Source organism: Pseudomonas kitaguniensis (assembly GCF_049199985.1).
Taxonomy (GTDB): domain Bacteria; phylum Pseudomonadota; class Gammaproteobacteria; order Pseudomonadales; family Pseudomonadaceae; genus Aquipseudomonas; species Aquipseudomonas kitaguniensis.
In genome coordinates, this window is record NZ_JBLZPT010000001.1 from 717,132 (window position 1) to 772,789 (window position 55,658).

A 55,658-nucleotide genomic window follows, 5' to 3' on the forward strand; every position below is an offset into this window, starting at 1 on the left:
CTCACTACCACCACGCGCACCGACCGTGGCATTGCCGACTACAGCACCACCAGCGACAGTTACGCCGCGTTCGGCGAGACCACACTGAATTTCACCTCGCGCTTTCGCGGCATCGCCGGCCTGCGCTATACCCACGATGACCTGAAATACGACCACAGCCGCGTCTCTACCTCCGCCACCACGGTCAGCGGCATTCAACCGGCCACCAGCAGCTCGGGCTCGGTGGATGAAGACGGCTGGTCCGGCCGACTCGGCGTGCAATATGACATCAGCGACACCATCACCAGCTACCTGACCTATTCGCGCGGCTACAAAGGCCCTGCGTACAACGTGTTTTTCAACATGCAGCCGCGCGACACCGACGCGCTCAAGCCAGAGACTTCCAACACCTGGGAAGCCGGCATCAAAGCCACCGCCTGGAACAATCGCCTGACCACCAACCTTGCGGTATTCCACAGCGACTACGACAACTACCAAGCCAACTTTTTCGACACCGTCGCCGGCCAAGTGGTGACGCGCCTGATCAACGCCGGCAGCGTCAGCACTGAAGGCGTCGAGCTGGATTATGCGTTGCAGGCCACCCAGCAACTCAAGCTCTCCGGCGCCCTTGCTTACACCCGTGCGCGCATCGACGAGTTCGCCTGCCCGCCAGGCGCGGCGTCTACGTGCAACGTGAATGGCAAGCCGCTGCCCTACAGCCCGGACTGGAAAAGCTACGTGCGCGCCGACTACAGTATCCCGCTGGATAACGGCCTGGACATCGAACTGGGCACCGACTACAGCTGGCAGAGCGAGGTGCAATACGACATCAGCCAGAACCTGGACACCCAACAAGGCGCCTACGGCATCTGGAATGCCAGCGTGGCCCTGGCCGACTACAACAATGGCTGGCGTGTGGCGCTGCTGGCGAAGAACCTCGCCGACAAGTCCTACTCACCCATGCTGGCCACCGGCGGCAACTCTATCTACCGCGCCGTACCGCGTGACGATGAGCGTTACTTCGGCGTGCAACTGCGCAAGGATTTTTAAGCATGAGCCGTCAACTGAAACTCGGCGCCTTTCTGATGGCCACCGGGCACCACGTCGCCGCCTGGCGCCACCCGGACGTGCCGGCGAATGCCGGGTTGGATTTCGCCCACTACAAACACCTGGCGCACGTCGCCGAAGCGGCCAGGTTTGATGCGCTGTTCGTGGCTGACAGCATCGCCGCCGCCACCGGCGACGTCGCCAGCCACATGGCGCGCTCGGACCACTTTGAGCCGCTCACCTTGCTCTCGGCGCTCAGCGCGGTGACGGACCACATCGGCCTGATCGCCACCGCCACCACCACCTACAACGAGCCCTACCACGTGGCGCGAAAATTCGCCTCGCTGGATCACTTGTCCGGCGGGCGCGCGGGCTGGAACCTGGTGACCTCGGACAACGCCGCCGAAGCGCAGAATTTTGGCCGCGATGAACACCTCGGCCACGGCGAACGCTACACCCGCGCGCGGGAATTTCATCAGGTGGTGACGGGGCTGTGGGACAGTTGGCAGGACGACGCGTTTGTGCGCGACAAGGCCAGCGGCCGCTACTACGACCCGGCGAAACGGCATGTGCTGGATCACGTCGGCGAACACTTCCGGGTCAAAGGCCCGCTGAACGTCGCGCGCTCGCCGCAGGGCCAGCCGGTGATCGTGCAGGCCGGTTCTTCAGAAGCCGGCCGTGAGTTGGCGGCGCAGACCGCCGAAGTGGTGTTTACCGCGCAAACCTCGTTGGCCAACGCGCAGGCGTTTTACGCCGACATCAAGGGCCGTTTGGGCCAGTACGGGCGTGACGCCGATTCGCTGAAAATAATGCCCGGCGTGTTTGTCGTGGTCGGGCACACCGAGGCGCAGGCACAGGCAAAATTCGACGCGTTCCAGCAACTGGTGGAGCCCGCAGTGGGCGTGGCCTTGCTGGGCCGCATGCTGGGCAATTTTGACCTGTCCGGCTACCCGCTCGACGGGCCGCTGCCGGCGCTGCCATTGACCGACAGCGGCCAGCGCAGCCGCCAACGACTGCTCAGCGAATTGGCGGACCGCGAGCAACTGACGCTGGCGCAATTGGGTCGGCGGATTGCCGGCGGGCGCGGGCATTACAGCCTGATTGGCACGCCTGCGCAGATCGCCGACGAGTTGCAGCGCTGGTTTGAAAACGGCGCCGCCGATGGCTTCAATATCCTCGTGCCGCACCTGCCGGGCGGGCTGGAAGATTTTGCGCAGTGGGTGGTGCCCGAATTACAACGCCGCGGCCTGTTCCGCACCGAATACACCGGCAGCACGCTGCGCGAAAACCTCGGTTTGGCGCGCCCGAAAAATCGTTTTAAAGAGGTACAGCCATGAAAATCCCCGCGCTGTTGCTGGCCCTGCTGGCCGTGACGCACACCGCACTCGCGGCCGACCCGGCCGCCCTGCGTATCGGCTACCAGAAAGGCTCAATCGCCTTGGTGCTCGCCAAGGAACATGGCCTGCTGGAAAAACGCTTCCCGCAGACCGCGGTGAAATGGGTTGAATTCCCCGCCGGTCCACAGATGCTCGAAGCCCTCAACGTGGGCGCACTGGATGTGGGTTCGACCGGCGACATCCCTCCCCTGTTCGCCCAAGCCGCCGGTGCCGACCTTGTGTACATCGGCGCCGAACCGCCCAAACCGACTGCGGAAACGATACTGGTGCGCAACGACAGCCCGCTGCATTCGGTCGCGGACCTTAAGGGCAAAAAAGTCGCTTTTCAGAAAGGCTCCAGCTCCCACAACGTGATCCTGCGGGCGCTGAATAAAGCTGGCCTGAGTTACAAGGATATTCAGCCGGTGTACTTGCCGCCCGCGGATGCACGGGCCGCGTTTGAGCAAGGCAGCGTCGATGCCTGGGCGATCTGGGAGCCCTATTCGTCACTCGCCCTGAGCCAAAGCCCAAGCCGTGTGCTGGCCAATGGCGAAGGCTTGGGGTTGTCGGGGCCGGTGTATACCGCACGGCGCGAGTATGCCCAGGCCAATGGCGTATTTATCCACGACGTGCTGGATGAACTCAGCGCCGCTGAAGCCCTCACGCGTAGCCAGCGTGACGACAGCCTCAAGGTGCTCACAGGGTTTATGGGCCTGCCCGCCGAGGTCATTGCGCGCTATATGGATAACCGCCCGCCATCGCCGATCCTGCCGATTGACGACACGATCATCCAGGCGCAACAGGCGACGGCCGATCTGTTTTACCAGAACCGGTTACTGCCCAAGCAGATCGAGGTGAAAAAGGCGGTGTGGAGAGCCCAGGGCAACTGAGATTCAACGGTGGCAGTGGGCTTGCTCGCGATGGCGGTGTGTCAGATAAGTATTTTTCAACTGACACACCGCCATCGCGAGCAAGCCCGCTCCCATAAAAAGCGCTTTTAATCCAACCACTTAACCGTGTTCGGCCTGCGGTCGGGTGCTTTTCTCTACGAGGCACATCGGGGTGCCGGCCACCGGTTCAAGCATGATCCGCACCTGCACATCGAATACCTGACGCATCAACTCGGCACTGATCACCGCCGCCGGTGCGCCATCGGCGACCAGCTTGCCGGCGTGCATCACCGCCAGGTGGTCGGCGTAGCGGCAGGCCTGGTTAATGTCGTGCAACACGGTAATCACGGTTTTGCCTTCGGCGGCCAGTTCGCGCATCAGGTCAAGCAGTTCAACCTGGTGGCTGATGTCGAGGTACGTGGTCGGTTCATCGAGCAACACCACCGGCGCGTTCTGCGCCAATACCATCGCCAGCCACGCGCGCTGGCGCTGGCCACCGGACAAGTCCGCCAGCGCCCGGTCGGCCAGCGTGTCCAGCTCCAGGCGCTGCATGGCTTGGGTCACATGGGCTTGATCACTGCCACTCAGGCGCCCCCACAATGAGTTATGCGGGCTGCGGCCGTACGCGACCAACTGGCGCACGCTGACACCTTCCGGCACAGGCAGCACCTGCGGCAAAAACGCAATCTGCTGGGCTAACTGGCGGGGCGACAGGCTGGCGTAAGCTTGACCCTCCAGGGTCAGTTCGCCCTGCGTGGGCTTCAGAATGCGCGCGAACGCCTTGAGCAAGGTCGACTTGCCGCACCCGTTCGGCCCGATCAACGCAGTGACTTGCCCCGGCGGCGGCGCAAACGACAAACCTTGCACGATGCGCGTGGCGCCGTAGCCAATGTCGAGTTGATGCGCCTTTAGAATACTCATGTCATCAGCCCTTGAACCGTGCCAGCAACCAAAGAAAATACGGCGCGCCAATCACCGCCGTGAGCACCCCCGCAGGGATTTCGCTGGGCGCGATCAACGTGCGACCAAGGGTGTCGGCGAGTACCAGCAACAACGCGCCAATCAGCATGGCGGCCGGCAGCAAGTACTGGTGATGCCCGCCTACCAGGCGCCGTGCCATGTGCGGCGCAACCAAGCCAATAAAACCAATCGGCCCGATCACGCCCACGCCCAAGCTGGTGAGCAGCACCGCGCAGGCCATCGCCAGCCAGCGTGTGCGGCTCAGCGCGGTGCCCAAGCTGTGGGCCGCTTCGTCGCCAAGGGCGATCAGGTTCAGCGGCTTGGCCAGGCACAGCCCCAACGGAATCAGCAGCAGAAACGGCAGCACCAGCACCACATGCTGCCAATTGCGGCTCCACAGGCTGCCGGTCAGCGCGAGCAACGCGGTGTTGATGTCCAGTGGGTGCGACAAAATCAGAAACTCGGTGACGCTGGACAAGGTCACCGCAATCGCTACCCCCGACAGCGCAAAACGCACCCCGGAGAAACTCACGCCGCTGTGATACAACGCCAGCAGTAACGCCCCACCGGCGCCGCCGAGGCAGGCCACCAGTGGCAGCCAGGCAATCGGCAACTGCGGCCAACTGATGATCGCCACGGTCAGCGCCAGCCCTGCGCCTTGGCTCACACCGAGAATTTCCGGTGAGGCCAGCGGGTTACGAATCACTCCCTGCACAATCGCCCCGGCCAGCCCGAAAGCGCAGCCGGCCAGAATCGCAATCACGCTACGTGGCAGGCGATGGTTCCACACTTCAAAGTCGAGCGCGTCATGCGCCAACAGGCGCTCCAGCACCGTTGCAGGTTTGAGCCACAGCGTGCCGGCGCTGAGGCTGACAAAGGTCGCCACCAGCAACAGAGCGAGCAGCAGCCATAAGCGCAAGCGTGGCCGGCTCATAACGCGCGCCTGGCAAGAAACAGAAAGAACGGCGCGCCGATCAGTGCAGTCACCACACCGGCCGGTGTCTCCACCGGGAAGGCCACGGCGCGACTGAGCAGGTCGGCGGCCAGCACGATTACCGCGCCCAGCGCCGCACTCAGCGGGATCAGCCAGCGGTAGTCGTTACCCAGAAACTGGCGCAGGATATTCGGCGCAATCAGCCCGACGAACCCAATCGGCCCGACCGCGCAGACACTGGCGCCGACCAGCAACAGGCTGGCGACAAACACCTGCAAGCGCAGGCTGGCGATGCCGACGCCCAGCGAGCGCGCGGCGTCTTCACCGAGGTTGATCAGGTTCAGGCGCGGCGCACACCAGAGCGCCCACAAACCGCCGATCAAGGTGCAGGGCCAGAGCAGTTGCACCTGCGCTGCACCGACGTTGGCCAGCGAACCGGCCAGCCAGTTCAGCACGCTTTGTGCCTGCGCCTCGACCAGAATCACGCTGAGCCGGGTCAATGCCGCGCACAATGCGGCAACCGCCACACCGGCCAATACCAAACGGCCTTGGGCGGTGGTCGGCGACCAGGCGCCGCCGAGGCTGAACACCGTGACCCAGGCCAGCGCGCCGCCCACGCACGTCATCAACAGCGCACCACCGGCAAAGGGTGGCGCCACCAGGCCGGTCGAAAACAACGCCAATCCCAACGCCGCCCCCGCCGTCACCCCAAATAAAGAAGGCGATGCCAGACGGTTGCGGGTAATGCCTTGCATCAGCGCGCCGGCCAGCCCCAGACAGGCGCCCACCAAGCCTGCGCACAGCGCACGCGGCACGCGTAATTGGGCGACGATATAAGCCATATTGCCGCCTTCGTGGCCTTGGTGAATCAAGCCATTCCAGGCATCCGCCGGGGTGATCACAAACGGCGACCAGCTGAACAGCGAGTACCAGAACAACACGGCCCCCAGCAGCACAATGCCTGCTGCGGCGAAACTGCGCTGCACGGTTACTGGCTCAATACGGCTTTGCCGCCTTTAAGAATCGCCAGCGCGTCTTCTGCGATTTGCTCCGAGGCCAACACGCCCCGGTTGCGCGCCCAACTGTCGCCATCGACCTCGGCCACGTGCTGGTTGCGCACCGCGCCGAGCACTTGCCACAACGGCTGCTTGCTCCAGGTGTCGACGATGCTTGGGCGGCGGTAGTGACCAACCAGCAACCAACCCGGATCCAGCGCGAGCAATTGTTCCAGGCTGACGAACTCAGTCGGCGCAGCTTTGGCACGCACAGACGGTACTTTCAGACCAATGGCTTCGAGCACGCTGCCGGCATAAGAGTCGGGGCCGTGCACCGAAAAGCTGTCTTCGCGCGCCACACCGAACAACACGCTGGCACCGGCCGGGATCTGCTGCGCAATGCTCTTCAGGTGCTCACGATTCTGTGCGATGCGCGCCTGCATCTGCGCGCTTTTGCCCACGGCCTGGCCGATCAGCTCGGCGGATTTCAGGCTGCCCTGGTAATCCTCTCCCCGCGAGGGCAGCAACAAGGTCGGCGCGATACTCGCCAAGTCGCTGTACAACGCCTGGTGGCGATTGAGGTCGGCAATAATCAAGTCCGGTTTAAGCCGGGCTATTTCCTCGATGCTCGGCTGCGAGCGCAGGCCCACGGACTTCCACTCGCCGATGGCTTGGCGCACGCGCGGCAACACCCGGTTCGCATCGCCATCGTCGGCGGCGCCTACCGGCGTTACGTCAACCGCGGCCAAGCTGTCGAGAAAGGAGAACTCCAGCACCACCACGCGCTTGGGCGCATCCGGCAGATGCACCGCGTGTTGGCCGTCGTTCAGGTCGATAGGCGCAGCGCTCAATACGCTGGAACACAACGCCAGAAGGCAGGCGGCAAGAGTGGGGATGGAGCGCAGCATTCGCATGAACAACCTCGGCGTTGAAACACCCAAGCGCGACAGGCCTGGGAAAACGGCGGGTACTATTCCATATCGGGGCGGAGCAATCAAAAAACATTCCTATTCACGGCGCCGATCAGCTGCGGTCGCAGGGGTTATGCAAGGTGACGCCCAGCGTCACGGGATGCATTCCCACGCAGCGCGTGGGAGCGATCGACTGTCACATTCGGGCTGCTGCTAGAAATCGACAGTGGCCGAGAGTAAATAGGTGCGCGGCGTGGACAGGGTCAAACCTGGCTCACTGTCATCCGACGCCCCGGCCGAACTCCAGTAACGCTTGTCGGCGACGTTCTCAACATTGGCGCGCAGGGTAATCTGCTTGTCGTCGACCTTGAAGGCGTAGCGCGCGCCGACGTCGATGCGGTTCCAGGCATCGATTTCTTTGACGTTGGAAGTGTCCAGGTACTGCGCGCTTGAGTAGATGCCGCGACTGGTCAGCGTCAGGCCTTCTACGGTCGGCACGTCCCATTCGGCACCCAGGTTGACGTTGTACTTGGGTGTGGCCGGTGCGCGGTTGCCGTCGAAGGTGCCGTTGGTGGTGTGGGTCAGTTCGCTGTCGATGTACATCACACCTCCGAGCAGCCGCACGCCCTTGAGCGGTTCGCCAAACACGCTGAGTTCCACGCCATCGTTCTGTCGCTTGCCGTTAGGCCCGAACACCCGCGTGGTGGCGTTGGTTTCATAAGCCGGCTGTTTGATACGAAACACCGCGGCGGTCACGGCGAAGGCGCCTGCATCGTACTTGGCGCCGACCTCGACCTGACGGCTGATAAACGGCGGGAAGATTTCATCTTCATTGATCGACGTAGACGGTGCGACCTTGCCCTGGCTCAAGCCTTCCATGTAGTTGGCGTACAGCGACAAGCGGTCGGTTGCTTTGAACAGAATGCCGCCGGAGGGCGAGACTTTTTCCTCGTCATAGGCGGTGTCGCCTTTGACGTTATCGGTCCAGTCATCGACTTTCACACGCTGCCAGCGCGCGCCGAGGGTCAGCAGCAGGCGATCGTCGAAAAAGCCCAAGGTGTCGGAGAGCGCCACACCACTGAACATGTTCTCGGTATAAACCTTCGAATCGAAACGCGTAGGCCGCGACGGCGTCGGGGTTTGCACCGGGTCGTACAAATTGCTCGGCGCCGCAGCATAGCGAGCGCCGCCGTTTTCAAAGTCCATGTAGAAGTAGCTGGCGGCCAGGTTGACCTCGTGGCTGACTGGCCCGGTGTGGAACCAACTGCGCACACCCGCCGTGGCGGTGCGCACGTTTTCGTCGCGGGTGAAATCACGCGGCAGCACGCTGAAATCCCCTGCGTCATTGGTGACCGACACCGCATGGCGCAAGAAGTCGTGATGGCTCTCGCGTGCGCCCACGCCGCCATACAGCATCACGCTGTCACTGAGGTCGAACTCGCCGTTAAGCGTGCCGAACGTGTCGTTGGTACTGGCCTTGCTCCAGCTTTGCGCGTAGTTGCGGTGCACCTCATTGGCACTCGGCACCTTGGCATTCGCGCCGACCTGCACGCGCTCTTGCGGCGCATCGGTGTCGCGCTCGGTGTGGCCAATATCAGTGGAGAGGCGCAAGCGCTCGCCGCGAAAATCCAGGCCGATGACCGCCATCTCACGGTCGACGCTCTGGTGGTCCCATTCAGTATCGCCAGCCTGCTTGACGCCGTTAAAGCGAATGCCGAACTTGTTGTCCTCGCCAAAACGCCGGCCCACATCCACTGCGCCACCGGCCTGGCTGTCAGACGCCCAGGTGCCGGTGAACGAGTTGATGTCTTTGTCGGTGGCGCGCTTGGGCACCACGTTGATTCCACCGCCTACACTGCCGCGCGGCGAGATGCCGTTGATCAACTGGTTCGGGCCTTTTAACACATCGACGCGCTCGGCCATTTCCATGTCGATGGTGTAAGTCGGCAACACGCCGTACAGGCCGTTGTAGGCCACATCGCTGTTGAACAGGCTGAACCCGCGAATCGTGAACTGCTCATAACGCCCACCGGCCGGGTTGGTCGCGCGGACCGACGGGTCGCTGGCGATCAGGTCACCAAGGGTGCGCGCCTGCTGGTTCTTCACCGCATCGGCGGTGTAGGTGGTGATGCTGAACGGCGTGTCCATAAAATCCCGAGAGCCCAACAGGCCTTGCGAGCCACGGCGCGCCACCTGCCCACCGGCGTAGGTATCGCCGCCCTCAAGCCCCGAAGTGCCGACGATTGAAGTCGGTGCCAACTGCAGGCTGCCGCCCTCCGGGGCCGGTATCAGCATGTACGCCTGCTCTCCGACCGGTTGCAATTGCAGGCCGGAGCCTTGCAGCAAACGGGCAAAGCCCTCCTCCACCGCGTACTCGCCAGACAAACCACTGCTGCTGCGCCCGCTGACCAACGCTGGGTCCACCGACAAATTGACGCCTGCCAACCCGGCAAAACGAGTCAATGCCGCACTCAAGCTGCCGGCCGGCACTTGGTAGCTACGGCGCGCGGCGCTGTCTTCGGCATAACTGACGGGCACGAACAAAGGGCAGGCGCTGAGGCTTAGCATCAGGCTGAGGTTCAGCAACGGGCGCAAGCGCAAAGGTGGAACGGCGGACATAGGAGGAAGCTCTCGAATTTATTCACTTACCTGGAATGACCGGCGAGATGAAAAAAAGGGACAGGCTTCGACGTTTATTTTGAGGCATTAAAAGCGCTGCAGACCGGTGCTTCCACATTCACACGGAACTCACGCACCCCAACCTAAAAAAACAAGCCCAACAGAAGCTACCGGATCTGCAGTCGTACCATCAATGAGACTTGACAAAGCCCTTAGCTTCAAGAGCGGTGACTGCCGAAAAACCGGCGCCCTTTTTGAAGGCCATGTTATGCACGAAATTCTTCATCGCATCAGACGGGTCAATAGTTTCGAGGTTGAGTCCGTCAACAGTTGGCCTAGAGAACGCAACACTTAGAATCGGCTGTTCCTCCGTGTGACCTGTCGAGCTGTTGAGCACATTGTCCAGCGCCGTAACAATGACCAAGTCATCCGGGAGGATTGCCAACAACTCTCGCCCTACTCGCAAGGCGCAGCTGCACACGTAGTCTTGGTGAAGCTCGTTGTACCGTCCAGCGGGCATCGCTTTGCTCGACAGCTTGCCGCTTTTAAGCAGAGACTTTATTTCGGTTGGAATCACGCCGGAGCCATGGATAGCAACCTTCGCTTCCAGGATACCTGCCTCATGAACAACCATCTGAATGCCTGAGCCGAGGTGTGAAATTTCTGCGAACGACTCAATGGCTTCGATGGCGTCTAGCTTGGCCTGATGGTCACCATCAAGGATGCGGATCGCAATATCTCTTTCTTCCGCCCATTCGGAATGGGCACTTTTCCATTCCTTAAACTGTGCCTGATATTGCTTTTCGTCGTCCACCCGCGCAGAGCCAATTTTGCCTTGCAAAGCTGCGCGTTGACGAGCCTCTCGCTTAAAGAGCCGCACCCAGAAATTGGGGTGATAGGTAGCAGCCGCATGCGTAGCTTCTTGCTCAAGAGTATCGCTCTTGAACGGCTGTCTCGGTTCGGGATTGGAAAGAAGGCGCTCCCATTTCACAGGCTGAGCACATTCCTTGTGCATCGAAAGGAGGATATCAATGTGATTTTCGTACACCTCAACTTCATACGCTGCTTGCTCCAGCGATTGCATCTTTGCGTAATCATTGCGTCGCTTCTCAAGCTCACGCTGCCGTCGATGAGCGTTGCGCTCAGATCGCCGTGCAGACGCTTGCAGCGAACGTACAGTCCCTTTCCAACCCATCACAACTCTCCCTGGCGTTCGTGTGGTAGCACATTAACATAGCCAGTAGGTCAGCCTGAATCATGCGAGCATTTGGAAGCTGTTGTAGTGGTCACCCGTAATACAGGCCAACTACACCGCTTGTCCTCTGTCAGCACAGTGAGATACCGATTCGACAGTGGCTCATGCCAACTGCCTCAAACGTGTTCCAATTTTTACCATCCCGCGATATGCGTAGTGTTTTTTCGTCACCTCGCAGAAAATGCCCCTCAACAACCATATCGATCCTATCGATGTAAATCGAATGGGGAGGTGAGACTTTAAGCTGCAAGGCAATATCGCCGGGGCCACGACGAATAGTTATTTGAGGACCAACGACTTCTACGTCCCAGCTTTCATCCCCTGCAAACCATTCGTTATCTACTATCTTTAAGGTTGTTGCGCCGCTCGAGTCCGCAAGGAAACCCGAAAGAAGAACCGGTCCACCTTCTTCTTTGGGTGGGGAAAACGAGAGCAGATCCACGCCGCATATTTGTAAAAGAACCCCGCAGTCATAAAACGTTACGCCTGCAAGAATAACTTCTACTGGCTCTGGCCCAAAATCAAACATCTCAGAAGCGAATCCCTCTTGTTTGCACTTTGGATTTAAATTTGCCCTTGCAACTGTTTCGGCAGATAGAGTGCCGCGCGCTCTCTTCTGATTGCACTGCATGCATAGAAGGGTCATCCCATCAGGATTGTGAGCCGTCGCGTCTCTGAAGTCCGGAGCGAAGTGTTCGTAATCGTAGTAGGCAAGACCACATATCACGCATCCGAAACCACACCTACTTCGTATTTCGCGCTTAACAGCAGCAGGCACAGTTCTGCCCAGCCCATGTCTATTGACGTTCGCCATACCAGTACCCTCTTGGATGATCGATCAACTGTAGTCAATCTCTAGCATCACCTCCCCAACTCTACTCCAACGCAAGGGCGTGACCCGGCGCTGTCGCTGCACTAGTAAAAGCAAGCCGGTAAGGATGGGCAACGGATTGCAGGCCATGCGAGCGAGGGAATGACCAAAAAACTAACAGCGAGATCATGAGGAAATAATCTGGTCCGAGGCGGTTCCAGATTTGAATATCAGCAAAAACACCGGGTAGTTTTGCGCAGGATCGATTAGGAGGCGGATTCACATCCGCCGTCCTCTCACACCACCGTACGCACGGTTCCGTATACGGAGGTTCAAGCCATGCAGCTAAGCCGGTTTATTGTATTCAGTACTGAGACCAGACTAAGGTTGCCCCATCGTTTCTTGGGGAGCGCCTGATTAACATGTGATGCGCTCGAATTCCACCATGGGGCCTCACCCGTTGAAGGCTGACTTGCACGCTCCTCACTAAATCCTATGCGCATCAGATTGCGAGCCCTCGCCGGGGGCTGCTTCAATTGGCGCCAGATGATGCAGCGCAGTTTATGACGCACCTAGCCATCAAGCCCCTCAATAGGACGCTTGCTCTGCCCAAGCTTGAAGTAGCCCGCCCACCAACGTAGCACCGGGTTGATCGGCTCAATGACATTCGTCATCTTGTGGCCCCGCGCTTCGCGAAGCAGCGCTCTGAGCCGGGTATGCAAGCGATTCAGGCTCATAAAAGCCACTCTCAGCTCCGGCTGTTTGTGCCAGCTCATCCCATAACCCAAGTAATCACAGGTCCAAGGCAGATCAAGTTCCAGGCACCAGCGGTGGCCCGCTTCTAAGTGGTCACGGGCTTGCTCTATGGCTTGATGAACGCTTCTGCCCGGACGAAATCCGTAGCTTTAATCCGAGAACAAAGGGTCGAAGATTAGCGTGAGCGGTTGCAGCAACGCCTGTTGGATCAAGCGATCCATGACACTGGGTATATCCAGTTGCCGTATTCCACCCTTGGGTTTGGGAATTTCGACGGCGCGTACACCTTGCGGGTGATACTCGCCGGCCAGCAGCCGAGCCTTGAGGATCGGCCAATGCTGTTTCACGTAGCCCACCAACTGGTCGACCGTCATGCTGTCGGCTCCCGGCGCGCCCTTGTTGCTGACCACGCGTTTATACGCAAGCTTAAGGTTGGCGGGTGTGTAGAGGACTTTCACCTCCAAGTCACCAGAGTGACCATCCCAGCCAAACTGGTTGCGCTTGCACGCAACGCGCAATGCCTGGCGCACCATAAAAAAGCCTCGCGAACGCTAGGCTGGAAAGATCGGTAGATTGCTCTACCAGGACGTGCTGATCTGGGTAGAATTGTGTCAACCGCGAAAATTACTAATGGAGTAGTACTCAAAAATGAGATGGGAAACGATAAAAAAGATCGCCCGTAATGGGTATGTCATAGCGGGGGGAATTATTACTCTCATCGGCAGTATCGCAACGGTTTATGGAGTCGCTCATCCCTCAGGGACTGAACACAACTCCAACTTTCTCGGGCGCTGGGAAAGCAAATACCAATATCCAGTTCCTGGCGGAACTGTTGCCTTCAACGGCATCACTGAATACTTCCGTAACGGGCGATACAATGTGAGAGGAACCCTCAAGATATCAAGTGACGCATCCGACAAACCATATTCTGCTGTATTGATTTCAAAAGGCTCAGGTATCTGGATGGCTGACGACCAGTTTCTAACCCTCACATTGACAGGCTTACACACTGAACCGGCTAGCTTCATAATCGGCGAGCAAAGCGGATATTCACTCCCTGACATGAATAAGCGATATGTTCCTGGCAGTTCAGATGAGTACCAGATCTTGTCCCAAGAGCGGCAAAAAATCGTGCTACAAGGAAAGGACCCTTTTGGAAATCCATTCAAGATTGTCAGTTCTAAAACTCGATGAGCCGCGCGGACAGTCTAGAAAATGCCTGACCGTTGAAAGGCCAACGGCTATAGCCCTGTCATCTGCGCCAGCGTCAGTTGCGATCAAGCTGGGGCTCCGCAAAATGCTACACGCTCAAACCACCCTCACGAAACAGCTTGGCCCGAACCGGGCCGATGGCCTTGTCCTGAAAAGTCGAAGGCTGCTGCTGGATTCGGCCTGGAAGAAAGCGCGGGTGATAGCGGCGAAACTCTGGCAGGAGGAAAATCTCCTCTTCGCTCAGCCAACTTATGCATTCATGAGGATTCACGACCTCAAGCACACGTTAGGACGCCGGGTGCGCGTCAGGCGTAACCCAAGAAGATCGCAAGGCTCTACGTGGAAACAAAAACGGCAGCATCACCACTCGCTACTAGGACGCAGAGCTTGCGTACTCGACTGGAGCTGCGAACAGGGTACCAGCAACCGATTCGCGAGGAAGGTACTGACAATTTTGAAGACGAAGCAGGCGTGAAAATTAGAGAAGTCACGCAAATGTCACGCGCATGAAAAAGGCCAATGCTGTGAACATTGGCCTAAGTCATTGAAAAATATGGTCGGGACGGAGTGATTCGAACACTCGACCCCTAGCACCCCATGCTAGTGCGCTACCGGACTGCGCTACGCCCCGACTAGGCGTGTTACTGGGTTTGCTTCGCAACGAAGCGAACCGGAATATACCGCAAGCTTTTGAAATGTGGAAGTATTTTAAAAGCTGCAGTTATTTCTTCAGAACCACCAGCACATCTTCGAGTTCGGAGATCATCTGACGGATCATTTGTTTGTATTGGGTGGTGTCGTCTTTGGCTTCATCACCGGACATACGCTGGCGTGCGCCGCTGATGGTAAAACCCTGGTCGTACAACAACGCGCGGATCTGCCGGATCATCAGCACATCCTGGCGCTGATAATACCGACGGTTCCCGGTGCGTTTGACGGGGTTGAGTTGAGGAAACTCCTGCTCCCAGTAGCGCAGCACGTGCGGTTTTACCGCGCACAGCTCGCTGACTTCACCAATGGTGAAGTAGCGTTTGCCCGGGATGACGGGTAGCTCGTCGTTATGACTTGGTTCCAGCATAAGCCTCAACTCGGGCCTTCAACTTCTGCCCTGGACGAAAGGTGACCACACGGCGAGCCGTGATCGGGATTTCTTCTCCCGTTTTTGGATTGCGGCCAGGCCGCTGGCGTTTGTCCCGCAGGTCAAAATTGCCGAAACCGGATAATTTGACCTGTTCGTTGTCTTCCAGAGCGTGCCTGATTTCTTCAAAAAACAGCTCGACCAATTCCTTGGCTTCGCGTTTGTTCAGACCCAGCTCTTCGTACAGACGTTCCGCCATCTCAGCTTTCGTCAAAGCCCCCATACGTCACTTCCTTAACGTGGCGTTTAACCTTTGTTCGAGCGAGGTGAGGATATTTTGCGTCGTGGTATTCACCTCATCGTCGTTAAGAGTGCGCGATGGATGCTGCCAGGTCAAGCCGACTGCAAGGCTTTTTCTATGCGGATCAATGCCTTTACCCTGATAGACGTCAAATAGCCTGAGGTCTGTCAGCCATTCCCCTGCATTTTCACGGATTACCTCCAGAACAGCAGTGGCGGCGACGTCACGGTCGGCGATCAGGGCCAGGTCGCGACGCACTTCCGGAAAGCGCGACAACTCGCTGAACTTAGGCATCTTGCCCGAAGCAACTTCAGCCAATACCAGCTCAAACACGAACACCGGACGGTCCAGACCGAGGGTTTTCGACAGCTCCGGGTGAATGGCGCCGACGAAGCCCACCAGGCGACCTTCGCGTTCGATACGCGCGGTCTGGCCTGGGTGCAAGGCGGGGTGGCTGCCCGGCACAAACGTGAAGTCATGCAGTGCACCGGCAAAACCCAATACCGCTTCCACGTCAGCTTTAACGTCGAAGAAGTCCACCGCATCGCGACCCTGAGCCCAGCCTTCGGGCAGGCGGCTACCGCACACCACGCCAGCCAGCATCGGTTCTTGCTGCAAGCCGTCGAGTTGGCCGACGAAACGCAGGCCGCTTTCGAACATGCGCACGCGATCTTGCTGACGGTTCAGGTTGTGCGAAAGTGCTTTGACCAAGCCTGGCCACAGCGACGAACGCATGGCCGCCATGTCGTTGGAGATCGGGTTGGCCAACAGCAGCGGCTCAACGCCGGGGTTGAACAGCTCGAACTGCTTCGGATCGATGAAGCTGTAGGTCACCGCTTCCTGGTAACCACGCGCAACCAGCAGGCGACGCAGTTCCGGCAGGTGCGCACGCGCTTCTGCTTTGGGTTGCGGCGCCAGGCGCGCTTGCGGGTAACGGACCGGCAAACGGTTGTAGCCGTACAGGCGGGCCAGCTCTTCGATCAGGTCGACTTCCAGGCTGATATCGAAGCGATGGCTTGGCACTTCAACGTGCCATTGCCCGGCGCCGTCAGCAGAAATGCCGAGGCCGAGTGCCGACAGCAGTTGCTCGATTTCAGCAGGCGCGATGACCAGGCCAAGCATTTGCTCAACGGCTTTGGCACGCAGGGTGATCGGTGCAACCGACGGCAGGTACTGCTCGTTGACGGTTTCGCTGATCGGGCCGGCTTCGCCACCGGTGATTTCCAGCAGCAGGCCAGTGGCGCGCTCCATGGCTTCACGGGCCAATTGCCAGTCCACGCCACGCTCGTAGCGGTGCGAGGCGTCGGTGTGCAGGCCGTAGGAGCGGGCTTTGCCGGCGATGGCGATCTGATCGAAGAACGCGCTTTCGAGAAAAATGTCACGGGTGGTTGCGGACACGCCGCTGTGCTCGCCACCCATCACGCCGGCAATCGCCAGGGCGCGGGAATGGTCCGCGATCACCAGGGTGTCGGCGCGCAGGCTGACTTCCTGGCCGTCGAGCAGCACCAGCTTCTCGCCTTCCTCGGCCATGCGTACGCGGATACCGCCGTTGATTTCGGCGAGATCAAAGGCGTGCAGCGGTTGGCCCAGCTCCAGCATCACGTAATTGGTGATGTCGACAGCGGCGTCAATGCTGCGCACGTCCGCGCGACGCAGACGCTCAACCATCCACAGCGGGGTTGGCTGGCTCAGGTCGACATTTCGGATCACACGGCCCAAGTAACGTGGGCAAGCGTTGGGCGCCAACACGTCGACCGGGCGCACTTCATCGTGCACCACAGCCACCGCGGCAACCACCGGGCGCGTAACCGGAGCGTCGTACAACGCGCCGACTTCACGCGCCAGGCCCGCCAGGGACAGGCAATCGCCGCGGTTCGGGGTCAGGTCAACCTCGATGCTCGCGTCTTCCAGTTCCAGGTAAACGCGGATGTCCTGGCCCACTGGCGCGTCGGCCGGCAGTTCCATCAGGCCATCATTGCCCTCGCCCACCTGCAGCTCGGCCTGGGAACACAACATGCCGTTGGACTCGACGCCGCGCAGCTTGGCCTTCTTGATTTTGAAGTCGCCCGGCAGCTCGGCACCGATCATTGCGAACGGGATTTTCAGGCCCGGGCGCACGTTGGGCGCTCCGCACACGACCTGAAAGGTCTCCGCGCCGTTGCTGACCTGGCATACGCGCAATTTATCGGCATCCGGGTGCTGCTCGGTGCTCAGCACCTCGCCCACTACCACGCCACTGAAAACACCGGCGGCCGGCGTAACGCTATCGACCTCAAGGCCGGCCATCGACAGACGCGCAACCAGCTCGTCGCGACTTACCTGCGGGCTTACCCAGCCACGCAGCCATTGTTCACTGAATTTCATCCTGCTCTCCTAAAGATCCGTTACGACTAGCGAAATTGCGCGAGGAACCGCAAGTCGTTGTCGAAGAACAGACGCAAGTCGTTCACGCCGTAACGCAGCATGGCCAGACGCTCAACGCCCATGCCGAAGGCAAAGCCCGAGAATTCTTCCGGGTCGATCCCGGACATACGCAACACGTTGGGGTGAACCATGCCGCAACCCATTACTTCCAGCCAGCCGGTCTGTTTGCAGACGCGGCAGCCTTTACCGCTGCACATCACGCATTCCATATCGACTTCAGCGGAAGGCTCGGTGAACGGGAAGAACGAGGGACGAAAACGCACCGCCAGCTCTTTCTCGAAAAACACCCGCAGGAACTCTTCGATGGTGCCTTTGAGGTCAGCGAAGTTGATGTCGCGATCAACCAGCAGGCCTTCAACCTGATGGAACATCGGCGAGTGGGTAATATCGGAGTCGCTACGGTACACACGGCCTGGGCAGACAATGCGGATCGGCGGCTTGTTCGCTTCCATGGTGCGAACCTGTACCGGCGAGGTATGGGTGCGCAATAACATGTTGGCGTTGAAATAGAAGGTGTCGTGCATCGACCGGGCCGGGTGATGGCCTGGGATGTTGAGCGCCTCGAAGTTGTGATAGTCGTCTTCGACCTCAGGGCCTTCGGCAATGCCGTAGCCAATGTGGGTGAAGAACTGCTCGATACGCTCCAGCGTCCGGGTGATCGGATGCAGGCCGCCCGAGGCTTGGCCACGGCCAGGCAGGGTCACGTCAATGGACTCGGCGGCGAGCTTGGCCGCAAGATCGGCCTCCTCGAGCGACGCCTTGCGCGCATTAAGAACCTCTGTGACACGCTCCTTGGCGACGTTGATCAGCGCGCCGACTTGCGGGCGCTCTTCGGCCGGCAAATTCCCCAGGGTCTTCATCACCTGAGTCAATTCACCCTTTTTGCCAAGGTAGTGAACCCGGATTTGCTCCAGGGCATTGATATCTTCAGCGCTTTGCACAGCCTCAAGGGCTTGAGCGACGAGCGCGTCGAGGTTTTCCATGTACAGACTCCAGATACAAAATAGGGGAAGAGCTTGAAGGCTCTTCCCCTATTTATGACGTTTACCATCGTGGGCTACAGGAGCAGCCCACGGTGACTGTCGGGGGTACTTAAGCCAAGGTGGCTTTAGCTTTCTCGACAATCGCAGCAAACACCGCTTTATCGTTCACGGCCAGTTCAGCCAGAACCTTACGGTCGATTTCGATGGACGCTTTTTTCAGGCCAGCGATGAAACGGCTGTAGGACAGACCGTTAACACGTGCACCAGCGTTGATACGAGCGATCCACAGAGCGCGGAACTGACGTTTTTTCTGACGACGGTCACGGTAGGCGTATTGGCCTGCCTTGATTACCGCTTGCTTGGCAACACGGAATACGCGTGAGCGTGCGCCGTAGTAGCCTTTAGCGAGTTTCAGAATTTTTTTGTGACGTTTACGGGCAATGACGCCACGCTTTACACGAGCCATGAGTTACTTCCTCTATCTTGATCCAAAAATTAACGAAGGCGCAGCATGCGCTCGACTTTTGCCACGTCAGACGGATGCAGCAAGCTGCTACCGCGCAGTTGACGCTTACGCTTGGTCGACATTTTGGTCAGGATGTGGCTCTTGAAAGCGTGCTTGTGCTTGATACCGTTAGCAGTTTTCAGAAACCGCTTAGCAGCACCACTTTTAGTCTTCATCTTTGGCATGTTCGGATACTCCGCATTCAGTTGATAAACATAATCAGAAGGCCTGCCGTGCCCTGATGATTACTTCTTCTTTTTCGGGGCGATGACCATAATCAGCTGGCGTCCTTCCATCTTAGGATGCTGTTCGACCGAACCGTACTCGAGCAGGTCACCTTCAACCCGCTTGAGGAGTTCCATCCCCAGCTCCTGGTGGGCCATCTCACGGCCGCGGAATCGCAAGGATACCTTGGCCCTGTCCCCATCACTCAGGAAACGTACCAGGTTGCGCAGTTTTACCTGGTAATCCCCTTCCTCCGTCCCTGGACGAAACTTGATTTCTTTTACTTGAATCTGCTTCTGGTTCTTCTTCGCTGCGGCAACCTGTTTCTTCTTTTCGAAGATCGATTTGCCGTAGTCCATCACCCGACAAACAGGTGGGATTGCATCGGCGGAAATTTCCACCAGGTCCAATTTGGACTCTTCAGCAATACGAAGCGCTTCATCAATCGAGACGATGCCAATCTGCTCGCCGTCAGCGCCAATTAACCGAACCTCGCGTGCCGAGATATTCTCGTTGATCGGGGCTTTCGGTGCAGCTCGTTTATCTTGTCTCATTTCACGCTTAATAATAATTACTCCGAATCTGGGCGACCACGCCGGGAAACCGCTTGCGCGAGGAACTCAGCGAACTGGGCGACGGGCATAGAGCCCAGGTCAGCACCTTCACGAGTACGCACAGCGACAGTCTGCATCTCGACTTCCCGATCTCCGATAACCAAAAGATAGGGAACCTTGAGCAAAGTATGCTCACGGATTTTAAAGCCGATCTTTTCATTTCTCAAGTCGGACTTGGCACGAAAACCGCTTTCGTTGAGAGTTTTTTCAACTTCAGCCGCAAAATCTGCCTGTTTATCAGTGATGTTCATGATCACTGCCTGGGTCGGAGCAAGCCACGCAGGGAATGCACCCTCGTAGTGCTCGATCAGGATACCGACGAACCGTTCAAACGAGCCAAGGATCGCCCGGTGCAGCATAACCGGGTGCTTACGGCTGTTATCTTCGGAGACGTATTCGGCCCCCAAACGGATCGGCAGGTTAAAATCGAGCTGCAAAGTACCACATTGCCAGACACGACCAAGACAATCTTTCAGCGAGAACTCGATTTTTGGACCGTAGAAGGCGCCCTCGCCCGGCTGCAGATCGTACGCAAGGCCCGCGCTATCAAGCGCTGCGGCCAATGCAGCTTCGGCGCGATCCCATAGCTCGTCGGAACCGACACGTTTTTCCGGACGAGTGGACAGCTTCATTTCGACTTCGGTGAAGCCGAAATCGCGGTACACGTCCATGGTCAGTTTGATAAACGCAGCCGACTCGGCCTGCATCTGCTCTTCTGTGCAGAAGATGTGGGCGTCATCCTGCGTAAAGCCACGCACACGCATGATGCCGTGCAGTGCACCGGACGGCTCGTTACGGTGGCAGGCACCGAACTCGGCCAGACGCAGCGGCAACTCGCGGTAGCTCTTCAGGCCCTGATTGAATACCTGCACGTGGCACGGGCAGTTCATCGGCTTGATGGCGTAGTCGCGGTTTTCCGACTGGGTGGTGAACATGTTGTCGGCGTAGTTGGCCCAGTGCCCGGATTTCTCCCAGAGGCTGCGGTCAACAACCTGCGGAGTTTTGATCTCCAGGTAGCCGTTGTCACGCTGAACCTTGCGCATGTACTGCTCAAGCACTTGGTACAGGGTCCAGCCGTTCGGGTGCCAGAACACCATGCCCGGCGCTTCTTCCTGAAGGTGGAACAGGTTCAGGCGCTTGCCGATTTTACGGTGGTCGCGCTTTTCGGCTTCTTCGATGCGCTGCACATAAGCAGCCAGTTGCTTTTTATCCGCCCAGGCAGTGCCGTAGATCCGCTGCAACTGCTCGTTCTTCGCGTCGCCGCGCCAGTAGGCACCGGACAACTTGGTCAGCTTGAACGACTTGAGGAAGCGCGTATTCGGCACGTGCGGGCCACGGCACATGTCGACGTATTCTTCGTGGTAATACAGGCCCATGGCCTGCTCGTCCGGCATGTCTTCGACCAGGCGCAATTTGTAGTCTTCACCACGCGCGGTGAACACGTCGATCACTTCAGCGCGCGGCGTGACCTTCTTGATGACGTCGTAATCTTTTTCGATCAGCGCGTGCATGCGCGCCTCGATAGCGGCCATGTCGTCCGGAGTAAAAGGACGCTCATAGGCGATATCGTAATAGAAGCCTTCATCAATGACCGGGCCGATCACCATTTTCGCCGTCGGGTACAACTGTTTGACCGCGTGGCCAATCAGGTGCGCGCAGGAGTGGCGAATGATCTCGAGCCCCTCTTGATCCTTGGGCGTGATGATTTGCAGGCTGGCGTCACCGGTGATCAGGTCACTGGCGTCAACCAGCTTGCCGTCGACCTTGCCGGCCACGGTGGCTTTGGCCAGGCCTGCACCAATGGATGCGGCGACCTCGGCTACAGAAACCGAATGATCGAATGAACGTTGACTGCCATCGGGAAGAGTAATAGTTGGCATGGCGCCTCCTCTCCTAGTGGTGACCCCTACCAAAGGTCACGTGGGTTGGGATGAGCCAGTACAAGATCCAATACCAGGCCGTTCAATGCTGAACGCCTGCCTTACAGCGGCAGGAGCCTTTCGGCCAACCGATAATCGAACCAGAGTGACTGGAGTGAACTCAAAAATGGCAAGGCGGCAATTGGCGCACCTGGAAAAAGCCAAGCGCAGGATGCTAGCACAGATGAACGGTCATCGCGCCGGTGCCGGCACGCGTAAATACAAATTCACGCTTTTATAGCGGCTAAAGTGAACTTGGGCTGTACGCCACGCCTCAAACGCACCGAGAATCGCCGTTCGTCCTCGACCCAAAGGAGCATCCACATGATGCGTTTTACCTCGACCCTCGCTCTCGCCGCTTCCCTGGCATTCCTGTCCCTCGGCGCCCAAGCTGCTGCGCCATCGAACTGGCCGGACGGCGCCCGTGACAGCTTCGTCAAAGATTGCAGTGCGGCCGCCAGCCAGAACGTTGACGCCAAAACTGCCAAAGATCACTGTGAATGCGGCGCCGACAAGATCAACGCTGAATTGAGCACTGCAGAGATCAAAGAGCTCATGACCAACCAGAATGCCAGCCAAGAGCTCAAGACCAAAGCGGTCACGGCGATTTCTTCCTGCAAAGTCGTGAAGAAAAAGTAATGAAGGCCGCTGATCCGACCGCCGGATTGCGTGAAAAACGCGGTTAAAACTGCTATTTCTCACAAATTACGCAGCTTTTACGGCTTTTTTTATCAGCTGATATTTCGTGCCAAAGCCCCGTAGATCGGGGCTTTCAGCCAGCTGAAGGACTAAACGCAACGCTATTGATTAGCAAACAGTGCCTTGGGGGGGCTCCCAAGTCGAACATTTCGACTATGATACCCCGGTGTGCCCAGTTGGCCTGAGCAGCACAGCACTACTGAAAATATATGTTTCTTGGAGATACACCATGTCTAATCGCCAAAACGGCACCGTTAAATGGTTCAACGATGAAAAAGGCTTCGGCTTCATCACTCCTACAGGTGGCGGTGACGACCTGTTCGTACACTTCAAAGCTATCGAAAGCGACGGTTTCAAAAGCCTGAAAGAAGGCCAAACCGTTTCCTTCGTGGCTGAGAAAGGCCAAAAGGGTATGCAAGCTGCACAGGTTCGCGCTGAGTAATCTGCGCTGAGCTAAAAAAAACCCCGTCCATGTGACGGGGTTTTTTATGCGCATTAGAAAAGCCGGCGGGCTATCAGCCGCAATTGACTCGCGTAATCACCAGGTTGTCGTCGGTGTTCAGGTTCAGGCGGTCGGAGCGGTATTCCAGCGTGACCATATCGTTGGGCTTGAGGATTCTTGCGTTCTGCGCACCGGCACGCGTACGCGCCTGATCCAGCAATTGGGGCGAGGCCTTCTGGCCCACGGCGAACTCGGCGGCTTTCGATTCACAGCGGCTATAGGCTGCGTCAGCAACGGCGGCCTCTTTGCCTTGCGCTGGAGCGCCCGGAGTGCTGCAACCCGCCAACGCGAGTGCCGCCAACAGAGTACCGAATGATGCGAGCTTCCAAGGCATGAAGCCTCCTATGTAAAAAAATGGACAGAGATCGTGCGACAGCATCAAGGCGGATAGGTTTCAAGACGTAAATCGCCAAGCGGCCAGTCTGCCTGACTCAAGACGCGCATTCGCCCAGGCAATCGTCACCAGATATGAACGTATTCAGTAGACGTCGATGTAGTCAAACGGCGGGTCTGGCCAGTTTTGCTTGAGCGCATTAAAAATCTGCATCACCCAGACTTCATCGCTGGCCGCTACGTTGCCCACATAACCAGAGCCTTTAGCCCAGGTTTCCAGGCGAAAAAGCAGGCCGTCGATGTCCACACCGCCTACGGCTTTGCCGGAGGATATAGAGGCGATACCGGCCTTGGTCACGCGTAATTGGGTGTGTTCGTCGTCACTCGCACTGGCGAGCAATTGACGAACAGCCTCCAGCGTCAGGCCATCGGGGTTGTTCAAGTCGATCTGCACGCGGTGGTCCCCGGCAATTAAGATGGCGAACAGTGTCGCACAGCGTGTGCCTCATTTCGAAGCACCTGCGGCCTAAGTAGCAGTGCCAAACACGCCGCAAAAATGCTTAACTGCGCCGGCAAGAACCGCGTTTCAGCGCACTACACAGTAATTCAGCCCCGCGAGCCCACACCATGAGCACCGTAACCCTGCAAGCCGACATCAAAGCCAAGTGGCCTCAAGGACAGGGCTCTTACAGCCCTGGAAGCCCGGAAGAGTTGGCAATCATCGGCATCGACTTGCTGGTCAAAGAGATGGGCACCCAAGCCGCGCAGGCCTTCATCGGCCAGGTATTCGAAAAATACCCGGCCGATCATATGGGCGCTCACAACCCCGAGCGCGAATAAGAACCGGCCGGCGAACGCCGACCGGCAAGCACATTACTTCAGACGCGCGAGGCGCTCGGTCAGCAGATCGAAGAAGCCTTGGGCATTGCCGTTCTCAACCCAGAACGCGTTCTTCGGTTGTTTCAGGCCATCGTACCAATCCACGATGGTCTGGCCGAAGGTCGGGCCTTCGCGGCTGTCGACGACCACGTTAACTTCACGGCCACTGAACAGCTCAGGCTTGAGCAGGTAGGCAATCACAGTGGCATCGTGTACCGGGCCGCCGGGGATGCCGTAGTGTTCCATATCGCCTTTTACGTATTCATTGAGAATACTGCTGACGACCTTGCTGGCGTTGTTATTGAGGTCGGCGATCTTTTTCAGGCGCGCGTCACTGGTCAGCACCTTATGGGTCACGTCCAGTGGCAGGTAGGTCAGCTTGACGCCACTTTTCAGCACGATCTCGGCCGCAACCGGGTCAGCGAACAGATTAAACTCGGCCACCGGCGTGATATTGCCGCCATTGAAGTGCGCGCCGCCCATCACCACCACTTCCTTGATGCCTTGGGTGATTTCCGGCGCTTGGGTGAGTGCCAGTGCGAGGTTGGTCTGCGGGCCGAGCATGGCGATGGTGATGCTGTGCGGCTTGGCGGTGCTCAGGGTTTTGATCAAGTAATCAACCGCATTGCCTTCGGCCAGGGCTTTTTTCGGCTCGTGCACGGTGACGCCGGAGATACCTTCCTTGCCGTGAATATTCTCGGCATAAATCGGCGTGCGCAGCAGCGGTTTTGGTGCACCGGCGTACACCGGGATGTCCTCACGCCCTGCCCACTCGCGCGCCAGGCGCGCGTTGCGGGAGGTTTTGTCGAGCCGCACATTACCGGCAACGGTGGTTAGCGCACGAATGCTCAATTCCTCTGGGGAGGCCATCGCGAACAGCAAGGCCACCACGTCATCGGCACCTGGGTCGGTGTCGATGATCAGGTCGATTTTTTCCGCCGCGTGGGCGTTGGCTGCAGTGAGCGCGGACAAAAGCAAAACACTCCGAAACAGGTTTTTCAGGGTGGGAAGACCACGTTGCATGAAACTCTCCTTGTCTTGGGAAAACGCTAGAAGGTGACGCCGGATACCAGCGCGATATTACAGTAAGGCTGGCACTCACCAGTGCGCACCACGGCGCGGGCCTTACGGCTCAGCTGCTTGAATTCTTCGTGGCTGAGCAGGCGTCGCTCGCCGAGCGCTGCCTGCGCGGTCAAGGTGTTAAGTGCCGCCAGCGCCGGCGGCTGCTTGAGCAGAATTTCTTCCGCCAACACGTGGCTTTCCACCTGCATCTCGCTCAGCACAATACGCAGGGTGCTGATGAAATCCGGAATGCCCTGAGTCAGCGCCAAGTCAATTAACTCGACGCCCGGCGGCACCGGCAGGCCAGCGTCGCCGATCACCAGAATATCGCCGTGCCCCAACGATGCGATCACGCGTGACAGGGCAATATTGAGCAGAGGTGTCTTTTTCATGAGGGCACAAAACCTTGAACGTCATGCAGCGTAGGGATAGAAGGTTGCGCACCGGCGCGAGTCACCGACAACGCCGCTGCCACCTGGCCAAAACGGATGGCCTCGGCTTCGGTTTTGCCGTTGGCAAGCGCTGCGGCAAAGCCTCCGACGAAGGTGTCACCGGCGGCCGTGGTGTCCACCGCCTTGACTTTGGGCGCCACTAAATGCTCGAAATTTTTGCCATCGGCAAACAGCGCGCCCTGGGCGCCGAGGGTAATGATGACCTTGCCGGCGCCCGCGTTGATCAAATGCGTCGCCGCGAGCTTGGCGGTGTCCAGGCAGTCAACCTGCACGCCACTTAATGCGCTGGCTTCACTTTCGTTGGGAATCAGATAATCGATCGAGGCGTACCACTCGGCCGGCAACGGGCCACTGGCCGGCGCCGGGTTGAGGATCACCGTCTTGCCCAGTTCACGACTGCGCTTCAGGGCATGCCCCACGGTGTTCATCGGCACTTCCAACTGGCAGATGATCACGTCGGCCGCCTGCAACACGGCGTCAGCGGCGTGCAACGAAGCGGGGCTCAGTTCAGCGTTGCTGCCGGCCACGATCACAATCGCGTTCTGGCTGCTGTCATCCACCACAATCAACGCCACGCCGCTGGAACCGTCCACGCTGCTCACAGCCTGGCAATCGATGCCCTCTACCTGCAGCGCATCGCGCAATTGGCTGCCATAGGCGTCGGTGCCGACGCAGCCGATCATCGCCACCTCAGCTCCCAAGCGCGCCGACGCCACGGCCTGGTTGGCGCCCTTGCCGCCGGGGACGGTTGCAAAGGTTTGGCCGATCAAGGTTTCACCGGCGCGCGGCAAGCGGCTGGCGCGGGTGACCAGGTCCATGTTCAAGCTGCCTACTACCACTACTTTTGCTGGCATACATCAATTCTCATCAATTCGGTTCAGCGGTAATGGGCGAACACACCGGCAAACGGTGCCGTCGACTCACGCAAAACAATACTCGGCGTCACGATGCGTTGATCGATCGGCAGTTGGGGTGTCGCAATTCGTCGCAGTAAAAGTTCGGCGGCCGTCTCGCCCAATTGCACGATCGACTGCCCCACCGTGGTCAGCGCCGGGTACACGTAACGGCCCATTTGAATATCATCAAAACCGATGACCGACAGCTCACCCGGCACGCGGATATTACGCTCGGCCGCAGCGCGCAATACGCCGAAACCAATCATGTCATTGCTCGCGAAAATCGCGCTGGGCGGGTTTTCCGAGAGCAATTGAACCGCTGCGGCATAACCGCCGGTGCTGGTAAAATCACTCGCCTGCGTCCGACTGGCCGCCACCTCCACGCCCGCCTCATGCAGTGCGCGGTGATACCCGGCCAAACGCATTTGCGCCACGCGGGTATGGCCGGGGCCGCCGATACAGGCGATGTCGCGGTGGCCCAGCTCAAGCAAATGCCGAGTTGCCAAGTAAGCGCCCTGCTCGTGATCGATACGCACCAAGTCGACATCTATACCGTCCAGCGCGCGGTCGACAATCACCATCGGCGTGCGCACCGCGTTCAAGCCGGCGGCAAGGCCACTGTCGTCGCCGCCCACCGAGGTCACGATCAAGCCGTCGATGCGCTTCTCGAGCAACACGCGCAAGTAGCTGCGCTGCTTCTCGGCGTTATCGTCGGAGTTGCACAGGATTACGCAATAGCCATTACGCTCGCAATAATCCTCAATGCCTCGCGCCAACTCCGCGAAATACGGGTTGAGGCTGTTAGGCACGAGCAGGCCGATGGTGGCGGTGGTCTTGGCCTTGAGCGAGCGCGCGACCGCACTCGGTACGTAGTCCAGTTGCTTGATGGCCGCCTCGACCTTGACCCGCACAGGCTCGCTGACCGGCCGCGACTTGTTCACCACATGCGACACGGTGGTGTAGGAAATACCCGCAAGCGCCGCCACATCCTTGATCGTTGCCATGGTTTAGCCCCGCCGGCTGGCGCGCTGGCTACGATAGGTGTCGAGGACCACGGCAATCACGATTACCGCACCGGTGATGATGCGTTTGGTCGGCTCCGTAGCACCGATCTGCGCCAGGCCCGCCGCCAATACCGAAATAATCAGCACGCCGAAGAACGTACTGATAACTGAGCCGCGCCCGCCCATCAGGCTGGTGCCGCCGATTACCACGGCCGCAATCACCTGCAACTCCAGGCCGGAGCCGGCGTTCGGGTCTGCCGCTTCCAGGCGCGAGATCTGGAACAACGCCGCTACACCGGCCAACAGGCCCATCAGGCTGAATACCAGGATCTTGTAGGGCTTGGGGTTGATGCCGGCCAGCCGCACGGCCTCTTCGTTGGTGCCGATACCGATCAGGTAGCGACCAAACACGGTGCGCGTCAACACCAGCTGGGCGACGATAATCACCAGCAGCGCAATGATAAACGATGGCGAAATACCGAAGGCAATCGGGTTCGACAGCCAGGCGAACGAGTCACCGATGTAGGCGGTGCGCGAGCCGGTCATCTGGTACGCCACGCCGCGCGCCATTTCAAGTACGCCGAGGGACACGATAAACGAAGGAATGCGCCAGGCCACAGTGATCGAGCCGGTGATGGTGCCGGCCAACGCCGCACAGCCCATGCCGAGCAAGGCCGCTGGCAACACGCTCCAGCCCCAGCCGAGAATCGCCACGCTGACCGCCGACGCGGCCAGTGCCAGCACCGAGCCCACCGACAGGTCGATACCGCCGATGATCAGGATAAAGGTCATGCCCACCGCCAGCACCATCAGGTCGGGGATCTGGTTGGCCAAGGTGCTGAAGGTGTCGTAGGACAGGAAGTGATCGCTCAACACCGAGAACAGCGCGATCATCGCCAACAAGGCGCCCGCCAGCCCCAGGTAGGTGCCGAGGCCATAGAAGTTGCCAGCGGTTTTACCGGGCGAATGTGTAGTTTTCATGGGGTATCCCTAAGCACTGCGTCGTTGAGCAGCGCATCACGTTTTTTATAGCCGGCAAACGCGGCGGCGAGCAATTCGTCCTGGGTCCAGCTGTCACGCTCGAACGTATCGATCAGGCGCCCGGCGGAGAGCACGCCGATTCGGTCGCAGATCAACATCAGTTCACGCAGGTCGCTGGACACCACGACCAGCGCTTTGCCCTGGCGAGTCAGGTCGCCGAGCAGCGCATAAATATCGAATTTGGCGCCGACGTCGATGCCACGCGTCGGCTCATCGAACAGCATCACCGCGCAATCGCGCTCCAGCCAGCGACCAATCACGACCTTTTGCTGGTTGCCGCCCGACAGCTCAGACACCAACTGCGCCGGGCTTGAGCTGCGGATGCGCATCGCATCGATCTGGCGCTTGGCCAGGGCGGTTTCGTCACGGCTATTCACCACGCCGCCAGCGGAAATTTCCGGCATGTTGCCCAAGGCAATATTGGCGCTGATGGACTGGGTCAATAGCAGGCCTTCGCCCTTGCGGTCTTCAGTGATCAGGGCGATACCATGACCGACCGCATCCACCGGCGAACGGATGCTCACAACCTGCGCTGGCGAGCCCAGCGCCACCGTGCCGCTATCGGCCAGGTCGGCACCAAAGATCAGCCGCAACAGTTCGGTACGACCGGCACCGATCAGGCCCGAGATGCCATAGATTTCACCCGCGCGCACCTCAAAAGACACGTCGCGAACCTTGTCCGAACGGGTCAGCCCTTTCACCGTCAAGGCCGGGCCGCCGAGGGTGCGCGGGCCCAAGTCGATCTGTTCGCCTAACTCGCGACCGACCATCAAGGTCACCAGTTGCTCGCTGTTGTAGTTGGCCATCGGCTCGACGCAGACCAGCTTGCCGTCGCGCAATACCGCAATGCGCTGAGCGACGCGGGCCAGCTCTTCGAGCCGGTGAGAAATATAAATAATCGCCACACCGCGCGCTTGCAGGCGGGTGATTTGTTCAAACAGCATCTCGACTTCACGCGCGGTGAGCATGGCCGTGGGTTCGTCGAGAATCAGTACATGGCAGTCGCCAATCAGGTTGCGGGCGATTTCGACCATTTGTTGATGGCCGATGCCGAGGCTGCCGACGAGGGTGTCCGGGTCGATCGCATCGAGGCCGACTTGCGCCATGGCTTCGATCGCGGCTTTGCGCAATTGCTTGCGGCTGATCCAACCGCAGTTGCTGGGCAGGTTATCGAGGAACAGGTTTTCGGCGACCGTGAGGGTGGGCAACAGGTTGAGTTCCTGCATGACCATGCGCACGCCCAGCCCTTCGGCGTGGGTGCGGCTGCCGGGGCGGTAATCCTGACCATTGAACTGCATGTGCCCGGTGGTCGGGGTGACCAGCCCGCCGATAATCTTCGACAACGTGCTTTTACCTGCGCCGTTCTCACCGGTCAGCGCCAGCACTTCCCCGCGATTAAGCGTCAGGGTGATGTCGGACAGAACCGGTTGGGCATAGGTTTTGCCGATACCGCTGACCGAGAGGACAGCGTTCGGGGCGGAAGATGACATAGGAAATCTCCAGGCGCCCGCTCAGGACGAGCGGGCGCTGTTGGGTGCTGCCAGGATTATTGCTTGAGGACGAGTTCGACCGGCGTTTCGATCACGCCGTCTTTGGCGTCGACTTTCTCACCCTTGACCAGCTTCAGCGCGTTCTGGATACCGAACACGGCTTGCTGGGCGGCGGCCTGATCGGCGGTCGCCAGGATGCGGCCGTCTTTGAGCATCGGCTTGACCGCTTCGATATTGTCGTAGCCCACGACCAGTACTTTGCCGGCCTTGCCTGCGGCACGTACGGCCGAGACAGCGCCAAGCGCCATGTTGTCGTTACCGGCCAACAGAGCCTTGAGGTCCGGGTATTCGCTCAGCATCGCGGAAGCGACTTTTTGGCCCTGGTCGATTTCCCAGTTACCCGATTGGGTAGACACGATTTTCATGCCGGCGGCGTCCATCGCATCCTTGAAGCCTGCGGTTCGCTGCTGGGCGTTGGTAGTGGTTGGTACGCCTTCGATGATGCCGACTTTGTCACCCGCGGTCAGCTGCTTGGCCAGGTAGTCACCGACCAGCTTGGAGCCTTTGCGGTTGTCCGGACCCACGAACGGGATGTCGAGGTTTTTGCTTTTCAGCACGTCCGGGTCAAGGCGGTTGTCGATGTTGACGACCTTGATGCCGGCATCGGAAGCTTTTTTCAGCACGGTGACCAATGCCTTGGAGTCGGCCGGGGCAATGACGATGGCGTTTACTTTGGCGAGGATCATCTGGTTAACAATATCGATCTGCGCGCTGGTATCGGTTTCGTTCTTGATACCGTTGGTGATCATGTCGAAGTCAGCAGCGTGCTCCTTCTGATAAGACTTGGCGCCCTCTTGCATGGTGACGAAAAATTCGTTGGCAAGGGACTTCATCACCAGGCCGACCTTGGGTTTGGCGGCGGTGTCTTCAGCAAAGGCAGAGGAAAGGGGTAGAGCAGCGGATGCGGCAGCAAGCACAGCGACAGCAAGAAGACGTGCAGCGAATGGCAGCTTCATGGGTTCACTCCGATCTTATGATTATTGTAAGCAACGCTTGCCGTGAAACATCTCGCAAACGTTTGCGTTAGTCAAACTATGAGAACCTTGTCGGGATTTGTCAACGGAAGAAAAACGCCGTTCATTCAAGCATGCGAGGTTCAGACCCTTGGTCACACGGTTGATCTGATTAAACATCGCCCTCCCCCAGTCGTTCTCTAAAACGACAGGCTGTGGCGCGCATGCCTTATGTGCGCCGTCGATATTCCATCATGGTTTTCGGACAACCGAACGCACGCCCCTTCATTGTTCGGAAAGCCGGACAAGCGTCGCCCCAACTCATCCAAAAATTAAACATAAGTTGTTTTGAATCAATACCTTAATTTATAACCGCAGACACAATCAGCTTGGTACAAATCCTGCTCTTTCTCAGCACCTCGCGGCGTTCAGAACCGCCCGGGCGCTCTAGATGAACCTGCATCAGCACTCATCAAAAATCAGAGAGAAAAATAATGAAATCTGCACTGAAGACCTTTGTTCCGGGCGCTCTAGCCCTACTGCTGCTGTTCCCCGTTGCCGCTCAGGCAAAGGACGCTGAACCCAAGACCAAACTGTCCAACGTAGTCATTCTCGCCACCGGCGGCACCATTGCCGGTGCTGGCGCGAGCGCCGCCAACAGCGCTACCTATCAGGCAGCCAAAGTCGGCATCGAGCAACTGATCGCAGGCGTTCCCGAGCTTGGCCAGATCGCCCATGTACGCGGCGAGCAAGTCCTGCAAATCGCCTCCGAAAGCATCAACAACGAAAACCTGCTGCAATTGGGGCGCCGCGTTGCCGAACTGGCCGACAGTAAGGACGTGGACGGCATCGTGATCACCCACGGCACCGACACCCTTGAAGAAACCGCTTATTTCCTGAACCTGGTAGAAAAAACCGACAAGCCAATCGTGGTGGTCGGCTCCATGCGCCCAGGCACCGCGATGTCGGCAGACGGTATGCTCAACCTGTACAACGCGGTTGCGGTAGCCAGCAGTCAGGAAGCACGCGGCAAAGGCGTGCTGGTCACCATGAACGACGAAATCCAATCGGGCCGCGACGTCAGCAAGATGATCAACATCAAGACTGAAGCGTTCAAGAGTGCATGGGGTCCGCTGGGTATGGTGGTTGAAGGCAAATCCTATTGGTTCCGCCTGCCTGCCAAGCGCCACACACAGGATTCAGAGTTCGACATCAAGACCATCAAAAGCCTGCCGGACGTGGAAATCGCCTACGGTTATGGCAACGTCGGCGACACCAGCGTCAAAGCGCTGGCCCAGGCTGGCGCCAAGGCAATCGTCTATGCCGGTACCGGCAATGGTTCGGTGTCCTCCAAGGTCGTGCCTGCCCTGCAAGAACTGCGCAAGCAAGGCGTGCAGATCATTCGGTCTTCCCACGTGAATGCCGGCGGCTTCGTTCTGCGCAATGCCGAACAGCCGGACGACAAGTATGACTGGGTTGCGGCGCATGACCTGAACCCGCAGAAAGCACGAATCCTGGCCATGGTTGCCCTGACGAAGACTCAGGACAGCAAAGAGCTGCAACGGATCTTCTGGGAATATTAATTCCTGGTAACACTGGGCAGAGGCGGGTTACCCGCCTCTGCCTGCCGGCACGTGAATTTTAAGCAGTTGCGAAATTGCTTACAGTTAAATACTGTATGCACGTACAGCAAACTAAGGAATATTCCGTGGCAAAGTCTTCTTCCGCAGCGCCTACTCCGCCGGATGCTTACGCACGCCTCGGCGTTCGTGTGCAAAAAATCATCAATTCAACCAACGCCCAGAAATCCAAAACAGCGTTGATTTTCCGTCTGCCGGACGAGCCGGAGGAAGACTGGGCACGCTTGCTGGAAGAAATTGCAGAGAACGACAACGTCACCCTCGCCTATCGGGATGACGGCGGCGTGCAAATTTTCTGGGTTGTACCGAAGGAAGATTGACCTGAACGCTGCCGACGCAACAAAAACAGCACCCATAAAAAAGGGCCAATACTGGCCCTTTATAGTCAACTTAAGCTTACTTGTTCAGCCAGGACTCGACGGTGTCTGAACCGTGTTCAGCTTTCCACTCTTTCAAGCCTTTGTGATTACCACCCTTCGTTTCAATGACTTCACCGGTGTGCGGGTTCTTGTAAACCTTCACTTGGCGAGCTTTACGGGTGCCGGACTTCGGTGCGGCCACGGGAGCACGACGACCCGCCTGTGGATCAAGCAGATTGACCACGTCCTTGAGGCTGTAGCCGTATTTTGCGAGCAAATCACGCAGCTTGGTTTCAAATTCAATTTCTTTCTTAAGGCCGGCGTCGCCCTTCAGCGCTTCGAGTGCCTTGAGTTGTTCAGCAAGATGTTTTTCGAGCTGGCGGAATTCTGCGAGTTTGGACATGGGTAATCTCTCTTAGAGTAAGCAGTGAAATCTGTGCCAAATCAAGATTTAGCTAGATTGCTTGATCGGACAATAGCCCCTGCCCAGAAGTGCCGTCGAGTTGAATGTGAAACGGCGGTAATTTCTTTGCGTTAATTAATATTTTGCCTGTGCAGATAATTCTCCAGCAACGTCACGACCTCCACGGTGAAGCTTGGCTGGCCAAGTAATGCAGGACGGTCAGCCGTCACGGTGTGAATGATCGCGTGCACGGCGATGCCCATCAAATAGATCGAAAGATCCGGGTCCGGCACGTTCTTCATGAACGGCCTGAGTACCTCTGCAAACTGATGCTGTAATTGATCGTTATTGTCACCCATGTGCCTGACGGTACTGGGTAGCTCCTCGTGGATGGCTTTGTGCAGCGCGGGCGCGACGCGGTGTTCGGCAACAATCATCTCCACGATCATGGTCAGCGCCTCACGAAGAGAGCGCTGGTTCGGTAGAACCTCCAACACCTTGAATAAATCAGTTTGCGTTGCATCGGCATGACGCCGCTGCAGCTCCGCAATGATCGCCTCTTTATTAGGAAAAAACTGGTAAAGCGACCCAATGTTGACGCCTGCACGCTCTGCAATCGCGTTGGTGGTCAGCCCCTCCCAACCTACCTGGGTCAAAATGTAAGTCGCTGCTTGAATAATTGCATCGACCGTCGCCCGCGAACGTGCTTGGGACGGCATTTTCCTGGGGCTGACGGGCATACGGCTTTTGTTCAAGGTCACCTCAAGAACATGAGTTTTTAAAAACTAAGCTTTAACTTACTATTTTGGACGTGAGAACACAACGTTGCTCACGTACCGAGACTATTGCAGCCATGAATACGCATGATTTGGAACAACGCTGGGACAGCTTCCGGGCCGCGAACCGCTTTCGCAGGGCCATCCGAAAATTCAGTTCAGCAGCGTTGCCGGATGGCGACGTCTACGAGCTACTGGTGGAGGCCGCTCACGCTCCGTCAAGCGGAAACATGCAGCCCTATGAGTTTCACCGCGTCCGCGACCCAGCGCTTAAAGCCAGCATGGCGGCAGCCTGCAATGGGCAAAAAGCAGCGGCATCGGCATCCGAGTTCGTGGTGATCGTGGCCAGCCCCGCGCTTGGGATACGTACCGCCCAGGCGCAACTTGAGTATCTCGAACACTCTGCCTTGGGCGCTGATTCAAAGGCCTATAACCGCAAGCAGATTGCGATGTTCAAAAAAGTACTGGGGCTGGGTTCCAGCGCAGCGTGGTCGCCGCTGGTGTTCCTGGCGGCGTTGGTACGCCCCACGCTTTCGCTGTTGCCTGTAGGCCTGATCGGAGGTCGTCAATGGGCTGCGCGCAACGCCATATTTGCGGCTCAAACCATCATGCTCGGGGCTGCGGCCAAAGGCATCGATTCATGCCCGATGGAAGGGTTTTCGGCAACAAAAGTTGCAAAGCTTCTAGGCATACAGCGCGGGTCTGTGATCCCGCTGGTGATCGCACTCGGGTACCGCGCGCCCGACGCCAGGATCGAAGAACGCTGGCGCAACCCGATGGAAAACATCGTTATTTCACACTGAACCACTTTTGCGTGGCCCGTTCAGGGCTGCCGCAAAGCTTTTCAGCGCGCTATTACCTTCTTCGGTAATCCAAGATGACTTCTCAGATCGAATGTCGAGCAGGCCTCTCTGAGCCCTGCGAACAAGGCTGCAGGCAATCACGATGGATAGCGCCCCTACTTGTTGTGGCGGCTTTACTGGTATGCGCAGGGTGCGCGTTGCAACCGGCCTATGTGACGCCGACCCCGCCGCCACCCACAGCCTGGTCTGCAGACGCCGCCAGTGCTGAACGCCATGCGCCCTTGCCGGGCGATGCCTGGTGGCTGCCTTTGGGTGACAAGGCTATTGATACCCTGGTAGAGGCCGCATTCGCAGGCAACCCGACCTTGCTGCAGGCAGTGACACGGGTTGACGAGGCCAAGGCGACGCTGACTGCTGATACAGCGGCAACGATGCCTGGCGTCGGCGTCGACGCCAGCTTCACACGGCAAAAAAGTCTCGATACTTCCGCCGCCGGATCAGGCGTGACGGTACAGAGTACCTCCGCCGCTGTCGGGCCGAGTTTCAGTTGGGAACTGGACCTGTTCGGGCGGGTTCGCCAGTCAGTAGAAGCCGCCCGAAACCACCTGGATGCGCGTACCGCAGACGCGGCGTCCACGCGCCTGACCTTGGCCGCCGATGTTGCCAATGACGTGCTTTCCCTGCGTGCCTGTGAAAGTTCGCGACGCGTTTTAATCGATGACATTGCCTCCCGGGAAAAGACCCTGGCATTGACGCAACTGCGGCTGAACTCAGGTTTTGCTGCACCGGTTGACGAAGCACGCATCCTGTCCGGGTTAGCGACCTCGCACACCAATCTTGCCACTCAAGCAGACCAATGCGCGCGTCTGGTTAATGCGCTGGTGGCGTTGACCGGCGCAGAGGCCGGCACCGTCACACACCTTGTGGGTACACAACCGTCAGCCTCTGAGAGCGAACTGGCCTACATGCCGCAGGCGCCCGCTGCGGTGCCTCAACTACCCGCAACGGTATTGGCCTCGCATCCCGACGTTGTTTCAGCTGAACGTGAGACTGCAGCCGCTTGGGCCGACATCGCGGTAGCGCGTGCAGACCGCCTGCCGCGTATCGATCTCGCCGCAGCGCTGACCGGGCAGTGGATTCGCATGGCCGGTTCCAGCATTAACTTCGACACCTGGTCTATCGGCCCGAGCCTCAGTGGCACGCTGTTCGATGGCGGTGCGGGCAAGGCCAAAGTCGAGGCTGCAAAAGCCCGCTACGTGCGCGCCGCCGCCACCTTGAAAAGCACGCTGAGAACCACCGTTCAAGACGTCGAAAACGCGCTGGCGGATCAGGCATCGGCAAAGTCCCGGCTGACCTCTACCAAGGAAGGCGTAGCCGCCGCCCGCACCACCTTCCAAGCCTCAGACGCGCAATGGAAGGCGGGCGCTGTCAGCCTGTTTGAGCTGGAAGACAGCCGCCGGCAATTCGCTTCAGCAAAGGATGCCGAAATCTCTGCACGCCGCGATCAGGCAAAGGCCTGGATCTCGCTGGTAAAAGCCACCGGCGGAGCTATCGCCCTAACTCCGGATAACACCTCCCATGAATAAATTATTGTGCTTGCGGATGATAGTTGGCGGCCGGTCAATGGCTGTCGTTGCGCTGGTCGCCGGCTTGGTTATCGCCGCCATTTTCATGTCTGCACCCACCCGCTCAGCCACTCAAACAGACACCCAGCCGGCCTCCGCCCTGACGGTGACGGTCGCGACCGCGACCACCTTGAGTTGGCCCGTCAAACTTGAGGCAAGTGGCTCAATAGCGCCTTGGGAAGAAGCGGTCATCGGGTCCCAGGTTTCAAACCTGCGTTTGGTTCAGCTCTATGTAAACGTCGGTGACGCGGTGAAGCGAGGGCAACTGCTCGCCTCGTTCGACGCGGCCTTGCTCGAAGCTGACGCCACGCGCCTTAACGCAAACTGGTTGCAAGCGGAGTCCAACCGCAAGCGCGCATTGCAATTGAAGGGCACGGGCGGCATCAGTGATCAGGACGTGCTTCAGTATGAGACGCAAGCCGACGTGGCCAAAGCGTTGCTCACCGGCACTCAACTGCAACTGCGCTATGCCAAGGTCATCGCGCCAGATGACGGTTTGATCAGCGCTCGCTCTGCAACCGTCGGCGCGGTTTACGGTAACGGCCAAGAGTTGTTCCGCATGATCCGGCAAGGCCGGCTGGAATGGCGCGGCGAATTGACCGCGCTGCAGTTGGCCCACGTCACACCCGGCCAACGCATCACACTGGCGTTACCTGACGATTCTTCAGCCGTTGCAGTGGTGCGTGAACTCGCGCCGGACCTGAACACCGAGACGCGTTTGGGCATCGCCTACGCTGACATCGAACCCGGCAGCACGGCACGGGCCGGCATGTATGCCAAAGGGCTGGTTAATTTGGCTGTGCGCGCCGCCGTGGTGATACCGGCCGCGAGTGTGGTCATACGTGATGGACGTAGCTACGTGCCCCGCGTGGTCGACAACGACCGAATCAGCTTACAACCGGTGACGGTGGGGCGCCGGCAGAACAACCAGGTCGAAATTGTTTCGGGTATCAACGTTGCAGACCGCGTGGTAGAGCAAGGTGCCGCCTTTTTGAATGACGGTGATCGGGTACACATCGTAACAGCACCTGCTGAAGCGAAGGAGTAAGCCATGAACTTCGCCACCTGGTCGATCCGCAACCCAATCCCTTCCATCCTGCTTTTCGTACTGTTGTCCATGGCCGGAATACTAAGCTTTCGGGCGTTGCCGATCGCCAACATGCCGGACATCGATCTGCCCTCAGTGGTTATTTCGCTGACGCAACCCGGTGCTTCCCCGGCGCAGTTAGAGACGGAGGTCGCACGCAAGGTAGAGAACTCCCTCGCCACGCTGTCCGGGATAAAACACATGAGCACCTCGATTGTTGATGGGCGCGTAACCATTAACGTCGAGTTCATCCTTGAAAAGAAGTTATCTGATGCGCTGATTGAATCCAAAGATGCCGTCGATAAAGTTCGCTCCGATTTACCCAGCGATCTGGAGCAGCCTTCGATCAGCGCGATTCGTGTAGGCAGCGACGACGCAACATTAATCTACGCCGCTGCCTCTTCGAAAATGGATGAAGAGGCGCTCTCGTGGTTCGTCGATGATGCGGTCAACAAGGCCATATTGGGCGTACCCGGTATTGGCAAGTTTGAGCGCGTCGGTGGGGTTAGCCGCCAGGTAGTGGTGGAAGTCGACCCGGCCAGCCTGGAGGCGCAAGGCACCACGGCGGCCGAAGTGTCCAGGGCGCTCAAGAGTGTCGAGCAAGAGTCCTCCGGGGGGCGTGGCCAGGTGAATGGCGCGGAGCAGGCAGTGCGCACTATTGCTACAGTGCGCACTGCCGACGAGCTGAAAAATCTCCCCGTGGTGCTCAGCAATGGTCGACGCGTGAACCTGGACCAGGTTGCCCTGATCAAGGATACCTATGCAGACCGCACGCAGCTCGCCACGCTGGATGGTCAGCCGGTGGTCGGTTTCAGGATCTATCGGGCCAAGGGTTTCGACGAAACGCGTGTCGCCGCAGGTGTGCAGCAGGTGCTCGACAAGCTTCACGCGGCGGACGCAAGCCTGAACTTTACAAAAGTTTCCGGTACCGTGGATTACACGCATGAGCAGTATGAGGGCTCAATGCACATGCTTTATGAAGGCGCGTTACTGGCGGTGCTGGTGGTCTGGTGGTTCTTGCGCGACTGGCGCGCCACATTGATCTCCGCCTCGGCTTTACCGCTGTCGATACTGCCTACCTTTCTTGTGATGAACTGGCTCGGTTACTCTCTCAACACCCTGACGCTTCTGGCGCTGGCGGTGATCGTCGGCATTCTTGTAGACGACGCGATTGTCGAGATCGAGAACATTGAACGCCACCGCCGCATGGGCAAGCCGATCCATCAGGCAGCCGGCGACGCGGTGACCGAAATCGCCTTGGCGGTGATGGCCACCACCCTGACGCTGGTTGTAGTGTTTCTGCCCACGGCAATGATGAGCGGGGTTCCGGGGCTGTTCTTCAAGCAGTTTGGCTGGACAGCCGTGGTGGCGGTGCTTTCTTCCCTGTTGGTGGCGCGGGTTCTGACTCCGATGATGGCCACCTACTTGCTCAAAACGCATACCAAGGGCAAGGAAACGCCGGATGGCAGGCTGATGAAGCTGTATTTGCACAGCGTGGCCTGGTGCCTCAGCCATCGCCGCCTGACGATGTTGGGCACGGCTGTGGTTTTCGCTGCTTCGGTAGCGGTGGTTCCGCTGCTTGAAACCGGACTGATGCCAGCGTCAGACAAAGGCTACAGCAACATCAACCTTGAGCTGCCACCCGGCAGCAGCTTGTCGGCTACACGGGCGACAACCGAAGCGGTTAGCCGCGCCATCAACCACCTGCCAGGCATCGAGCATGTGTTCAGCACCGTGGGCGTCGCTCAGCCTGCCGGGCGCGGGCAAACCCAGGCAGCAGAGCTACGCCGGGCCACCATGACGCTCGTGCTGTCGGCACGCGGTGAGCGCCCAGGGCAAACCGACATCGAAAACCAGGTACGTGTTGCCTTGAAGGAAGTGCCAGGCGCACGGTTTTCGTTGGGCTCCGGCGGGCTCGGCGAGAAGCTGTCGCTGATTCTAGCGAGTGACGACAAGGCCGCGCTCAAAGCGACGGCTCAGGCGCTGGAGCGGCAGTTGAGGGAAGTCGCCGGCCTGGCCAACATCACCTCAACTGCCAGTATCGAGCGGCCGGAAATCGTGGTGCGTCCTGACGCCAGGCAGGCAGCCGAGCGTGGCGTGAGCACCGAGACGATTGGCGAAACAGTGCGCATTGCCACCAACGGCGACTTCGATGCAAAGATGGGCAAGCTAAACCTCGACAACCGGCAGATAGCCATTCAGGTGCGCATACCGGACGCTTCGCGCCAGGACTTTGAAACATTGGCTAATTTAAGGGTTCGCGGGCGTGACGGGCTGATTCCGCTATCGACTGTCGCGCAGTTGGCGATCGAGAGCGGGCCGACCCAGATTGACCGTTACGATCGACGCCGCTATGCGACAGTCACCGCGGACCTCGGGCACACACCGCTTGGGCAAGCACTCGCCAAAGCCAGAGCGCTGCCCGCCATCCAGTCCATGCCGTCGAGTGTCGAGCTGATCGAATCCGGCGACGCAGAAACCATGGCAGAGCTTATGACCGGGTTCAGCATGGCAATCGTCATCGGCCTGGTCTGTGTGTATTGCGTATTGGTGCTGCTGTTTCACGACTTTTTTCAGCCGCTGACAATCTTGTTTGCCATCCCCCTATCGGTAGGCGGCGCCTTTGTGGCATTGCTGATGACACGCGGCATGCTGAGCCTCCCGTCGATGATTGGCCTGGTGATGCTGATGGGCATCGTCACCAAAAACTCGATCTTGCTCGTCGAGTACGCGTTGATGGGTATCCAAAAACAGGGGCTGTCGGTGGTTGAGGCGTTGATTAACGCCTGCCATAAACGGGTACGCCCGATCATCATGACGACCCTGGCGATGATCGCCGGGATGATGCCGATTGCGCTGGGCCTGGGGGCCGATGCGAGTTTCCGTCAGCCGATGGCCATCGCGGTTATCGGTGGGCTGGTGACCTCAACTGCATTGAGCTTGCTGGTGGTGCCTGTGGCGTTCACTTACATCAACGACGTTGAGCGCATGCTTCATCGAAGGTTTTCGTCGAAGCCGCAGGCACCTGCCGCCAAACACCTCACTGCCCGGTAGACAAGCCTGTAGGTAAAAATGGGCGGTATTCCCGCCCATTTTGCAAGTTACTGCGCAGCCTTGTGTTCGATGACCTGCGACACGGTGTCGCCTTTCTTGGCGCGCGCCAGTTTTTCGGTCAACAGTGCCTGCTTGGCTTCGGCTTCGGCCTGCGTGGCGAACGGCCCGAGCAACACCTGGTCCTTGCCGTCCTCTTTGACGATATAAAAATTAAAACCGTGTTCCAGCAACCAGGCGGTCAGGTCGGTGAGCGCCTGCAGCTTGTGGTCCGGCGGGCCGACCCACACGTCCCATTCCTGGGCGGCCAACGCGCCGGGCTGTGGCTGGCTTTCGATCACGGAAGGCTTGGCCTTGGGGGCTTCGACCGGTTTACCTTCACCGCAACCGGCCAATGCCAACACCGCAATTGCCATCGCTACTTTACGCACAGCCCTGCTCCTTTAAGGATAAAGAGGCAACTTTATCATTCACTGTCTATTCTGGCCGTCATAAACATTGGCTTAAACAATGCGAATGATGTATCGCAGACCTGTATGATGCCGCCATGGGAATTAATGTCGCCTCTATGCGTCCTAAAAGAGGCAGTCACAGGGAAGCGCTTAGCAGTAAGCTACACACATCTGACACCTGCCCTGTCTGAAACATGTGTCCTTAAAAGTAATCAAGGAGAAGTCCATGCTTATACTCACCCGCAAAGTTGGTGAAAGCATAAACATCGGTGATGACATTACGATCACCATTCTGGGCGTTAGCGGCCAGCAAGTACGAATCGGTATCAACGCGCCCAAAGATGTTGCGGTGCATCGCGAGGAAATTTACCAGCGCATCCAGGCTGGGCTGACTGCTCCGGACAAAAACCAGACGCCTTGAAGCGCCCTCAGTAGCCAGCCCTTTCGTTCACTGTAACGGCTGGCGAAGAGTTTCGGTCTGCCCGCGTCCTTCGCGCCACCAGCGCCCTCAGCTTCATTGCCAGATGAAAACTGCCCAGATGCCTGGAACTTGTTGCGTCATTCGCAGCCGAATTCCCTGAATACCCTCCCGCGTCCGAGTGCATTCAGGAGCACGTCGATGAGGCCTACTGCAACTAAGCCACTTGTTTCCAGATCCTGGAAAATAGCCGTGCTGATAGGGCTGGCCTTCCTGGCGCTGGAGTATGGGCTAGGGTTCGAAGTTGAAGGCATTGGCGATCCCGGCGTACGTTCGTCGCTGGAACTGGCGCTCGTTCTGTTCGGCTACCTTTTTGCATTCTGCATCAAGCCGATCCAAAAAGTCGTCTTGCGCAAACTGTGCCAACACGCCGCTCAGCGCTCACGCCGGCATACCTCACGATAAGCGTTGCAGACCGAGCAAGCCGTCAGCATCGCGCTGCACCTGCAACCGCTCATACCCATCGATGGCGGCATGCGTTGTTACCATAGGCGTCAGGTGCGTGGCGGTTACGACCAGCACATCAGCCCCGGCTGCCTCCCCCGCTCGAATACCCACCGTCGCATCCTCGAACACCAGGCAGTCCTCTACCGGCACGCCTAAACGCTGGGCACCGAGCACGTAACATGCTGGATCGGGTTTGCCGTTGGCGACATCTTCGGCCGTCACCAACACGGCAGGCGGTGCGATGCCCGCAGCCTGCAGACGGCGCAGCGCCAACGCTTTGGGTGCCGACGTAACCAGTGCCCATTGATCGCCGGGCAGGCTGCGCAAGAACTCAACGGCGCCGGAGATCGCCACAACGCCCTCAACATCATCGAGCTCCGCTTGGGTAATCCATTGCGCTTCAACCTCGGGGTCTACGCCTGGTAATGCCTGGCGCGTGATGGTGTCAATCGCACGCGCGCCGTGAATAGTGCTCAGGAACGCCGCCACATCCAGGCCGTGGCGTTCAGCCCAGATGCCCCATACACGCTCGGCGGCGGCAATCGAGTTGAGCAGGGTTCCGTCCATATCGAAGAGGAAGGCGCGGTAACGTTGATTGAATACGGCTGAACCTGAAATAGACACGTCTGGGCTTTCCTTTTAATCGGTCGGATGCAATCTACGGATCAGCCCACCGCTTGTAAACGTTACGCACGGCTACCCGCGCCATTGCATTACAGGTTTGTAATCAAGCGATGACCCTTGATCCGGCTACACTTGCGCCACGTATGGAACCAAGGCAATTCCCATGAACATCCTCGTAGTCGAAGACGAACCCAAGGCCGGCAATTACCTGCTCAACGGCCTGCAGGAGCTGGGTTACTCCGTAAGCCTTGCGCGTGACGGGGTAGACGGCCTGCACCAAGCGCTGGAAACGCCTTTCGACGTGATTGTGCTGGACGTAATGATGCCGAAAATGGACGGTTGGGAAGTGCTGCGCCGTCTGCGCAAAGAGGCCGACACGCCGGTGCTGTTTCTCACCGCCCGCGACGATATTGCCGACCGCATCAAGGGCCTGGAACTGGGCGCCGATGATTACTTGATCAAACCGTTCTCCTTCGCCGAGCTGGTCGCGCGTTTGCGCACCCTGACCCGCCGCGGCCCGAGCCGTGACGAGGCGCAACTGCAGATCGCCGACCTGCAAATCGACGTACTCAAGCGCCGCGTTACCCGTGCTGGTACGCGCATCAACCTGACCAATAAAGAATTCGCCCTGCTGCACCTGTTCGCCACCCACCAGGACCAGGCGCTGTCACGTTCGATGATTGCCTCACGGGTGTGGGACATGAATTTCGACAGTGATACCAACGTGGTCGATGTCGCCGTGCGGCGCCTGCGCCTGAAAATCGACGACCCGTTCCAGCTCAAGTTGATCCACAGCGTGCGGGGCATCGGCTACCGCTTCGACACCCAGCCATGAACCCGCGCCGCCCTTACTCACTGACGCTGCGCCTTGCGTTGATCTTCGCCCTGCTCGCTTTTGCCCTGCTGGCCACGCTGGGGGTTGCGCTGTACCGCGAGCTGGAGCGCGAACTGATCCTGCGCGATGACACCGCGCTGATCGGCCGCGTCGAGCAACTGCGCAACCTGCTGAACGACAGCAACACCCTGGACCTGATCAAGACCAAACCAGAGCTGTTCCAGAACATGCTGGGTAACCGCGAGTCGGTGCTGAGCATCGCTGCGCCGGGGCACAAGCCGTTGCTGCTGGTTAACCCTGGCAACATCGACTTGCCACCCGTGCCGCCGGTTCCAAAGGGCCACACGTTGAGCCTCGCCGACGTGCAGCATTTGCCCGGTATCAATGGCGTGCCCTTCGCCACCGTGGCCGCCACCATCGATTCCGGCGACATCGGCAGCCTGCACATCACCACCGGGCGCCTGATGACCGAACGTAGCGCCGTGCTCGCCAGCTACCGTTTAAGTGTTTACATCCTGGCCAGCCTCGCCGCGATCATCCTCGCCCTGGTCGGCTACCTGTTAGTGCGCAGAGGGCTGCTGCCCTTAAGGCGCCTGGCCAACCACGCCCAAGGTATCGACGTGGGCAACCTGGCCGAACGCCTCGACAGCCACGGTGCGCCAAAAGAGCTGCTGCCGCTGATCGAGTCGTTCAACACCATGCTTGAGCGGCTGGCCAAGGGCTTTGTGCAACTGGGCCAAGTTTCCACCGACATGGCCCACGAACTGCGCACCCCGATCAACAACCTGCTGGGGGAAACCCAGGTAGCGTTGCAACAGAGCCGCAGCATCGAGAGCTATCAGCAATTGCTGGCCTCCAATGTCGAAGAACTCGAACGCCTGGCACGGATGCTCGACAACATGCTGTTCCTCGCCCGCACCGACCCGGCCAGCGCCCTGCGCCAACGCCAACAGCTGAGTGCGGCGGATGAAGTGGCGCGCATCGCAGACTACTTCGAAGGGCTGGCCAGTGATGTGGATATGCGCATTATCGCGCAGGGTGACGGCGTGATCTGGGCAGAACCGATGCTGCTGCGCCGGGCACTGGCCAACCTGTGCGCCAACGCCATCAAATACGCTGCGCCGAGTTCGCAGTTGGTGATTCAGGCGGTGCCGTGTGCCGACGGCATCAACCTGAGCGTGAGCAGCCAGGGTGAAACCATTCCCGCCGAGCATCTGCCCAGGTTGTTCGAACGGTTTTACCGGGTAGATCAATCGCGCGAACGTTCGGCGCAATCGAATGGGCTGGGGCTGTCGATTGTCGCGACCATCATGCAATTGCATAACGGGCGCTGCAGCGTGAGCAGTGTGGCGGGCGTGACCTGTTTTGAGCTGTTCTTTCCCCGGGCGGAACACTGAGCATCGCAAGCCGGAGCCTTGGAGTTATTTTGCAAACGTTTGTACGTCACGGCTAGGCCAGACTAACGCTACTCTGCCCCTCATCATTCACTCACATTGTTTGAAACGGGTGTCATGCTTTGGAGAGAAGACAGTATCGATTCGGCGCAGCGAGCACAGTGAACATCCCGGCTCAAGGCAGAGCCGGTGGCGGTAATGACGGAGGTTCTGGTATGGAAAGACGCTTGGGTTTACTGGAAAAGGGGCTGGCTGATATGAAAGAGAAGCTATTTGTCGTTTCGAGCAGAGCAGACTCGATTGAACGGCATTCCACCACCATTGAAAAGCACTTCGCCACCCGGGCAGACCTGGCGACCACAGAGCTGAACCTGATCAAATGGTACGTAGCAACGGCGTTCGCGATGACAGGCCTGGTGTGCGCCATAACGTTCGGCCTGACCCGGCTGATGAGTGGCTAAGGCAGCCCGGGCAGGTCAGCTGACCTGCCCGCCGCTTTGCACCACATCCACCTTGGTTACCCATGCTGCGAGCACTGCCACGCGCAGGCCCTCAACCAGCGTTTCCAGCGGCATCGACGCTTGCCGCGTATCAGCCACCTGCTCCGGCAGGCTGGGTACGTGAATAAAGCCACTGCGAACAGGTGTGCCCGCAAGCGCATGCTGCAACAGGTAAAACACCTGATTACACACAAACGTACCCGCTGTCTGCGAGACCGCAGCCGCTATACCGGCCTCGCGCACAGCCTTGACCATCGCCTTGATCGGCAGCGTGGTGAAGTAAGCCGCCGGGCCATCGGCCACCACCGGTTTATCAATAGGTTGCTCCCCAAGGTTGTCGGGGATGCGTGCATCGTTCACGTTGATCGCCACCCGCTCAATCGAAATATCCCCGCGCCCGGGCGCAAGGCCTGTGGCGATCACCATCGCCGGGTTCAGCTCGGCGATCAGTCGGGTCAGGCACTCGCCCGCCGTGGCGAACGTACAGGGCAGCCGACGCGCAACAATCTGCACGCCCTCGCCCAACTGCACGCCCTCCAAACGGCGTACGGCTTCCCAAGAGGGGTTTATGACGTCTTGGTCAAAGGGCTCAAAGCCCGTCAGCAGCACAGTTTGCATCTCGGCCTCACATCAACACGTAGAGCAGCACAATATTGACCGCCAGCATCATCAGCGCGGTCGGAAACTGAGCCTTGATCACCGCGTGTTTGTCCGGCAACTCCAGCAACGCGGCGGGGACGATATTGAAGTTGGCGGCCATGGGCGTCATCAGCGTGCCGCAATAACCAGAGAACATACCGATCGCCGCCATCACGGCCGGGTTAGCGCCGTAGATGCCGACCAGCACCGGCACGCCGACACCGCCTGTCATGACCGGGAACGCGGCGAAGCCGTTGCCCATGATTACCGTAAACAGCGCCATGCCCAGCACATAGACCACCACTGCCACCCACTTGAAATCCAGGTTGATGTAGGTGGTGACCACATGGGCAACCGCCGTGCCCACCCCGGCTTCATTGAACAACAGCCCGAGCATTGCCAGCATCTGCGGCAACACCATGGCCCAGCCCAGCGCTTCGGTCAGGCGTCGCGATTCGCGCAAGGCTTGCACCGGCGTATCACGGGTCAGCCAGCAGGCCAGGCCGAGTGCGATCAGGCAACCAATGCCTAGAGAGACGAAGGTGGTGTTTTTCGGGTCCAGCAGCGGCACGCCGCCAATTTCGGTGTGCTTGAGCAGCACCGAACCGATCACGGTAGTCAGCGGAATCGCCAGCGCCGGTATAAATAACTTATGCCCCAAACGGCCGGCGCTCGCGCGCGACTCCTTGTCATGCAACTCGGCATGCTTGCCACGGCCAACGCCACCCAAGCCTGCAATCAGCGCCATCACCACCACGCCCGCACCGATAACCACCGACGGCAGGCGCTCTCCAATCAGGAACGGAATAGCAAACAACAACCAGAACAAGGCGCTGGACCAGCGTTTGGGATGGCTTCGATCAAACAGGATCATGCCGGCGGTGATCAACAACAGCACACCGGCCAGCCAGTAAAGGTATTGAATCGAGATGATCATTGCGCAGCCTCCACTTGGGCGGCGGCTGTCATATCGCGGGTGAGCTTTCGATCAAATCGATGCAAGCGAATGGCATGGATGATAAACGCGCAGATGGCCGTAGGGATGCCCCACACCGCAATATGCAGCGGTTCCACATCAATGCCCGAGCCGAGCAGGAAGGTGTGCATCAGCGCAATCGCGCCAAAGGCGACAAAGATGTCTTCACCGAAAAACAGCCCCACATTGTCGGTCGCCGCACACATGGCTAATACCTTGTGACGCAGTTTGTCCGGCAGCTTGCCGTAGCGTTTTTCCGCCGCGCCCTCGGCCATCGGCGCCAGTAGCGGCCGCACCATCTGCGGGTGCCCGCCCAGGCTGGTCAGGCCCATGGCCGCGGTGGACTCGCGTACAAACAAGTACATGATCAACAAGCGCCCGACCGTGGCACGCTCGAAACGCGCGATCCAGTTCTGCGCATGCAAGCGCAAGCCATGGCGCTCCAGCAGGCCGATGACCGCCAAGGGCAATAACAGGATCAGTTGCAGGGCACGGGTCTGGAGGAAACCATCGCCCATGCTGGCGAGAATTTTTTCCAACGGAAAGTGCGCGGCCAAGCCGGTGGCGATGGCGGCAGCGGTGACCACCAACAGCGGATTGAAGCGCAAGACGAAGCCAACCACGATGACAAGTACGCCGATCAACGGCCATAGGTTCACAACAGTTTGCATGACGATGAGGTCCTTGAATGCGCGCTGCGGCGCCATTACAGCAGGATGTGAACAAACGGCTCACAGCATGAAAGTGACGTGCAGCCCGGCGCGGTTTTTATTGTTGACCTTAAAGGTCGAGCGTCAGTGGCGGCAACTTTGCTGCTTGGGGGCGGGAGGTGTCCAACAAGAAAAATTGTTGCTGCAAACCAATAAACTTTGTCGGTGATGGGCGCCGGCTGATCCGGCGCTGTACGAGGATTTAACCCAGGCGTTTCTGGAAAAAGTGCCGCTGGTGCCCCGGCGGGTAATCGTCGATATGACCAAACTCACTGAACCCCAGCTTTCGATAAAACCCCGGCGCCTGGAAGCTGAAGGTGTCCAGCCAAATCCCCTGGCACCCCTTTTCGCGCGCCAAGTCTTCAGCGGCACGCATCAACCGTGTGCCGGTACCTTGGGTGCGCATCAAGTCCGGGATGCTCAAGAGTTCAACGAACAGCCACCCGTAGGAAATTTTTCCGTAGAGGCCACCGACAACCTCCTGAGTGTCTGGATCGCGCAGTAAAATCCCGACCGTTTCAAACGCCATGTCACCCGTATGGCTGAGGTTATACGCCCTCAACGGTTTAAGGATGGCCTCACGCTCCTGCGCCGTCACGTCGAACGACACCTCAATTGCTAATTCCATCGCCTGCTCCCTCGGTTGAGTTCCGTCGCCCGTCAGTATGCCTTGGCCACTGCGGCTAAAGCAGCGCTCAACGTGATGAAAGCGTTCACTGCGCTGGGCGTTTTAGGACAGCGTTCGCGCGGGTCGCACTGCTTGGGGCGCAGGAGAAAGTGTGCTCAATCGCCCCCAGCCGGCTCGACCATGAAGAATCCTGTTGAGCGCCTAAACTGCAGGCAGCCGTTGCGCGCTTTGCGCATCGCTCACGGCACCCGTGCCGACGGAGAGGTTAGCCACCATGTACGCCGGACAAATGGGTATGACGGCAACGAACGGTGAAATACGCTGCCAGAGGGTGGTTCAGATCATCTACTTTTTATGGGTGGCTTCACTGTTCTGCTGACTCATCAGTAACGCCTGCGCCCTGAATGTCAGCCTTGATTGCCAAGGCTGACACTTGCCCGAATTTCAGGCGCCACACCTACACACTCCAACCATGTGTTGGGCCTATTTCAAGCCGTGGTGCTGACGAGTGAACCGGACGAGCTGTTACCTTCCTCGGTAACCGCTTGCAACAGCGCCGACGTGGTCGTTTGCAATGCAGCCGACGTCGACATCACTTGCGCTTGAGCTGCCGCAACAGCCGCAGCCTTGGCGTCTGCGCTCTGGTTGCTCGATTGGGCTTTTTGCAAGGCTTGCTGCTGCTGTTCAAGCTGCTTTTGCAACAGCGCGATCTGCTTTTTCAACTGCTTGACGTTATCCGATTCCTTCGCACTCGATGACGTCGAACCACCACTGTCACCTGCCCCGCCAGCCGCTTTAGCGTCAGCGTTCGGATTGACCGCAGAGGCGCTGATGGCACTTTTGCTTTCAGTTGCAGTGGCATCAGCCGCTACAGCAGTGGCCTTAGTGCTGGGTACGGCAGTGGAATTGCTAACATTGATAAGCATGTCAGATGTCCGATGAATAAGGGGTAAAGGAGGGATCGGCCTTTGATTCGATTACTTTAGGCGTCTGTGTACTTTTATTAATGAATAATTCAAGACAACAAAAAAGGGCCCACCTTTCGGTGAGCCCTTCCAGACCGCCCAGCAGAGCGGATTTTGTTTGGTAGGCGCGATTGGACTCGAACCAACGACCCCCACCATGTCAAGGTGGTGCTCTAACCAACTGAGCTACGTGCCTGCTGTGAGGCGGCATTCTACGGAATTGCGCAGGGCTGTCAACATCTTTTTTGAAGCTAACCCTATGAATATGCGAATTATTTATTTGCGCAGAGTGCTCGCGTAGTTTTCGCTTGGCTGGCAGGCAATTTTCAACTCAGGTAGGATCGGAGCACTCGTAAAAAATATAAAACAGAGGTTCCAGGATGGCGAACACCGCGTACCCCCAGTCGTATTATGCAGCGTCCGCGAACGCGGTTCCGCCCCGACCGGCGCTGCAAGGTGAAGTCGACACTGATGTCTGTGTGATCGGTGCCGGCTATACCGGCCTCTCCAGCGCACTGTTTCTGCTGGAGAACGGTTTTCGCGTCACCGTGCTGGAGGCCGCCAAAGTCGGGTTTGGTGCGTCGGGTCGCAATGGCGGGCAGATCGTCAACAGCTACAGCCGCGACATTGATGTGATAGAGCGCAGCGTCGGCCCCAAGCAGGCGCAGTTGCTCGGGCAAATGGCGTTCGAAGGCAGCAGAATTATTCGCGAGCGCGTGGCCAAGTACCAGATCCAGTGCGACTTGAAAGACGGCGGTGTGTTCGCTGCGCTTAACAGCAAGCACATGGGCCACCTGGAATCGCAGCAGCGCCTGTGGGAGCGCTATGGCCATACGCAACTGGAGTTGCTGGATGAGCGTCGAATCCGCGAAGTCGTGGGCTGTGAAAACTATGTAGGCGGCCTGCTGGACATGAGTGGCGGCCATATTCACCCACTCAACTTGGCGCTGGGTGAAGCGGCTGCGGTGGAATCCCTTGGCGGCACGATCTACGAGCAGTCGGCGGCGGTGCGTATCGAGCGCGGCCCCAACCCCGTGGTGCACACCGCTGAGGGCAAGGTCAGGGCCAAGTTCATCATCGTTGCAGGCAATGCCTACCTTGGCAACCTGGTGCCGGAGCTGGCAGCCAAATCGATGCCGTGCGGCACCCAGGTCATCACCACCGCGCCGCTTGGCGATGAACTGGCCAAGACATTACTGCCGCAAGATTACTGCGTGGAAGACTGCAACTACCTGCTGGACTACTACCGCCTCACCCGCGACCAGCGCCTGATCTTCGGCGGCGGCGTGGTGTATGGCGCGCGCGACCCGGCCAATATCGAGGCGATCATCCGCCCTAAAATGCTCAAGGCCTTCCCGCAGCTCAACGATGTGAAAATCGATTACGCCTGGACCGGCAATTTCCTGCTGACCCTTTCGCGCCTGCCACAGGTAGGTCGCCTGGGCGACAACATCTATTATTCCCAAGGTTGCAGCGGCCATGGCGTGACGTACACGCACCTGGCAGGCAAGGTATTGGCGGAAGCCCTTCGAGGCCAGGCAGAGCGTTTTGATGCGTTTGCCGACTTGCCGCATTATCCGTTCCCGGGCGGGCAACTATTGCGTACGCCGTTTGCGGCGTTGGGCGCCTGGTATTACGGGCTGCGGGATAAGCTGGGGTTCTGAGGCAATACAACTGTGGGAGCGGGCTTGCTCCCACATAAAGCCAAATTGCAGACACAAAAAACCCCGGTCTCTCGACCAGGGTTGTTTGCTATCGGTTCAAAGAAGCTCAGGGCTTTCTTTGTGCTTCAAGGCGTTCAGTGGGCCTTGAGGCAGATATGGCGCAGCGGACGGGACTCGAACCCGCGACCCCCGGCGTGACAGGCCGGTATTCTAACCGACTGAACTACCGCTGCGTATCGCTTGACCGGCGGAGCCTAAACCCAACCGTCTTTAAACATCTGACCGATCAGCCTTGGCTGTTCAATCTCAAGCCCGACACGTCGGACCTGGAAAATATGGCGCAGCGGACGGGACTCGAACCCGCGACCCCCGGCGTGACAGGCCGGTATTCTAACCGACTGAACTACCGCTGCGCGTCGGTGCAACCTTTAAACGTTGCGTCTTGCCCCAAGGCAAAACTCTCAAGAAGTGGTGGGTGATGACGGGATCGAACCGCCGACCCTCTGCTTGTAAGGCAGATGCTCTCCCAGCTGAGCTAATCACCCTTTGCTTCGTTGAGGCCGCGAAATTTACGCAGGTAGCGAACCTAAGTCAATAGCAGGATTGAGTTTTTTTCAAAAACAGCCGCAAGCTACAAGCGCCAAGCCGCAAGTGAAAAGCCACCACCATCCGCCTTCACTTGTAGCTTATAGCTTATAGCTTATAGCTTGAAGCTACCTCTCACTGCTCGTAAATCATCTTCTTGCTCATGCCGCCATCCACGACAAACTCTTGCCCGGTGACAAACCCCGCCCGGCGCGACAGCAACCACGCCACCATCGCCGCCACATCTTCAACCGTCCCCACCCTGCCCGCCGGATGCTGCGCATGATCGGCGTCGGTCAGAGGCTCTGCACGGCGTGCCGCAGGGTCACGCGCATCGATCCAGCCAGGGCTGACGGCATTGACGCGCACCTCCGGCCCCAGGCTCATGGCCAACGCGTGTGTCAGCGCCAGCAGGCCACCCTTGCTCGCCGCATAGGCTTCAGTGTTCGGCTCTGACTGACGCGCCCGGGTCGACGCCAGGTTGACGATTGCACCGCCGTGAGCGCGCAGGTAAGGCGCACAGTGCTTGGCCAGTAACATCGGCCCACTGAGGTTCACCGCCAGCACGCGATTCCAGTGAGCCAGGTCGAGGCTTTCCAGGGTGATGTTGTGCGGGTCAGCGACTGCCGCGTTGCACACCAACGCGTCCAGGCGCCCGAACTGCCCCAGCACCTCGGCAACGCCCTGCGCGACTTGCTTCTCGTCAGCCACGTCCATGCTGATAAACCAGGCGTTGTCGCCCAGCACCTTGGACACCTTGGAACCGCGCTCGCGGTCCAGGTCGGTCAACACCACCTGCCAGCCTTCGCTGATCAGCCACGCGGCAATCCCCAGGCCTATGCCGCGCGCGGCACCGGTGACCAGCGCGACGCGCCCGTTACCGGCGGGCGCAGCGTCCATGGACCACTCGATCACAAGGCCGCCAGCCCGCGGGCCAGGTCAGCCTGCAAGTCGGCCACGTCCTCAAGCCCCACCGCAACGCGGATCAGGCTGTCACGGATACCGGCAGCTTCGCGCTCCTGCGGTGCCAAGCGACCGTGGGACGTAGTGGCCGGGTGGGTGATCGTGGTTTTGCTGTCACCCAGGTTGGCAGTGATGGAAATCAGCCGCGTTGCATCGATAAAGCGCCAGGCGCCCTCTTTGCCGCCCTTCACTTCGAAGCTCACCACGGCGCCGAAACCGCGCTGTTGGCGCTGAGCCAACGCGTGCTGCGGGTGGCTCTTGAGGCCGGCGTAATGCACCTTCTCGATGCCGTCCTGCTGCTCCAGCCATTCGGCCAGGGTTTGGGCATTCGCGCAGTGGGCCTTCATCCGCAGGCTGAGTGTCTCCAGGCCCTTGAGGAAGATCCATGCATTGAACGGGCTCAGGGTCGGCCCGGCAGTGCGCAGGAAACCCACGACTTCTTTCATCTGCTCGCTGCGCCCGGCAACCACCCCGCCCATGCAACGGCCCTGGCCGTCGATGAACTTGGTAGCCGAGTGCACCACAATGTCCGCGCCCAGCTTCAACGGCTGCTGCAACGCAGGCGTGCAGAAGCAGTTGTCGACGATCAACATGGCGCCCTGGGCGTGCGCCACGTCGGCCAGCGCAGCGATGTCCACCAACTCGGCCAGCGGGTTGGACGGCGACTCGACAAACAACAATTTGGTGTTGGCCTTGATCGCTGCATCCCAACCGGAGAGATCCGCCAGGGGCACGTAGTCGACTTCGATACCGAAGCGCTTGAAATACTTCTCAAACAGGCTGATGGTCGAACCGAACACGCTGCGCGACACCAGCACGTGGTCGCCGGCGCTGCACAGGCTCATCACCACGGCCAGGATGGCGGCCATGCCGGTCGCCGTGGCCACCGCTTGCTCAGCACCTTCCAGGGCCGCAATACGCTCTTCGAACGCACGCACGGTCGGGTTGGTGTAGCGCGAATAAACGTTGCCCGGCACTTCACCGGCAAAGCGCGCGGCGGCGTCGGCGGCCGTGCGGAACACATAGCTTGAGGTGAAAAACATCGGGTCACCGTGCTCACCTTCCGGGGTACGGTGCTGCCCGGCGCGCACGGCCAGGGTATCGAACGCTACGCCATCGAGGTCGCTGTCCAACCGACCGGCATCCCATTCCTGACTCATGCTGCGACTCCTTACTCAATGCTTTATTTAAGATACAAAACCGGCCCCTCAGGGCCGGTGTTTACTCAGTTGTTGTACAGATCGATAATCGCGCTGACCGCCTGGGTCTTGATCTTCGACGAGTCGTTGCGCGCCTGCTCGATCTTGTTCAGGTAGGCATCGTCAACGTCACCGGTCACGTACTTGCCGTCGAATACCGCACAGTCGAACTGCTCGATCTTGATCTTGCCACCGCCGACCGCTTCGATCAGGTCCGGCAGGTCCTGATAGATCAGCCAGTCGGCACCGATCAGGTCAGCCACGTCCTGGGTCGAACGGTTGTGGGCGATCAGTTCGTGGGCGCTCGGCATGTCGATACCGTACACGTTCGGGTACCGCACGGCAGGCGCAGCGGAGCAGAAGTACACGTTCTTCGCACCGGCTTCGCGGGCCATCTGAATGATCTGCTTGCAGGTAGTGCCGCGCACGATGGAGTCATCCACCAGCATTACGTTCTTGCCGCGAAATTCCAGCTCGATGGCATTCAGCTTCTGGCGCACCGACTTCTTGCGGGCCGCCTGGCCCGGCATGATAAAGGTGCGGCCGATGTAGCGGTTCTTGACGAAACCTTCGCGAAACTTCACACCCAAGTGGTTGGCCAGTTCCAGCGCAGCGGTACGGCTGGTGTCCGGAATCGGGATGACCACGTCGATATCATGCTCAGGACGCTCGCGCAGGATCTTGTCAGCGAGTTTCTCGCCCATGCGCAGACGCGCCTTGTACACCGAAACGCCGTCGATGATCGAATCCGGACGCGCCAGGTAGACGTGTTCGAAGATGCACGGGGTGAGTTTCGGGGCAACCGCGCATTGACGCGTGTGCAGCTTGCCGTCTTCAGTGATGTAGACCGCTTCGCCTGGCGCCAGGTCGCGAATCAGGGTGAAGCCGAGCACGTCCAACGACACGCTTTCGGAGGCGATCATGTACTCGACGCCCTCGTCGGTGTGACGCTGGCCGAACACGATCGGGCGAATGCCATGCGGGTCGCGGAAACCGACGATGCCATAACCGGTGATCATGGCCACGACCGCGTAGCCACCGACGCAACGGTTGTGCACGTCAGTCACGGCGGCGAATACATCTTCTTCGGTCGGCTGCAGCTTGCCGCGCTGGGCCAGCTCGTGAGCGAACACGTTGAGCAGCACTTCCGAATCGGAATTGGTGTTGACGTGGCGCAGGTCGGATTCGTAAATCTCCTTGGCCAGCTGTTCAACGTTGGTCAGGTTACCGTTGTGCGCCAGGGTAATGCCGTAAGGCGAGTTGACGTAAAACGGTTGAGCTTCGGCCGAGGTCGAGCTACCGGCAGTCGGGTAACGTACATGGCCAATGCCCATGTGCCCGACCAGGCGCTGCATGTGACGCTGATGGAACACGTCACGCACCAGACCATTGTCCTTGCGCAGGAATAACCGGCCATCATGGCTGGTCACAATACCGGCAGCGTCCTGGCCGCGGTGCTGGAGGACGGTTAGCGCGTCATACAGCGCCTGATTCACGTTCGACTTACCGACGATACCGACGATGCCACACATGCGACGCAACCCCTACTTAATGAATCTTGACTGAACACGACTTACTGAGGCGTTTTGGCCGGCAAGAGGTGTTCCTTGAACGGAAGATCAGCGGGTACGCTGATTCCGCTGGCCAGCCACTGACTGCTCCACCCCAAAATGAGGTTTTTGGACCAGTC

56 protein-coding genes, 5 tRNA genes and 4 pseudogenes (2 of these 65 cut by a window edge) are annotated in these 55,658 nt (G+C 58.9%); 21 read left to right on the plus strand and 44 right to left on the minus strand.

Features of this window, described 5'->3' with window-relative positions:
* The 3 genes in view from ACOZK9_RS03380 to ACOZK9_RS03390 are tightly spaced (at most 2 nt apart) and all read left to right on the plus strand, a layout consistent with a single transcriptional unit that may run on beyond the window.
* A protein-coding gene (locus ACOZK9_RS03380) for a TonB-dependent receptor (RefSeq protein ID WP_421555287.1) crosses the window boundary here: on the plus strand, positions 1-1,029 show its final stretch. Its footprint begins 1,164 nt before the window's first position; the window shows 1,029 of its 2,193 coding nt (coding positions 1,165-2,193); the start codon falls outside the window, past its left edge; its stop codon occupies positions 1,027-1,029.
* A gap of 2 nt (positions 1,030-1,031) precedes the next feature.
* On the plus strand, positions 1,032-2,363 hold the full coding sequence (locus tag ACOZK9_RS03385; protein WP_421555288.1) for an LLM class flavin-dependent oxidoreductase: 1,332 nt from the start codon (positions 1,032-1,034) through the stop codon (positions 2,361-2,363).
* Entirely contained in the window at positions 2,360-3,292 is a 933-nt protein-coding gene (locus ACOZK9_RS03390) for a sulfonate ABC transporter substrate-binding protein (RefSeq protein WP_152745433.1), read from the plus strand. The genes ACOZK9_RS03385 and ACOZK9_RS03390 overlap by 4 nt, the downstream gene beginning before the upstream one ends.
* A 120-nt stretch (positions 3,293-3,412) precedes the next feature.
* Here ACOZK9_RS03390 and fecE read toward each other — a convergent pair whose 3' ends face one another.
* From fecE to ACOZK9_RS03425, 7 genes are all read right to left on the minus strand, one after another.
* On the minus strand, positions 3,413-4,213 hold the full coding sequence (gene fecE / locus ACOZK9_RS03395; RefSeq protein WP_421555289.1) for a Fe(3+) dicitrate ABC transporter ATP-binding protein FecE: 801 nt from the start codon (positions 4,211-4,213) through the stop codon (positions 3,413-3,415).
* A gap of 4 nt (positions 4,214-4,217) precedes the next feature.
* Positions 4,218-5,186 carry a FecCD family ABC transporter permease gene (locus tag ACOZK9_RS03400; RefSeq protein ID WP_421555290.1) on the minus strand — a complete coding sequence of 323 codons (969 nt, stop codon included), beginning with the start codon at positions 5,184-5,186 and terminating at the stop codon, positions 4,218-4,220.
* The gene (gene fecC / locus ACOZK9_RS03405; RefSeq protein WP_172979310.1) at positions 5,183-6,172 is read right to left on the minus strand and encodes an iron-dicitrate ABC transporter permease FecC; all 990 of its coding nucleotides are present in this window, start codon (positions 6,170-6,172) and stop codon (positions 5,183-5,185) included. Before fecC ends, ACOZK9_RS03400 begins: the two co-directional genes overlap by 4 nt.
* A 2-nt stretch (positions 6,173-6,174) precedes the next feature.
* Positions 6,175-7,089, minus strand: a complete 915-nt coding sequence (locus ACOZK9_RS03410) for a Fe(3+) dicitrate ABC transporter substrate-binding protein FecB (RefSeq protein WP_421555291.1) — start codon at positions 7,087-7,089, stop codon at positions 6,175-6,177.
* Positions 7,090-7,305: 216 nt separating this feature from the next.
* Complete coding sequence (locus ACOZK9_RS03415; RefSeq protein ID WP_421555292.1) at positions 7,306-9,711, minus strand: TonB-dependent siderophore receptor; 2,406 nt, start codon at positions 9,709-9,711, stop codon at positions 7,306-7,308.
* Positions 9,712-9,901: 190 nt separating this feature from the next.
* Positions 9,902-10,906 carry a hypothetical protein gene (locus tag ACOZK9_RS03420; protein ID WP_152750804.1) on the minus strand — a complete coding sequence of 335 codons (1,005 nt, stop codon included), beginning with the start codon at positions 10,904-10,906 and terminating at the stop codon, positions 9,902-9,904.
* Between the two features lie 130 nt (positions 10,907-11,036).
* A complete protein-coding gene (locus ACOZK9_RS03425) occupies positions 11,037-11,780 on the minus strand; it encodes a hypothetical protein (protein ID WP_122250432.1) in 744 nt (247 codons plus the stop codon).
* Between the two features lie 108 nt (positions 11,781-11,888).
* Here ACOZK9_RS03425 and ACOZK9_RS03430 point away from each other — a divergent pair.
* A pseudogene (locus ACOZK9_RS03430) lies at positions 11,889-12,027 on the plus strand (integrase); the annotation flags it as partial.
* Between the two features lie 82 nt (positions 12,028-12,109).
* On the opposite strand, the pseudogene ACOZK9_RS03435 reads toward ACOZK9_RS03430, so the two are convergent.
* Positions 12,110-13,066, minus strand: a pseudogene (locus ACOZK9_RS03435) (group II intron maturase-specific domain-containing protein).
* Positions 13,067-13,181: 115 nt separating this feature from the next.
* On the opposite strand from ACOZK9_RS03435, the gene ACOZK9_RS03440 reads away from it, so the two are divergent.
* Positions 13,182-13,727: a hypothetical protein gene (locus ACOZK9_RS03440; RefSeq protein ID WP_122250431.1), complete on the plus strand. Its 546-nt coding sequence runs from the start codon at positions 13,182-13,184 to the stop codon at positions 13,725-13,727.
* Positions 13,728-13,774: 47 nt separating this feature from the next.
* Here ACOZK9_RS03440 and ACOZK9_RS03445 read toward each other — a convergent pair.
* Positions 13,775-13,920, minus strand: a pseudogene (locus ACOZK9_RS03445) (phage head morphogenesis protein); the annotation flags it as partial.
* Here ACOZK9_RS03445 and ACOZK9_RS03450 point away from each other — a divergent pair.
* Positions 13,918-14,220: pseudogene (locus tag ACOZK9_RS03450) on the plus strand (tyrosine-type recombinase/integrase); the annotation flags it as partial. The pseudogenes ACOZK9_RS03445 and ACOZK9_RS03450 overlap by 3 nt on opposite strands.
* 79 nt (positions 14,221-14,299) lie before the next feature.
* Here the strand turns inward: ACOZK9_RS03450 and ACOZK9_RS03455 are convergent.
* From ACOZK9_RS03455 to thrS, 9 genes are all read right to left on the minus strand, one after another.
* Positions 14,300-14,376, minus strand: a tRNA-Pro gene (locus ACOZK9_RS03455).
* A gap of 90 nt (positions 14,377-14,466) precedes the next feature.
* Positions 14,467-14,823 (minus strand): MerR family transcriptional regulator, encoded by a 357-nt coding sequence (locus ACOZK9_RS03460; protein ID WP_003219935.1) that lies wholly within the window; start codon positions 14,821-14,823, stop codon positions 14,467-14,469.
* Positions 14,804-15,106: an integration host factor subunit alpha gene (ihfA, locus tag ACOZK9_RS03465; protein WP_002553164.1), complete on the minus strand. Its 303-nt coding sequence runs from the start codon at positions 15,104-15,106 to the stop codon at positions 14,804-14,806. The genes ACOZK9_RS03460 and ihfA overlap by 20 nt, the downstream gene beginning before the upstream one ends.
* Positions 15,107-15,109: 3 nt before the next feature.
* Positions 15,110-17,488: a phenylalanine--tRNA ligase subunit beta gene (gene pheT / locus ACOZK9_RS03470; RefSeq protein ID WP_421555293.1), complete on the minus strand. Its 2,379-nt coding sequence runs from the start codon at positions 17,486-17,488 to the stop codon at positions 15,110-15,112.
* Positions 17,489-17,514: 26 nt separating this feature from the next.
* Positions 17,515-18,531, minus strand: a complete 1,017-nt coding sequence (pheS, locus tag ACOZK9_RS03475; RefSeq protein ID WP_034099107.1) for a phenylalanine--tRNA ligase subunit alpha — start codon at positions 18,529-18,531, stop codon at positions 17,515-17,517.
* 109 nt (positions 18,532-18,640) lie between these two features.
* The gene (gene rplT / locus ACOZK9_RS03480) at positions 18,641-18,997 is read right to left on the minus strand and encodes a 50S ribosomal protein L20 (RefSeq protein WP_053257052.1); all 357 of its coding nucleotides are present in this window, start codon (positions 18,995-18,997) and stop codon (positions 18,641-18,643) included.
* Positions 18,998-19,026: 29 nt separating this feature from the next.
* A complete protein-coding gene (gene rpmI, locus ACOZK9_RS03485; RefSeq protein ID WP_002553160.1) occupies positions 19,027-19,221 on the minus strand; it encodes a 50S ribosomal protein L35 in 195 nt (64 codons plus the stop codon).
* 60 nt (positions 19,222-19,281) lie between these two features.
* Positions 19,282-19,833 carry a translation initiation factor IF-3 gene (infC, locus tag ACOZK9_RS03490; protein ID WP_172979313.1) on the minus strand — a complete coding sequence of 184 codons (552 nt, stop codon included), beginning with the start codon at positions 19,831-19,833 and terminating at the stop codon, positions 19,282-19,284.
* Positions 19,833-21,755 (minus strand): threonine--tRNA ligase, encoded by a 1,923-nt coding sequence (thrS, locus tag ACOZK9_RS03495; RefSeq protein ID WP_058412107.1) that lies wholly within the window; start codon positions 21,753-21,755, stop codon positions 19,833-19,835. Before thrS ends, infC begins: the two co-directional genes overlap by 1 nt.
* A gap of 363 nt (positions 21,756-22,118) precedes the next feature.
* Between thrS and ACOZK9_RS03500 the strand changes: the two genes are divergently transcribed.
* Positions 22,119-22,433 (plus strand): hypothetical protein, encoded by a 315-nt coding sequence (locus ACOZK9_RS03500; RefSeq protein ID WP_082649000.1) that lies wholly within the window; start codon positions 22,119-22,121, stop codon positions 22,431-22,433.
* A 289-nt stretch (positions 22,434-22,722) separates the two neighbouring features.
* Entirely contained in the window at positions 22,723-22,935 is a 213-nt protein-coding gene (locus tag ACOZK9_RS03505) for a cold-shock protein (protein ID WP_058412108.1), read from the plus strand.
* 73 nt (positions 22,936-23,008) lie between these two features.
* Here the strand turns inward: ACOZK9_RS03505 and ACOZK9_RS03510 are convergent, their stop codons facing one another.
* Together ACOZK9_RS03510 and ACOZK9_RS03515 are read right to left on the minus strand one after the other, a co-directional pair.
* Entirely contained in the window at positions 23,009-23,329 is a 321-nt protein-coding gene (locus ACOZK9_RS03510; protein ID WP_099237065.1) for an I78 family peptidase inhibitor, read from the minus strand.
* Between the two features lie 144 nt (positions 23,330-23,473).
* On the minus strand, positions 23,474-23,782 hold the full coding sequence (locus tag ACOZK9_RS03515; protein ID WP_058412110.1) for a hypothetical protein: 309 nt from the start codon (positions 23,780-23,782) through the stop codon (positions 23,474-23,476).
* Between the two features lie 173 nt (positions 23,783-23,955).
* Here ACOZK9_RS03515 and ACOZK9_RS03520 point away from each other — a divergent pair, with 173 nt between their 5' ends.
* Positions 23,956-24,168 (plus strand): hypothetical protein, encoded by a 213-nt coding sequence (locus tag ACOZK9_RS03520; RefSeq protein ID WP_058412111.1) that lies wholly within the window; start codon positions 23,956-23,958, stop codon positions 24,166-24,168.
* Positions 24,169-24,201: 33 nt separating this feature from the next.
* Here ACOZK9_RS03520 and ACOZK9_RS03525 read toward each other — a convergent pair whose 3' ends face one another.
* The 7 genes from ACOZK9_RS03525 to ACOZK9_RS03555 are packed head-to-tail and all read right to left on the minus strand — an operon-like array spanning position 24,202 to position 31,168.
* Positions 24,202-25,230: a nucleoside hydrolase gene (locus ACOZK9_RS03525; protein WP_058412112.1), complete on the minus strand. Its 1,029-nt coding sequence runs from the start codon at positions 25,228-25,230 to the stop codon at positions 24,202-24,204.
* Positions 25,231-25,256: 26 nt separating this feature from the next.
* The gene (rbsD, locus tag ACOZK9_RS03530; protein WP_122250427.1) at positions 25,257-25,661 is read right to left on the minus strand and encodes a D-ribose pyranase; all 405 of its coding nucleotides are present in this window, start codon (positions 25,659-25,661) and stop codon (positions 25,257-25,259) included.
* Complete coding sequence (gene rbsK, locus ACOZK9_RS03535; RefSeq protein WP_122250426.1) at positions 25,658-26,575, minus strand: ribokinase; 918 nt, start codon at positions 26,573-26,575, stop codon at positions 25,658-25,660. Before rbsK ends, rbsD begins: the two co-directional genes overlap by 4 nt.
* Before the next feature lie 23 nt (positions 26,576-26,598).
* Positions 26,599-27,621: a LacI family DNA-binding transcriptional regulator gene (locus tag ACOZK9_RS03540; RefSeq protein WP_058412115.1), complete on the minus strand. Its 1,023-nt coding sequence runs from the start codon at positions 27,619-27,621 to the stop codon at positions 26,599-26,601.
* A gap of 3 nt (positions 27,622-27,624) precedes the next feature.
* The gene (locus ACOZK9_RS03545) at positions 27,625-28,602 is read right to left on the minus strand and encodes an ABC transporter permease (protein WP_058412116.1); all 978 of its coding nucleotides are present in this window, start codon (positions 28,600-28,602) and stop codon (positions 27,625-27,627) included.
* Positions 28,599-30,152, minus strand: coding sequence for a sugar ABC transporter ATP-binding protein (locus ACOZK9_RS03550; RefSeq protein WP_099237060.1), 1,554 nt, complete (start codon positions 30,150-30,152; stop codon positions 28,599-28,601). Before ACOZK9_RS03550 ends, ACOZK9_RS03545 begins: the two co-directional genes overlap by 4 nt.
* Before the next feature lie 56 nt (positions 30,153-30,208).
* Positions 30,209-31,168, minus strand: a complete 960-nt coding sequence (locus ACOZK9_RS03555) for a sugar ABC transporter substrate-binding protein (RefSeq protein ID WP_058412118.1) — start codon at positions 31,166-31,168, stop codon at positions 30,209-30,211.
* Between the two features lie 491 nt (positions 31,169-31,659).
* On the opposite strand from ACOZK9_RS03555, the gene ACOZK9_RS03560 reads away from it, so the two are divergent.
* Positions 31,660-32,748: an asparaginase gene (locus ACOZK9_RS03560; RefSeq protein ID WP_058412119.1), complete on the plus strand. Its 1,089-nt coding sequence runs from the start codon at positions 31,660-31,662 to the stop codon at positions 32,746-32,748.
* Positions 32,749-32,873: 125 nt separating this feature from the next.
* Positions 32,874-33,125: a DUF1654 domain-containing protein gene (locus ACOZK9_RS03565; RefSeq protein WP_058412120.1), complete on the plus strand. Its 252-nt coding sequence runs from the start codon at positions 32,874-32,876 to the stop codon at positions 33,123-33,125.
* A gap of 76 nt (positions 33,126-33,201) precedes the next feature.
* On the opposite strand, the gene ACOZK9_RS03570 is transcribed toward ACOZK9_RS03565, so the two are convergent.
* Complete coding sequence (locus ACOZK9_RS03570; protein ID WP_058412121.1) at positions 33,202-33,567, minus strand: histone-like nucleoid-structuring protein, MvaT/MvaU family; 366 nt, start codon at positions 33,565-33,567, stop codon at positions 33,202-33,204.
* 131 nt (positions 33,568-33,698) lie between these two features.
* Positions 33,699-34,322, minus strand: a complete 624-nt coding sequence (locus tag ACOZK9_RS03575; protein WP_058412122.1) for a TetR/AcrR family transcriptional regulator — start codon at positions 34,320-34,322, stop codon at positions 33,699-33,701.
* Positions 34,323-34,420: 98 nt separating this feature from the next.
* Between ACOZK9_RS03575 and ACOZK9_RS03580 the strand changes: the two genes are divergently transcribed.
* The 4 genes from ACOZK9_RS03580 (at position 34,421) to ACOZK9_RS03595 (ending at position 40,912) form a co-directional block, all read left to right on the plus strand.
* The gene (locus ACOZK9_RS03580; protein WP_099237055.1) at positions 34,421-35,146 is read left to right on the plus strand and encodes a nitroreductase family protein; all 726 of its coding nucleotides are present in this window, start codon (positions 34,421-34,423) and stop codon (positions 35,144-35,146) included.
* A gap of 197 nt (positions 35,147-35,343) precedes the next feature.
* On the plus strand, positions 35,344-36,732 hold the full coding sequence (locus tag ACOZK9_RS03585) for an efflux transporter outer membrane subunit (protein WP_421555294.1): 1,389 nt from the start codon (positions 35,344-35,346) through the stop codon (positions 36,730-36,732).
* Positions 36,733-36,769: 37 nt separating this feature from the next.
* Entirely contained in the window at positions 36,770-37,819 is a 1,050-nt protein-coding gene (locus ACOZK9_RS03590) for an efflux RND transporter periplasmic adaptor subunit (protein ID WP_421555295.1), read from the plus strand.
* 3 nt (positions 37,820-37,822) lie between these two features.
* On the plus strand, positions 37,823-40,912 hold the full coding sequence (locus tag ACOZK9_RS03595) for an efflux RND transporter permease subunit (RefSeq protein WP_099237052.1): 3,090 nt from the start codon (positions 37,823-37,825) through the stop codon (positions 40,910-40,912).
* Positions 40,913-40,959: 47 nt separating this feature from the next.
* Here ACOZK9_RS03595 and ACOZK9_RS03600 read toward each other — a convergent pair whose 3' ends face one another.
* Positions 40,960-41,340 (minus strand): penicillin-binding protein activator LpoB, encoded by a 381-nt coding sequence (locus ACOZK9_RS03600; RefSeq protein WP_082649002.1) that lies wholly within the window; start codon positions 41,338-41,340, stop codon positions 40,960-40,962.
* A gap of 247 nt (positions 41,341-41,587) precedes the next feature.
* Here ACOZK9_RS03600 and csrA point away from each other — a divergent pair, with 247 nt between their 5' ends.
* Complete coding sequence (csrA, locus tag ACOZK9_RS03605; protein WP_003192511.1) at positions 41,588-41,782, plus strand: carbon storage regulator CsrA; 195 nt, start codon at positions 41,588-41,590, stop codon at positions 41,780-41,782.
* Between the two features lie 198 nt (positions 41,783-41,980).
* A complete protein-coding gene (locus tag ACOZK9_RS03610) occupies positions 41,981-42,244 on the plus strand; it encodes a hypothetical protein (protein WP_058412127.1) in 264 nt (87 codons plus the stop codon).
* Here the strand turns inward: ACOZK9_RS03610 and ACOZK9_RS03615 are convergent.
* Positions 42,236-42,910 carry an HAD-IA family hydrolase gene (locus tag ACOZK9_RS03615; protein WP_172979312.1) on the minus strand — a complete coding sequence of 225 codons (675 nt, stop codon included), beginning with the start codon at positions 42,908-42,910 and terminating at the stop codon, positions 42,236-42,238. The genes ACOZK9_RS03610 and ACOZK9_RS03615 overlap by 9 nt on opposite strands.
* Positions 42,911-43,073: 163 nt before the next feature.
* Here ACOZK9_RS03615 and ACOZK9_RS03620 point away from each other — a divergent pair, with 163 nt between their 5' ends.
* From ACOZK9_RS03620 to ACOZK9_RS03630, 3 genes are all read left to right on the plus strand, one after another.
* Positions 43,074-43,745, plus strand: a complete 672-nt coding sequence (locus tag ACOZK9_RS03620; RefSeq protein ID WP_152750792.1) for a heavy metal response regulator transcription factor — start codon at positions 43,074-43,076, stop codon at positions 43,743-43,745.
* Complete coding sequence (locus ACOZK9_RS03625) at positions 43,742-45,142, plus strand: heavy metal sensor histidine kinase (protein ID WP_421555296.1); 1,401 nt, start codon at positions 43,742-43,744, stop codon at positions 45,140-45,142. Before ACOZK9_RS03620 ends, ACOZK9_RS03625 begins: the two co-directional genes overlap by 4 nt.
* Before the next feature lie 212 nt (positions 45,143-45,354).
* Positions 45,355-45,600, plus strand: coding sequence for a hypothetical protein (locus ACOZK9_RS03630; RefSeq protein ID WP_058412131.1), 246 nt, complete (start codon positions 45,355-45,357; stop codon positions 45,598-45,600).
* Between the two features lie 15 nt (positions 45,601-45,615).
* Here ACOZK9_RS03630 and pcp read toward each other — a convergent pair whose 3' ends face one another.
* The 6 genes from pcp to ACOZK9_RS03660 form a co-directional block, all read right to left on the minus strand.
* Positions 45,616-46,257: a pyroglutamyl-peptidase I gene (gene pcp / locus ACOZK9_RS03635; RefSeq protein WP_421555297.1), complete on the minus strand. Its 642-nt coding sequence runs from the start codon at positions 46,255-46,257 to the stop codon at positions 45,616-45,618.
* Positions 46,258-46,264: 7 nt separating this feature from the next.
* Positions 46,265-47,215, minus strand: a complete 951-nt coding sequence (locus ACOZK9_RS03640) for a DUF979 domain-containing protein (RefSeq protein ID WP_152745466.1) — start codon at positions 47,213-47,215, stop codon at positions 46,265-46,267.
* Positions 47,212-47,925 (minus strand): DUF969 domain-containing protein, encoded by a 714-nt coding sequence (locus ACOZK9_RS03645; protein ID WP_058412160.1) that lies wholly within the window; start codon positions 47,923-47,925, stop codon positions 47,212-47,214. The genes ACOZK9_RS03640 and ACOZK9_RS03645 overlap by 4 nt, the downstream gene beginning before the upstream one ends.
* A 241-nt stretch (positions 47,926-48,166) precedes the next feature.
* The gene (locus tag ACOZK9_RS03650; RefSeq protein WP_122250411.1) at positions 48,167-48,592 is read right to left on the minus strand and encodes a GNAT family N-acetyltransferase; all 426 of its coding nucleotides are present in this window, start codon (positions 48,590-48,592) and stop codon (positions 48,167-48,169) included.
* Between the two features lie 488 nt (positions 48,593-49,080).
* Positions 49,081-49,518: a hypothetical protein gene (locus ACOZK9_RS03655; RefSeq protein ID WP_152745472.1), complete on the minus strand. Its 438-nt coding sequence runs from the start codon at positions 49,516-49,518 to the stop codon at positions 49,081-49,083.
* Between the two features lie 158 nt (positions 49,519-49,676).
* Positions 49,677-49,753 (minus strand) — tRNA-Val (locus ACOZK9_RS03660).
* Between the two features lie 184 nt (positions 49,754-49,937).
* On the opposite strand from ACOZK9_RS03660, the gene ACOZK9_RS03665 reads away from it, so the two are divergent.
* Positions 49,938-51,221 (plus strand): NAD(P)/FAD-dependent oxidoreductase, encoded by a 1,284-nt coding sequence (locus tag ACOZK9_RS03665; protein WP_421555298.1) that lies wholly within the window; start codon positions 49,938-49,940, stop codon positions 51,219-51,221.
* 156 nt (positions 51,222-51,377) lie between these two features.
* Here ACOZK9_RS03665 and ACOZK9_RS03670 read toward each other — a convergent pair.
* The 7 genes from ACOZK9_RS03670 to ACOZK9_RS03700 form a co-directional block, all read right to left on the minus strand.
* Positions 51,378-51,454, minus strand: a tRNA-Asp gene (locus ACOZK9_RS03670).
* Between the two features lie 103 nt (positions 51,455-51,557).
* Positions 51,558-51,634: transfer RNA gene (locus ACOZK9_RS03675), tRNA-Asp, on the minus strand.
* 56 nt (positions 51,635-51,690) lie between these two features.
* Positions 51,691-51,766: transfer RNA gene (locus ACOZK9_RS03680), tRNA-Val, on the minus strand.
* Positions 51,767-51,941: 175 nt separating this feature from the next.
* Positions 51,942-52,706 (minus strand): SDR family oxidoreductase, encoded by a 765-nt coding sequence (locus ACOZK9_RS03685; RefSeq protein ID WP_421555299.1) that lies wholly within the window; start codon positions 52,704-52,706, stop codon positions 51,942-51,944.
* Between the two features lie 11 nt (positions 52,707-52,717).
* Complete coding sequence (locus ACOZK9_RS03690; RefSeq protein ID WP_122249883.1) at positions 52,718-53,929, minus strand: O-succinylhomoserine sulfhydrylase; 1,212 nt, start codon at positions 53,927-53,929, stop codon at positions 52,718-52,720.
* A gap of 65 nt (positions 53,930-53,994) precedes the next feature.
* Positions 53,995-55,500: an amidophosphoribosyltransferase gene (gene purF, locus ACOZK9_RS03695; protein ID WP_058412139.1), complete on the minus strand. Its 1,506-nt coding sequence runs from the start codon at positions 55,498-55,500 to the stop codon at positions 53,995-53,997.
* 41 nt (positions 55,501-55,541) lie between these two features.
* On the minus strand, positions 55,542-55,658 hold the 3' portion of the coding sequence (locus tag ACOZK9_RS03700; protein ID WP_003192538.1) for a CvpA family protein. Its footprint extends 441 nt past the window's final position; the window shows 117 of its 558 coding nt (coding positions 442-558); its start codon lies beyond the right edge, outside the window; it ends in the stop codon at positions 55,542-55,544.

Coding starts and splice junctions, on each gene's coding strand:
- ACOZK9_RS03385 (WP_421555288.1), top strand. CDS start 1,032: ATGAGCCGTCAACTGAAACTCGGCGCCTTTCTGATGGCCACCGGGCAC.
- ACOZK9_RS03390 (WP_152745433.1), top strand. CDS start 2,360: ATGAAAATCCCCGCGCTGTTGCTGGCCCTGCTGGCCGTGACGCACACC.
- fecE (WP_421555289.1), bottom strand. CDS start 4,213: ATGAGTATTCTAAAGGCGCATCAACTCGACATTGGCTACGGCGCCACG.
- ACOZK9_RS03400 (WP_421555290.1), bottom strand. CDS start 5,186: ATGAGCCGGCCACGCTTGCGCTTATGGCTGCTGCTCGCTCTGTTGCTG.
- ACOZK9_RS03410 (WP_421555291.1), bottom strand. CDS start 7,089: ATGCTGCGCTCCATCCCCACTCTTGCCGCCTGCCTTCTGGCGTTGTGT.
- ACOZK9_RS03415 (WP_421555292.1), bottom strand. CDS start 9,711: ATGTCCGCCGTTCCACCTTTGCGCTTGCGCCCGTTGCTGAACCTCAGC.
- ACOZK9_RS03420 (WP_152750804.1), bottom strand. CDS start 10,906: ATGGGTTGGAAAGGGACTGTACGTTCGCTGCAAGCGTCTGCACGGCGA.
- ACOZK9_RS03425 (WP_122250432.1), bottom strand. CDS start 11,780: ATGGCGAACGTCAATAGACATGGGCTGGGCAGAACTGTGCCTGCTGCT.
- ACOZK9_RS03440 (WP_122250431.1), top strand. CDS start 13,182: ATGAGATGGGAAACGATAAAAAAGATCGCCCGTAATGGGTATGTCATA.
- ACOZK9_RS03460 (WP_003219935.1), bottom strand. CDS start 14,823: ATGCTGGAACCAAGTCATAACGACGAGCTACCCGTCATCCCGGGCAAA.
- ihfA (WP_002553164.1), bottom strand. CDS start 15,106: ATGGGGGCTTTGACGAAAGCTGAGATGGCGGAACGTCTGTACGAAGAG.
- pheT (WP_421555293.1), bottom strand. CDS start 17,488: ATGAAATTCAGTGAACAATGGCTGCGTGGCTGGGTAAGCCCGCAGGTA.
- pheS (WP_034099107.1), bottom strand. CDS start 18,531: ATGGAAAACCTCGACGCGCTCGTCGCTCAAGCCCTTGAGGCTGTGCAA.
- rplT (WP_053257052.1), bottom strand. CDS start 18,997: ATGGCTCGTGTAAAGCGTGGCGTCATTGCCCGTAAACGTCACAAAAAA.
- rpmI (WP_002553160.1), bottom strand. CDS start 19,221: ATGCCAAAGATGAAGACTAAAAGTGGTGCTGCTAAGCGGTTTCTGAAA.
- thrS (WP_058412107.1), bottom strand. CDS start 21,755: ATGCCAACTATTACTCTTCCCGATGGCAGTCAACGTTCATTCGATCAT.
- ACOZK9_RS03500 (WP_082649000.1), top strand. CDS start 22,119: ATGATGCGTTTTACCTCGACCCTCGCTCTCGCCGCTTCCCTGGCATTC.
- ACOZK9_RS03505 (WP_058412108.1), top strand. CDS start 22,723: ATGTCTAATCGCCAAAACGGCACCGTTAAATGGTTCAACGATGAAAAA.
- ACOZK9_RS03510 (WP_099237065.1), bottom strand. CDS start 23,329: ATGCCTTGGAAGCTCGCATCATTCGGTACTCTGTTGGCGGCACTCGCG.
- ACOZK9_RS03520 (WP_058412111.1), top strand. CDS start 23,956: ATGAGCACCGTAACCCTGCAAGCCGACATCAAAGCCAAGTGGCCTCAA.
- ACOZK9_RS03525 (WP_058412112.1), bottom strand. CDS start 25,230: ATGCAACGTGGTCTTCCCACCCTGAAAAACCTGTTTCGGAGTGTTTTG.
- rbsD (WP_122250427.1), bottom strand. CDS start 25,661: ATGAAAAAGACACCTCTGCTCAATATTGCCCTGTCACGCGTGATCGCA.
- rbsK (WP_122250426.1), bottom strand. CDS start 26,575: ATGCCAGCAAAAGTAGTGGTAGTAGGCAGCTTGAACATGGACCTGGTC.
- ACOZK9_RS03540 (WP_058412115.1), bottom strand. CDS start 27,621: ATGGCAACGATCAAGGATGTGGCGGCGCTTGCGGGTATTTCCTACACC.
- ACOZK9_RS03545 (WP_058412116.1), bottom strand. CDS start 28,602: ATGAAAACTACACATTCGCCCGGTAAAACCGCTGGCAACTTCTATGGC.
- ACOZK9_RS03550 (WP_099237060.1), bottom strand. CDS start 30,152: ATGTCATCTTCCGCCCCGAACGCTGTCCTCTCGGTCAGCGGTATCGGC.
- ACOZK9_RS03555 (WP_058412118.1), bottom strand. CDS start 31,168: ATGAAGCTGCCATTCGCTGCACGTCTTCTTGCTGTCGCTGTGCTTGCT.
- ACOZK9_RS03560 (WP_058412119.1), top strand. CDS start 31,660: ATGAAATCTGCACTGAAGACCTTTGTTCCGGGCGCTCTAGCCCTACTG.
- ACOZK9_RS03570 (WP_058412121.1), bottom strand. CDS start 33,567: ATGTCCAAACTCGCAGAATTCCGCCAGCTCGAAAAACATCTTGCTGAA.
- ACOZK9_RS03580 (WP_099237055.1), top strand. CDS start 34,421: ATGAATACGCATGATTTGGAACAACGCTGGGACAGCTTCCGGGCCGCG.
- ACOZK9_RS03590 (WP_421555295.1), top strand. CDS start 36,770: ATGGCTGTCGTTGCGCTGGTCGCCGGCTTGGTTATCGCCGCCATTTTC.
- ACOZK9_RS03595 (WP_099237052.1), top strand. CDS start 37,823: ATGAACTTCGCCACCTGGTCGATCCGCAACCCAATCCCTTCCATCCTG.
- csrA (WP_003192511.1), top strand. CDS start 41,588: ATGCTTATACTCACCCGCAAAGTTGGTGAAAGCATAAACATCGGTGAT.
- ACOZK9_RS03610 (WP_058412127.1), top strand. CDS start 41,981: ATGAGGCCTACTGCAACTAAGCCACTTGTTTCCAGATCCTGGAAAATA.
- ACOZK9_RS03620 (WP_152750792.1), top strand. CDS start 43,074: ATGAACATCCTCGTAGTCGAAGACGAACCCAAGGCCGGCAATTACCTG.
- ACOZK9_RS03625 (WP_421555296.1), top strand. CDS start 43,742: ATGAACCCGCGCCGCCCTTACTCACTGACGCTGCGCCTTGCGTTGATC.
- ACOZK9_RS03630 (WP_058412131.1), top strand. CDS start 45,355: ATGGAAAGACGCTTGGGTTTACTGGAAAAGGGGCTGGCTGATATGAAA.
- pcp (WP_421555297.1), bottom strand. CDS start 46,257: ATGCAAACTGTGCTGCTGACGGGCTTTGAGCCCTTTGACCAAGACGTC.
- ACOZK9_RS03640 (WP_152745466.1), bottom strand. CDS start 47,215: ATGATCATCTCGATTCAATACCTTTACTGGCTGGCCGGTGTGCTGTTG.
- ACOZK9_RS03645 (WP_058412160.1), bottom strand. CDS start 47,925: ATGCAAACTGTTGTGAACCTATGGCCGTTGATCGGCGTACTTGTCATC.
- ACOZK9_RS03650 (WP_122250411.1), bottom strand. CDS start 48,592: ATGGAATTAGCAATTGAGGTGTCGTTCGACGTGACGGCGCAGGAGCGT.
- ACOZK9_RS03655 (WP_152745472.1), bottom strand. CDS start 49,518: ATGCTTATCAATGTTAGCAATTCCACTGCCGTACCCAGCACTAAGGCC.
- ACOZK9_RS03665 (WP_421555298.1), top strand. CDS start 49,938: ATGGCGAACACCGCGTACCCCCAGTCGTATTATGCAGCGTCCGCGAAC.
- ACOZK9_RS03685 (WP_421555299.1), bottom strand. CDS start 52,706: ATGGACGCTGCGCCCGCCGGTAACGGGCGCGTCGCGCTGGTCACCGGT.
- ACOZK9_RS03690 (WP_122249883.1), bottom strand. CDS start 53,929: ATGAGTCAGGAATGGGATGCCGGTCGGTTGGACAGCGACCTCGATGGC.
- purF (WP_058412139.1), bottom strand. CDS start 55,500: ATGTGTGGCATCGTCGGTATCGTCGGTAAGTCGAACGTGAATCAGGCG.